Annotated in this window: 53 protein-coding genes and 1 pseudogene (2 of these 54 only partly in view); 24 read left to right on the top strand and 30 right to left on the bottom strand. The window is 66.7% G+C overall.

What is annotated here, in order from left to right; translation table 11 throughout:
* The 3 genes from mfd to SB771_RS09020 all read left to right on the top strand — a co-directional run.
* Window positions 1-880, top strand: partial view of a transcription-repair coupling factor gene (gene mfd, locus SB771_RS09030; RefSeq protein WP_175660551.1) — the end only. 2,678 nt of this gene lie to the left of the window's left edge; the window shows 880 of its 3,558 coding nt (coding positions 2,679-3,558); its start codon lies off the left edge, out of view; it ends in the stop codon at window positions 878-880.
* Between the two features lie 96 nt (window positions 881-976).
* A complete protein-coding gene (gene argE / locus SB771_RS09025; protein ID WP_011657180.1) occupies window positions 977-2,197 on the top strand; it encodes an acetylornithine deacetylase in 1,221 nt (406 codons plus the stop codon).
* 62 nt (window positions 2,198-2,259) lie between these two features.
* Window positions 2,260-3,279, top strand: coding sequence for a threonine/serine dehydratase (locus tag SB771_RS09020; protein WP_006752026.1), 1,020 nt, complete (start codon window positions 2,260-2,262; stop codon window positions 3,277-3,279).
* 228 nt (window positions 3,280-3,507) lie between these two features.
* On the opposite strand, the gene SB771_RS09015 is transcribed toward SB771_RS09020, so the two are convergent.
* Entirely contained in the window at window positions 3,508-6,027 is a 2,520-nt protein-coding gene (locus SB771_RS09015) for a penicillin-binding protein 1A (protein ID WP_175660550.1), read from the bottom strand.
* Window positions 6,028-6,465: 438 nt separating this feature from the next.
* Here SB771_RS09015 and SB771_RS09010 point away from each other — a divergent pair, with 438 nt between their 5' ends.
* The 4 genes from SB771_RS09010 (at window position 6,466) to SB771_RS08995 (ending at window position 9,900) form a co-directional block, all read left to right on the top strand.
* On the top strand, window positions 6,466-7,146 hold the full coding sequence (locus tag SB771_RS09010) for a PspA/IM30 family protein (RefSeq protein ID WP_006752024.1): 681 nt from the start codon (window positions 6,466-6,468) through the stop codon (window positions 7,144-7,146).
* 77 nt (window positions 7,147-7,223) lie between these two features.
* On the top strand, window positions 7,224-8,414 hold the full coding sequence (locus tag SB771_RS09005) for a tetratricopeptide repeat protein (RefSeq protein ID WP_175660549.1): 1,191 nt from the start codon (window positions 7,224-7,226) through the stop codon (window positions 8,412-8,414).
* A gap of 251 nt (window positions 8,415-8,665) precedes the next feature.
* Window positions 8,666-9,097 (top strand): large conductance mechanosensitive channel protein MscL, encoded by a 432-nt coding sequence (gene mscL, locus SB771_RS09000; protein ID WP_175656187.1) that lies wholly within the window; start codon window positions 8,666-8,668, stop codon window positions 9,095-9,097.
* A gap of 356 nt (window positions 9,098-9,453) precedes the next feature.
* Window positions 9,454-9,900 (top strand): hypothetical protein, encoded by a 447-nt coding sequence (locus SB771_RS08995; protein ID WP_175656186.1) that lies wholly within the window; start codon window positions 9,454-9,456, stop codon window positions 9,898-9,900.
* A gap of 77 nt (window positions 9,901-9,977) precedes the next feature.
* On the opposite strand, the gene SB771_RS08990 is transcribed toward SB771_RS08995, so the two are convergent.
* Window positions 9,978-10,871: an NAD(P)-dependent oxidoreductase gene (locus tag SB771_RS08990; protein WP_175660668.1), complete on the bottom strand. Its 894-nt coding sequence runs from the start codon at window positions 10,869-10,871 to the stop codon at window positions 9,978-9,980.
* A 142-nt stretch (window positions 10,872-11,013) separates the two neighbouring features.
* Here SB771_RS08990 and SB771_RS08985 point away from each other — a divergent pair, with 142 nt between their 5' ends.
* Together SB771_RS08985 and SB771_RS08980 are read left to right on the top strand one after the other, a co-directional pair.
* On the top strand, window positions 11,014-11,223 hold the full coding sequence (locus SB771_RS08985; protein ID WP_006755984.1) for a dodecin: 210 nt from the start codon (window positions 11,014-11,016) through the stop codon (window positions 11,221-11,223).
* Between the two features lie 214 nt (window positions 11,224-11,437).
* Window positions 11,438-12,367, top strand: coding sequence for a LysR substrate-binding domain-containing protein (locus tag SB771_RS08980; protein WP_006762467.1), 930 nt, complete (start codon window positions 11,438-11,440; stop codon window positions 12,365-12,367).
* Window positions 12,368-12,473: 106 nt separating this feature from the next.
* Here the strand turns inward: SB771_RS08980 and SB771_RS08975 are convergent, their stop codons facing one another.
* Complete coding sequence (locus SB771_RS08975; protein WP_006762468.1) at window positions 12,474-13,886, bottom strand: 8-oxoguanine deaminase; 1,413 nt, start codon at window positions 13,884-13,886, stop codon at window positions 12,474-12,476.
* A gap of 510 nt (window positions 13,887-14,396) precedes the next feature.
* Between SB771_RS08975 and uraH the strand changes: the two genes are divergently transcribed.
* The gene (gene uraH, locus SB771_RS08970) at window positions 14,397-14,750 is read left to right on the top strand and encodes a hydroxyisourate hydrolase (RefSeq protein ID WP_012364099.1); all 354 of its coding nucleotides are present in this window, start codon (window positions 14,397-14,399) and stop codon (window positions 14,748-14,750) included.
* 53 nt (window positions 14,751-14,803) lie between these two features.
* Entirely contained in the window at window positions 14,804-15,997 is a 1,194-nt protein-coding gene (locus SB771_RS08965; protein ID WP_175655562.1) for a urate hydroxylase PuuD, read from the top strand.
* 96 nt (window positions 15,998-16,093) lie between these two features.
* Here SB771_RS08965 and SB771_RS08960 read toward each other — a convergent pair whose 3' ends face one another.
* The 12 genes from SB771_RS08960 to SB771_RS08905 all read right to left on the bottom strand — a co-directional run bounded on the left by SB771_RS08960 (window position 16,094) and on the right by SB771_RS08905 (window position 26,875).
* Window positions 16,094-16,504 carry an ACT domain-containing protein gene (locus SB771_RS08960; RefSeq protein ID WP_175660548.1) on the bottom strand — a complete coding sequence of 137 codons (411 nt, stop codon included), beginning with the start codon at window positions 16,502-16,504 and terminating at the stop codon, window positions 16,094-16,096.
* Window positions 16,505-16,635: 131 nt separating this feature from the next.
* Window positions 16,636-17,148 (bottom strand): ureidoglycolate lyase, encoded by a 513-nt coding sequence (locus SB771_RS08955; RefSeq protein WP_175660547.1) that lies wholly within the window; start codon window positions 17,146-17,148, stop codon window positions 16,636-16,638.
* Entirely contained in the window at window positions 17,145-18,158 is a 1,014-nt protein-coding gene (gene alc, locus SB771_RS08950) for an allantoicase (RefSeq protein ID WP_126228068.1), read from the bottom strand. Before alc ends, SB771_RS08955 begins: the two co-directional genes overlap by 4 nt.
* A gap of 69 nt (window positions 18,159-18,227) precedes the next feature.
* Window positions 18,228-18,749 (bottom strand): 2-oxo-4-hydroxy-4-carboxy-5-ureidoimidazoline decarboxylase, encoded by a 522-nt coding sequence (uraD, locus tag SB771_RS08945; RefSeq protein ID WP_175660546.1) that lies wholly within the window; start codon window positions 18,747-18,749, stop codon window positions 18,228-18,230.
* On the bottom strand, window positions 18,746-19,699 hold the full coding sequence (gene puuE / locus SB771_RS08940) for an allantoinase PuuE (RefSeq protein WP_041491208.1): 954 nt from the start codon (window positions 19,697-19,699) through the stop codon (window positions 18,746-18,748). Before puuE ends, uraD begins: the two co-directional genes overlap by 4 nt.
* Before the next feature lie 150 nt (window positions 19,700-19,849).
* Complete coding sequence (locus tag SB771_RS08935; RefSeq protein ID WP_175660545.1) at window positions 19,850-20,689, bottom strand: aspartate/glutamate racemase family protein; 840 nt, start codon at window positions 20,687-20,689, stop codon at window positions 19,850-19,852.
* A 10-nt stretch (window positions 20,690-20,699) separates the two neighbouring features.
* Complete coding sequence (locus SB771_RS08930; protein ID WP_175660544.1) at window positions 20,700-22,184, bottom strand: NCS1 family nucleobase:cation symporter-1; 1,485 nt, start codon at window positions 22,182-22,184, stop codon at window positions 20,700-20,702.
* 149 nt (window positions 22,185-22,333) lie between these two features.
* Entirely contained in the window at window positions 22,334-23,038 is a 705-nt protein-coding gene (locus tag SB771_RS08925) for a GntR family transcriptional regulator (RefSeq protein ID WP_175660543.1), read from the bottom strand.
* A 308-nt stretch (window positions 23,039-23,346) separates the two neighbouring features.
* Window positions 23,347-24,285 carry a muramoyltetrapeptide carboxypeptidase gene (ldcA, locus tag SB771_RS08920; protein ID WP_175660542.1) on the bottom strand — a complete coding sequence of 313 codons (939 nt, stop codon included), beginning with the start codon at window positions 24,283-24,285 and terminating at the stop codon, window positions 23,347-23,349.
* Between the two features lie 109 nt (window positions 24,286-24,394).
* A complete protein-coding gene (tadA, locus tag SB771_RS08915; protein WP_175660541.1) occupies window positions 24,395-24,976 on the bottom strand; it encodes a tRNA adenosine(34) deaminase TadA in 582 nt (193 codons plus the stop codon).
* A complete protein-coding gene (locus tag SB771_RS08910) occupies window positions 24,973-25,374 on the bottom strand; it encodes a DnaJ family domain-containing protein (protein WP_006760552.1) in 402 nt (133 codons plus the stop codon). The genes tadA and SB771_RS08910 overlap by 4 nt, the downstream gene beginning before the upstream one ends.
* Window positions 25,375-25,657: 283 nt before the next feature.
* A complete protein-coding gene (locus SB771_RS08905) occupies window positions 25,658-26,875 on the bottom strand; it encodes an MFS transporter (RefSeq protein WP_175660540.1) in 1,218 nt (405 codons plus the stop codon).
* 313 nt (window positions 26,876-27,188) lie between these two features.
* Between SB771_RS08905 and SB771_RS08900 the strand changes: the two genes are divergently transcribed.
* The 8 genes and pseudogenes from SB771_RS08900 to SB771_RS08865 form a co-directional block, all read left to right on the top strand.
* The gene (locus SB771_RS08900; RefSeq protein WP_175660539.1) at window positions 27,189-27,959 is read left to right on the top strand and encodes a GntR family transcriptional regulator; all 771 of its coding nucleotides are present in this window, start codon (window positions 27,189-27,191) and stop codon (window positions 27,957-27,959) included.
* Window positions 27,956-29,695 (top strand): fumarate reductase/succinate dehydrogenase flavoprotein subunit, encoded by a 1,740-nt coding sequence (locus SB771_RS08895; protein WP_175660538.1) that lies wholly within the window; start codon window positions 27,956-27,958, stop codon window positions 29,693-29,695. Before SB771_RS08900 ends, SB771_RS08895 begins: the two co-directional genes overlap by 4 nt.
* 17 nt (window positions 29,696-29,712) lie before the next feature.
* Window positions 29,713-29,958 (top strand): ferredoxin family protein, encoded by a 246-nt coding sequence (locus SB771_RS08890; protein ID WP_006755644.1) that lies wholly within the window; start codon window positions 29,713-29,715, stop codon window positions 29,956-29,958.
* Between the two features lie 139 nt (window positions 29,959-30,097).
* A complete protein-coding gene (locus SB771_RS08885) occupies window positions 30,098-31,093 on the top strand; it encodes a HEAT repeat domain-containing protein (protein ID WP_175660537.1) in 996 nt (331 codons plus the stop codon).
* Window positions 31,090-31,410: a gamma-butyrobetaine hydroxylase-like domain-containing protein gene (locus SB771_RS08880; protein ID WP_175660536.1), complete on the top strand. Its 321-nt coding sequence runs from the start codon at window positions 31,090-31,092 to the stop codon at window positions 31,408-31,410. Before SB771_RS08885 ends, SB771_RS08880 begins: the two co-directional genes overlap by 4 nt.
* Window positions 31,411-31,909: 499 nt before the next feature.
* Window positions 31,910-35,008, top strand: a complete 3,099-nt coding sequence (locus tag SB771_RS08875) for a hypothetical protein (protein WP_175660535.1) — start codon at window positions 31,910-31,912, stop codon at window positions 35,006-35,008.
* Between the two features lie 197 nt (window positions 35,009-35,205).
* On the top strand, window positions 35,206-36,306 hold the full coding sequence (locus tag SB771_RS08870) for a hypothetical protein (protein WP_175660534.1): 1,101 nt from the start codon (window positions 35,206-35,208) through the stop codon (window positions 36,304-36,306).
* A 59-nt stretch (window positions 36,307-36,365) separates the two neighbouring features.
* Window positions 36,366-36,794: pseudogene (locus SB771_RS08865) on the top strand (hypothetical protein); the annotation flags it as partial.
* A gap of 79 nt (window positions 36,795-36,873) precedes the next feature.
* On the opposite strand, the gene guaA reads toward SB771_RS08865, so the two are convergent.
* The 5 genes from guaA to SB771_RS08840 form a co-directional block, all read right to left on the bottom strand.
* Window positions 36,874-38,493 (bottom strand): glutamine-hydrolyzing GMP synthase, encoded by a 1,620-nt coding sequence (gene guaA, locus SB771_RS08860; protein WP_011657263.1) that lies wholly within the window; start codon window positions 38,491-38,493, stop codon window positions 36,874-36,876.
* Between the two features lie 107 nt (window positions 38,494-38,600).
* A complete protein-coding gene (locus tag SB771_RS08855) occupies window positions 38,601-39,200 on the bottom strand; it encodes a hypothetical protein (RefSeq protein ID WP_175660533.1) in 600 nt (199 codons plus the stop codon).
* Between the two features lie 6 nt (window positions 39,201-39,206).
* A complete protein-coding gene (gene guaB / locus SB771_RS08850) occupies window positions 39,207-40,667 on the bottom strand; it encodes an IMP dehydrogenase (RefSeq protein WP_006761441.1) in 1,461 nt (486 codons plus the stop codon).
* A gap of 276 nt (window positions 40,668-40,943) precedes the next feature.
* Window positions 40,944-41,765, bottom strand: a complete 822-nt coding sequence (locus SB771_RS08845) for a DUF2182 domain-containing protein (RefSeq protein WP_175660532.1) — start codon at window positions 41,763-41,765, stop codon at window positions 40,944-40,946.
* Between the two features lie 30 nt (window positions 41,766-41,795).
* On the bottom strand, window positions 41,796-42,560 hold the full coding sequence (locus SB771_RS08840) for a DUF899 domain-containing protein (RefSeq protein ID WP_175660531.1): 765 nt from the start codon (window positions 42,558-42,560) through the stop codon (window positions 41,796-41,798).
* A gap of 113 nt (window positions 42,561-42,673) precedes the next feature.
* Here SB771_RS08840 and SB771_RS08835 point away from each other — a divergent pair, with 113 nt between their 5' ends.
* From SB771_RS08835 to SB771_RS08825, 3 genes are all read left to right on the top strand, one after another.
* Window positions 42,674-43,894: a helix-turn-helix domain-containing protein gene (locus tag SB771_RS08835; protein ID WP_175660530.1), complete on the top strand. Its 1,221-nt coding sequence runs from the start codon at window positions 42,674-42,676 to the stop codon at window positions 43,892-43,894.
* A 30-nt stretch (window positions 43,895-43,924) separates the two neighbouring features.
* Window positions 43,925-44,608: a glutaminyl-peptide cyclotransferase gene (locus SB771_RS08830; RefSeq protein WP_011657268.1), complete on the top strand. Its 684-nt coding sequence runs from the start codon at window positions 43,925-43,927 to the stop codon at window positions 44,606-44,608.
* A gap of 175 nt (window positions 44,609-44,783) precedes the next feature.
* The gene (locus SB771_RS08825) at window positions 44,784-45,755 is read left to right on the top strand and encodes a DMT family transporter (protein ID WP_175660529.1); all 972 of its coding nucleotides are present in this window, start codon (window positions 44,784-44,786) and stop codon (window positions 45,753-45,755) included.
* Window positions 45,756-45,818: 63 nt separating this feature from the next.
* On the opposite strand, the gene SB771_RS08820 is transcribed toward SB771_RS08825, so the two are convergent.
* Both SB771_RS08820 and SB771_RS08815 read right to left on the bottom strand, forming a co-directional pair.
* Window positions 45,819-46,142 (bottom strand): RnfH family protein, encoded by a 324-nt coding sequence (locus SB771_RS08820; protein WP_006752170.1) that lies wholly within the window; start codon window positions 46,140-46,142, stop codon window positions 45,819-45,821.
* 4 nt (window positions 46,143-46,146) lie between these two features.
* A complete protein-coding gene (locus SB771_RS08815; RefSeq protein ID WP_011657270.1) occupies window positions 46,147-46,584 on the bottom strand; it encodes a type II toxin-antitoxin system RatA family toxin in 438 nt (145 codons plus the stop codon).
* A gap of 99 nt (window positions 46,585-46,683) precedes the next feature.
* On the opposite strand from SB771_RS08815, the gene smpB reads away from it, so the two are divergent.
* On the top strand, window positions 46,684-47,130 hold the full coding sequence (gene smpB / locus SB771_RS08810; RefSeq protein ID WP_006752168.1) for an SsrA-binding protein SmpB: 447 nt from the start codon (window positions 46,684-46,686) through the stop codon (window positions 47,128-47,130).
* Window positions 47,131-47,352: 222 nt separating this feature from the next.
* Here smpB and SB771_RS08805 read toward each other — a convergent pair whose 3' ends face one another.
* The 3 genes from SB771_RS08805 to ppsA form a co-directional block, all read right to left on the bottom strand.
* A complete protein-coding gene (locus tag SB771_RS08805) occupies window positions 47,353-48,288 on the bottom strand; it encodes an SPFH domain-containing protein (RefSeq protein WP_011657272.1) in 936 nt (311 codons plus the stop codon).
* 33 nt (window positions 48,289-48,321) lie between these two features.
* Window positions 48,322-48,756 carry an NfeD family protein gene (locus tag SB771_RS08800; protein ID WP_126228085.1) on the bottom strand — a complete coding sequence of 145 codons (435 nt, stop codon included), beginning with the start codon at window positions 48,754-48,756 and terminating at the stop codon, window positions 48,322-48,324.
* 165 nt (window positions 48,757-48,921) lie between these two features.
* Window positions 48,922-51,321 (bottom strand): phosphoenolpyruvate synthase, encoded by a 2,400-nt coding sequence (gene ppsA / locus SB771_RS08795; protein WP_006752165.1) that lies wholly within the window; start codon window positions 51,319-51,321, stop codon window positions 48,922-48,924.
* 387 nt (window positions 51,322-51,708) lie between these two features.
* On the opposite strand from ppsA, the gene SB771_RS08790 reads away from it, so the two are divergent.
* Window positions 51,709-52,524: a pyruvate, water dikinase regulatory protein gene (locus tag SB771_RS08790; RefSeq protein WP_011657274.1), complete on the top strand. Its 816-nt coding sequence runs from the start codon at window positions 51,709-51,711 to the stop codon at window positions 52,522-52,524.
* A 116-nt stretch (window positions 52,525-52,640) separates the two neighbouring features.
* On the opposite strand, the gene SB771_RS08785 is transcribed toward SB771_RS08790, so the two are convergent.
* From SB771_RS08785 to fabZ, 5 genes are all read right to left on the bottom strand, one after another.
* Window positions 52,641-53,423 (bottom strand): TrmH family RNA methyltransferase, encoded by a 783-nt coding sequence (locus tag SB771_RS08785; RefSeq protein ID WP_105833982.1) that lies wholly within the window; start codon window positions 53,421-53,423, stop codon window positions 52,641-52,643.
* 293 nt (window positions 53,424-53,716) lie between these two features.
* Window positions 53,717-54,370, bottom strand: coding sequence for a ribonuclease HII (gene rnhB / locus SB771_RS08780; RefSeq protein ID WP_175660528.1), 654 nt, complete (start codon window positions 54,368-54,370; stop codon window positions 53,717-53,719).
* Window positions 54,367-55,536, bottom strand: a complete 1,170-nt coding sequence (gene lpxB / locus SB771_RS08775; RefSeq protein ID WP_011657277.1) for a lipid-A-disaccharide synthase — start codon at window positions 55,534-55,536, stop codon at window positions 54,367-54,369. Before lpxB ends, rnhB begins: the two co-directional genes overlap by 4 nt.
* A 3-nt stretch (window positions 55,537-55,539) precedes the next feature.
* Complete coding sequence (gene lpxA / locus SB771_RS08770) at window positions 55,540-56,328, bottom strand: acyl-ACP--UDP-N-acetylglucosamine O-acyltransferase (RefSeq protein ID WP_012364129.1); 789 nt, start codon at window positions 56,326-56,328, stop codon at window positions 55,540-55,542.
* A 67-nt stretch (window positions 56,329-56,395) separates the two neighbouring features.
* A protein-coding gene (gene fabZ, locus SB771_RS08765; protein WP_041491210.1) for a 3-hydroxyacyl-ACP dehydratase FabZ crosses the window boundary here: on the bottom strand, window positions 56,396-56,489 show its 3' end. It continues 374 nt past the right edge of the window; the window shows 94 of its 468 coding nt (coding positions 375-468); its start codon lies beyond the right edge, outside the window; the stop codon is at window positions 56,396-56,398.

The raw sequence follows: 56,489 nt of genomic DNA, 5'->3' as shown, positions 1-56,489 counted from the left end.
GCGCGCGAACGTGCTGCTGTGCACGACCATCATCGAGACCGGCATCGACGTGCCGAGCGCGAACACGATCATCATGCACCGCGCGGACAAGTTCGGCCTCGCGCAGCTTCACCAACTGCGCGGCCGCGTCGGCCGTTCGCACCACCAGGCGTATGCGTACCTGCTGGTCCACGATCCGCAGTCGCTGACCAAGCAGGCGCAGCGCCGGCTCGAGGCGATCCAGCAGATGGAGGAACTCGGTTCGGGCTTCTATCTCGCGATGCACGACCTCGAGATCCGCGGCACCGGCGAGGTGCTCGGCGACAAGCAGTCGGGCGAGATCCACGAGATCGGCTTCCAGCTGTATACCGACATGCTGAACGACGCGGTGAAGGCGCTGAAGAACGGCAAGGAGCCCGACCTCACCGCACCGCTCGCCGCGACGACGGAAATCAACCTGCATGCGCCCGCGATCCTGCCGGCCGACTACTGCGCGGACGTGCAGGAGCGGCTGTCGCTGTACAAGCGTCTCGCGAACTGCGAGCATGGCGACGCGATCGACGGCATCCAGGAAGAGCTGATCGACCGCTTCGGCAAGCTGCCGCCGCAGGCGCACGCGCTCGTCGAGACGCACCGGCTGCGGCTGGCCGCGAAGCCGCTCGGCATCGTCAAGATCGACGCGAGCGAGGCCGCGATCGGGCTGCAGTTCGAGCCGAACCCGCCGATCGATCCGATGCGCATCATCGACATGGTGCAGAAGCACCGGCACATCAAGCTCGCGGGCCAGGACAAGCTGCGCATCGAGACGCGCTCGCCCGATCTCGCGATCCGCGTGTCGACGATCAAGGAAACGCTGCGCGCGCTGGCGCCGCGCGCCGACGCGGCGACCGCGGCACGCTGACGGCGCGGCCGCGATGCTGCACCGCATCGCGGCCGGCGAAGGCGGGCCGGCGCGTTTTTGAGTATGATTTTCCCATTCCTCAGACGGAGTTTTGCCATGTCCACTCTCGACGCGCCGGCGCCGTCCGCCGCCGACCAAGGCGACGCTTCGCTCGTCAGCCTGCCCTGGATCAAGCAGCTGGTGTCGATGGACACGACGAGCCGCGTGCCGAACCTCGGCCTGATCGAAGCGGTGCGCGACGCGCTGGCCGCGAAGGGCATCGTGTCGACGCTCACGCATGATCCGCGCGAAGGCTGGGCCAACCTGTTCGCGACCGTGCCCGCGCACGACGGCTCGACCGATGGCGGCATCGTGCTGTCGGGGCACACCGACGTCGTGCCGGTCGACGGCCAGCAGTGGGACAGCAACCCGTTCGCGCCGGAAATCCGCGATGGCCGCCTGTACGGCCGCGGCACCTGCGACATGAAGGGCTTCATCGGCACGGCGCTCGCGCTGCTGCCCGAGATGCAGGCGACGAAGCTCGCGAAGCCGATTCATTTCGCGCTGTCCTACGACGAGGAAATCGGCTGCGCGGGCGCACCGCTGCTGATCGCCGATCTCGTCAAGCGCGGCGTGAAGCCGTCCGGCTGCATCGTCGGCGAGCCGACCAGCATGCGGCCGATCATCGCGCACAAGGGCATCAACGCGTACCGCTGCTGCGTGCGCGGTCACGCCGCGCACTCGTCGCTGACGCCGAAGGGCCTGAACGCGATCGAATACGCGGCGCGCCTCATCTGCCACATCCGCGACATCGCCGAGCGCTTCCGTGCGGAAGGCCCGTTCGACGAGCTGTACGACGTACCGTTCACGACCGCGCAGACGAGTACGATCCAGGGCGGCAACGCGATCAACACGGTGCCGGCCGAATGCCGGTTCGACTTCGAGTTCCGCAACCTGCCGACGCTCGATCCCGAGCAGATCTTCACGCGCATCGAAGCGTACGCACAGGAAACGCTGCTGCCGCAGATGCTGCGCGAACATCCGAACGCGGCGATCGAGTTTTCGAAGATCGCGGCAGCGCCCGGCCTCGACGCCACGGAACAGGCCGCGATCACGCAGCTCGTGCGCGCGCTGACGGCCGACCAGGACAAGCGCAAGGTCGCATACGGCACCGAGGCCGGCCTGTTCGAACGCGCGGGCATCCCGAGCGTCGTGTGCGGGCCCGGCAACATCGAGCAGGCGCACAAGCCGAACGAATATGTCGAGCTCGCGCAGCTCGCCGCCTGCGAGCAGTTCCTGCGCAAATTCATCCGCAGCATGTCGGTCGACGCACACTGACTGCCCCCCGCCACGCCGGCCTGCGTGTGCGGGCCGGCCCCACCCCCGCCACCCGCCACGTCATGTCGACTGAACAACAGGGCACCGCCCATACGACGATCGACGGCGAGCCGATTCCGACGCTCGACGAAATCGCCGCGCAACATTTCGCGCTGTCGCCGTGGGTCGCGCGCACGCCGGTGTTCGAGCGTGCCGACCTGCCGTCCCTCGAGGGCACGCACGTCAACTTCAAGTTCGAGCTGCTGCAGGCGAGCGGCAGCTTCAAGGCGCGCGGTGCATTCACGCACCTGCTGGCACTCGACGAAGCGCGCAAGAACGCCGGCGTCACGTGTGTTTCGGCCGGCAATCATGCGGCGGCCGTCGCGTATGCGGCGATGCGGCTCGGCAGCAGTGCGAAGGTCGTGATGTTCCATACCGCGAGCCCGACGCGCATCGCGCAGTGCAAGCAGTACCGCGCGGAAGTCGTGCTGGCCGGCAGCGCGTCGCAGGCGTTCGACCTCGTGCGGCGGATCGAGGCCGAGGAAGGCCGCTTCTTCATCCATCCGTTCAACGGCTATCACACGATTCTCGGCACCGCGACGCTCGGCTACGAATGGGCGACGCAGACGCCCGATCTCGACGCGGTGATCGTGCCGATCGGCGGCGGCGGGCTCGCGGCCGGCATGGCGACCGCGCTGCGGCTCGCGAATCCGCGCGTGCACGTGTACGGCGTCGAGCCGGAAGGCGCCGACGCGATGTGCCGCAGCTTCGCGGCGAATCACACGATCAAGATGAGCGCGATGCAGACCATCGCCGATTCGCTGATGGCGCCGCACACCGAGGAATACAGCTACCAGCTGTGCCGGCGCCACATCGACCGCATCGTGACGGTGTCCGACGACGCGCTGCGCGCGGCGATGCTGTTCCTGTTCTCGCACCTGAAGCTCGCGGTCGAACCGGCGTGCGCGGCGGCGCTCGCGGCGCTGCTCGGCCCGCTGCGCGAGACGCTGCAGGGCAAGCGCGTCGGCGTGCTGCTGTCGGGCACGAATACCGACCCCGCGACACTCGGCATGCATCTCGCGCACGCGAAACTGCAGCACTGAAGCTGCGCAAGATGCTGCGGGTTATCCCCAGTTTATGTTGACAGCCCTGTTGATAACCCGCCAGGCAAGCACGCAAGTGGTTGAGCGCGCAGCGTTTTACCCGCACGAAGCATGCCGGACGCGAAATAGGCAGATGACGCCGCCGACGCACATGAGCTGACGCACGACGACACGCAAAAAAACGGGCGCCCGAAGGCGCCCGTCGCATGCGAAACATCCGCGTATCGCTTACTTGTTCTCGAACATGTCCATGATCTGCTGCTTCTCCTGCTGCGTGACGGGCGGCGGCGCAAGCCCGGCCGCGCCGGCCGAGCCGAGTGCGTCGTTCGCGCTGATCGCGTTCTCGGCCGGGTTGATGTCCACGCTCCCGACGAAGCCGTTGCCCGGCGTGCGATCCGCGTAGTACAGCTCGCCGTCGACTGTCGTCAGGCCGTCCGGCATCGGCATCTGCTGCTCGGGCACGCCGTTCAGCGCGGTGCGCATGTAGTTCACCCAGATCGGCAGCGCGAGCTGCGCGCCGAATTCGCGGCTGCCGAGGCTCTTCGGCTGGTCGAAGCCCATCCATGCGACCGCGACGAGCGACTGCTGGTAGCCGGCGAACCAGCCGTCCTTCGCATCGTTCGTCGTACCCGTCTTGCCCTGCAGGTCGCCGCGGCCGAGCGCGTTGGTGCCCGCGCCCGTGCCGGCCGTCGCGACCGTATGCAGCAGGCTGTTCATCACGTACGCGTTGCGGCCTTCGATCGTGCGCGCCGCCGTGCTGCCGGCGACCACCGGCTGCGACCGCTGCAGCGCCTGCCCGTGCGCGTCGTCGACTTCGGCGATCAGATACGGATCGACCTTGTAGCCGCCGTTCGCGAACACCGCATAGCCGGTCGCGAGCTGCAGCGGCGTGACGAGCCCTGCACCGAGCGCCATCGGCAGGTACGGCGGCGTCTTCGCCGGATCGAAGCCGAAGCGCTGCGTCACGTACTGCTGCGCGTACTGCGTGCCGATCGACGCGAGGATCCGGATCGACACGAGGTTCTTCGAACGCTGCAGGCCGGTACGCATCGACATCGGGCCGTCCGGCTGGTCGTCGTCCTTCGGCTCCCACGCGGTGCCGCCCGGCACGCTCGGCGGGAAGTACAGCGGTGCATCGTTGATGATCGTCGCCGGTCCGAGGCCCTTGTCGAGCGACGCCGAATAAATGAACGGCTTGAACGACGAACCCGGCTGGCGCCACGCCTGCGTCACGTGGTTGAACTTGCTCTTGTTGAAGTCGAAGCCGCCGACGAGCGAGCGGATCGCCCCGTCCTGCGGCGCGATCGCGACGAGCGCGCCTTCGACCTGCGGCAGCTGCACGACCTGCCAGCCCGTCTTGCCGTCCTTCAGCACGCGCACGATCGAACCCGGCTTGATCCGCAGCGTGGCGTTCGCGCGCTGATTCAGCGCGCCCGACACGAAGCGCAGCCCGGCCGGGCCGATCGTCGTCGTCGCGCCGCCGACGAACTGCACCTCGACCGCGTTCGGCGACGCCGCCAGTACCACCGCCGATTGCAGATCGCCGTTGTCCGGATGATCGGCGAGCGCGTCGTCGATCGCCTCGTCGCGCTCGTCGCCGGCCGCCGGCAGGTTGATCGACCCTTCCGGCCCGCGATAGCCGTGGCGGCGCTCGTAATCGAGGATGCCGCGACGCACGGCCTGGTACGCCGCTTCCTGGTCGGCCGAGTTGATCGTCGTCGTGACGGTCAGCCCGCGCGTATAGGTTTCGTCCTTGTACTGCTGGTACATCATCTGCCGCACCATCTCGGACACGTATTCGCCGTGCACCGCATACTGATTGCCCGGCGTGCGCACGCGGATCTCCTCCTTCACCGCCTGGTCGTACTGCGGCTGCGTGATGTAGCCGATCTCGAGCATACGCTTCAGGATGTATTCCTGACGCACCTTCGCGCGCTTCGGATTGACGACCGGGTTGTACGCCGACGGCGCCTTCGGCAGCCCCGCGAGCATCGCCGCTTCGGCGAGCGTGATGTCCTTCAGGTCCTTGCCGAAATACACGCGCGCGGCGGCCGCGAAGCCGTACGAACGCTGGCCCAGGTAGATCTGGTTCATGTACAGCTCGAGGATCTGATCCTTCGTCAGCGCCTTCTCGATCTTGTACGCGAGCAGCATCTCGTAGATCTTGCGCGTGTAGGTCTTCTCGCTCGACAGGAAGAAGTTGCGCGCGACCTGCATCGTGATCGTGCTCGCGCCCTGGCGCGCGCCGCCGTGCATCAGGTCGGCCACGCCCGCGCGCAGGATGCCGAGGAAGTCGACGCCGCCGTGTTCGTAGAAGCGGTAGTCCTCGATCGCGAGCACGGCCTTCTTCATCACGTCGGGAATGTCCTGGAAGCGCACGAGGCTGCGGCGCTCCTCGCCGAACTCGCCGATCAGCACGTGATCGGCGGTAAACACGCGCAACGGCACCTTCGGCTGGTAGTTGGTCAGCGCATCGAGCGACGGCAGTTGCGGTGCCATCACGACGAGTGCGTAGCCGACGATCAGCGCGCCGACGACCGCGAGCGTCGCGAACAGTCCGACGAACCACAGCGCGACGCGCGAGCCGAACGAGCGGCGGCCGCCGCCCCCGCCTCCGCGGCGCTGCGTGCGGCGATCGTCGTCGCCGTTGTCGTCATCGGGGTAATAGGCTCCCGACGGCGAACGGCGCAATGTGTAGTGAGGTTCGTTCCGGTCGGAAGAAGAAGGCGGTCGTTTGATAATTGGCATGTCGGAATGGCAGGCGGCGTGGCGCCCTCGGACGCATGCGGAAATGCAAGCGGATGAATCAGAGTGTGGTGCATCGTGGCAACTGTCACGTCGACAGACCCCGCCGCGCGGCGATCCGTTCCCGCGACGTGACAGCGCATTTTAATGAAATCGACCGGTTGACTTCGCGATTTTTTGTAAAAATTCCCGCACGGCCGGGATTTGCGGAACGTATTGGCCGCATGCTCCGCCTATCATGGACACGCGGCCCGTCGCGTGCCGCGGCGTGGCTTTCAAACGCGAAAGGTTCGAATACTGCACACGCATCGCGCTTGAACTGCAGCGCTTAAGCCGTATTTAAGGAGCCGGCGGTGTAATATCCGCCGGCTCACGCGGGTCGGAACCGATTCGCGACGGGTACTGCCGCTCACGCGGCACCTTTCAACCACGGAGGATTTCATGTCGCTTTTCGACTCTATTTCGCGCACGATCAAAGGCCTGCTGAACGATGCGGCCGACTCGGTACAGGATCCGTCGCGCGACGCACGGCAGATCGTGCGGGAGCTCGACGACAGCATCGGCCGTGCCGAGAATTCGCTGATCGAGATCGAGGCACAAGTCGCGACCCAGCGCAGCAAGCGCGATGCGGCCGACGACAAGGTGAAAAAGTACGAAGACGGCGCGAAGCGCGCGCTGCAGGCCGGCGACGAAGCACTCGCACGCGAGGCGCTCGCCGCGCAATCGAACGCCGAAGCCGAGCGCGATGCACTCGCGGCCGAGCTGACGACGCTCGAACCGTCGGTCGACAAGCTGAAGGGGCAGATCGCCGACATGCGCCAGCGCCGCAACGACCTGAACTCGCGCTCGAACATCCTGCAGGCGAAGCATGAAATCGCGCAGGCGAAGGACGTCGCGGCAAGCGCGCTCGGCGGCATCGGCGGCAAGAACCTGTCCGAGGATTTCCAGAAGCTCGAGGACAAGGTCGCACTGCAGAACGCGCGCTCGGACGCACGCCTGAACTCGGCCGACACGTCGAGCGGCAAGGCGCTCGAGGACAAGCTCGCCGCGCTGAACAAGGGCCCGTCGGTGGAAGACCGCCTCGCCGCGCTGAAGAAGCAGCTCGACACGCCCGCGCAGTAACGGCAACCGCGCCGCGGGCCGCAGGCTCGCGGCGCGCATCGATCGTCAGGAGACGGGCGCTCGCGCCCGGTTCGACCATGAAGAAATCTCTCGCCGCACTCGGCTTCTCGCTGATGCTGCTGTCGTCCGCGGCATTCGCAGTCCCGTCGCTGCAGCAAGTCGAGCAGTCGATCGCCCAGCGCGACTGGCAGCGCGCCGACTCGCAACTGTCGCAAGTCATCGACGCCCACCCGAACAACGCGCATGCGCACTACCTGTACGCGCAGGTGCTGGACCGCGAAGGCCGCGCGTCGGACGCGCTCGCGCAACTGCAGCGGGCGAAGTCGCTCGATCCGCAACTGCGCTTCACCGATGCGTCGCGCTTCGCGCAGACCGAATCGCGCATCCGCGCGGACGCCGCGCGCGTGAGCGGCAACACACCGTCGGCCACGCAGGCCGGCTCGTTGCAGTCGTCGCTCGCACCGGCCGCGCCGGTCGCGAAACACGGTCCGTCGACCGGCATGTGGATCGGCATCGCGCTGATCATCGCGCTCATCGCGCTGGTGCTGCGCTGGACGCTGCGGCGCGCGCGCTCGGCCGACGACGGTCGCGCCGACGACGAACGCCGCACGCAATTGAAGCGCGCGACCGACGTGCTGAACGACATTCGTCCGCTGAAACTCGACGCGAAACTGTCGACGGCGCCCGGCGCCGCCGCGCTCACCGGCGAGCTCGAAGGCATCGAGACCGATGCACGCACGCTCGTCGAAACGCTGTCGAACGGCAAGAACCCGGTGCCGCCGTATCGCATCGACGAACTCGAGCAGCGGCATGCGAGCGTGAAGGCGCGCGTCGAAGGCCGCCCCGATCCGGCCGCGCAGCCCGCCGCGCCGGCGAACGGTAGCGGCTCCGTGTATGCGCAGGAAGCCGATCGCATGACCGGCACGCAAGGCCAGCCGTATCAGCAACCGCCATACCCGCAACAGCCGTATCCCCCCCAACCGTATCCGCAACAGCAGCCGCCGGTCGTGGTCCAGCAAGGCGGCGGCTTCGCCGGCGGGATGGGCGGGCTGCTGACCGGCGTGCTGCTCGGCGAAGCGATGTCGGGCGGGCGCGAGCGCGTGGTCGAACGCGACGTGATCGTCGACGACCAGCGCCGGCGTCAGGAGAACAACGATCCGGGCTTCGACTTCGGTCGCGGCGACGATTCGAACTGGAGCGACGGCAACGGCGGCGGCGGTGTCGATCTCGGCAGCAACGACGACGGCTGGACCGACGACAACACCTGAGCATTCGCACGCGGGCGTCGACGCATCGCGCGACGCCCGCCTCTCACGCCGCGCCCCCCCTTTCATTCCCACTCGCGCCGGCCGCCGGATCGCCGGCCGCGAATTTGTCAATCATTTCAAGATGGGCTACCGGCAATGGGGCACGTTCGCTATCATGCGGCCATCGGCGTGCCTCCGGTCCCATCCGACGTTTCGCAGCCCTGCGCGTCGCGGCACGCCTTCCCCTAGCCTCAATCAGGAGAAAGCCGCTCATGAGCATAATCAAGGAATTCAAGGAATTCGCCGTCAAAGGCAACGTGATGGATCTCGCCGTCGGCGTGATCATCGGCGGCGCGTTCTCGAAGATCGTCGACTCAGTCGTGAAAGACCTCATCATGCCGGTGATCGGCGTGCTGACCGGCGGTCTGGATTTCTCGAACAAGTTCGTTCTGCTCGGCACCATCCCCCCGACGTTCAAGGGTAATCCCGATTCGTTCAAGGACCTGCAGGCCGCGGGCGTCGCCGCATTCGGCTACGGCTCGTTCATCACCGTGGCGATCAACTTCGTGATCCTTGCGTTCATCATTTTCCTGATGGTGAAATTCATCAACAAGCTGCGCAAGCCGGAAGAAACCGCGCCGGCCGCGACGCCGGAAGACATCGTGCTGCTGCGCGAGATCCGCGATTCGCTCAAGCAACGCTGAGCACCGCGCCACGCTGCATCTGCCGGGCCCGCACAATGCGGGCCTTTTTCATGCGCGTGCCGCGCGCATGCGTGCGCCGCGCGCCGCCGCGCGACGCTTATCTCACTTTTTTGTGACGCACGAATGCACGCGCGGGAAAAGCAGGTCTATGATGGAGACTAAACGACAGTACGGGCGCCGAGACGCTGGCTGTGTCGATCATCGTGGCAAGCGGGTCGACGGGAGACATTGATCGTCGTACCGCACGAGTGCAGCATTTTCGTGTGCTATAAAGGATCGACATGCGGCGTACATAGCCGGGAGTGGGTCGCATGAAAGTGCCGCATTTCTTGCAATTGTTTTTGAGGCGAGTGTTTATGTCCTTCCCGAAAAAACGTCGACGCGCGCAGCAGGATGGCCAGGAGTCATTCCTCGCGGTATTGCGCCATTCGAAACCGTTTGCGCAGCTCGACACCAAGATTGCCCGCGCCCGTGCGCAGGACGAACCCGTCCTCTATGCGCATGTGCTGCCCGGCCTCGACGTGCTCCTGTGCAGCGTGCGCGGCGCACAGCCGCCCTATCCGGCCATCGCCGAACTGCGCAAGCGCTGCATGGAATCGATCGCCAACGCGCTCGAACAGCCGCTCGACGGCCTCGAGAACGGCGGATATTGGTACGAGGCGAACGGCTTCGGCTTCCTCGTGTTCGCGAGCCGCGCCCGCGCGCGCATCCTGCCCGAATTTGGTGCAGGCACGAAGGCAAGCCTGCGCGGCGGCCTCGGACGCCAGAACGCCGGCGACACGACACCGCGCTCCCTCGGCTGAACCGACACCGACACGATGGGCCGCCTCCGGGCGGCCCATCGGCCATTCAGGCTTCCCGCTTCACCGCCGCCACGCGCTCACTGCGCCGTCCCGCGCCCGTTGCCGGGCCGGACGATGTCGATGAACGCGGCGAAATCGGCGCCGGCGAGGCCCTGCGCAGCGCCCAGCCGCAGCACCTGCTGCACCGTGGCCGACACGGGCATCACCGCGCCCGTGTCGCGCGCGGCGTCGGCGATCGCATCGACATCCTTCTGGAACGTGCTCAGCGCACCCATCGGCGGGTGGCCGCCTGACGTCATGCGCGGCACGAAAGTCTGCAGCAGCACCGAGTCGGCCCAGCCGCCCGCCAGTGCGTCGGCCAGACGCGCGGCATCGATGCCGCTCGCCTGCGCCAGGCCGACCGCTTCCGCGATCGCGGTCACCGTCGCGGTGACGATCGCCTGGTTGCACAGCTTCGCGGTCTGGCCTGCACCGGCGTCGCCCATGTGCGTGATGCGCGACGCGTACGCGTCGATCAACGGCCGCACCGCGTCGAGGTCGGCCGCGCCGCCGCCCGCCATCACCGCGAGCGTACCGGCCTGCGCGCCGGGCACGCCGCCCGACACGGGCGCGTCGATCCAGCCGACGCCGAGCGCGGCTGCGCGCGCCGCATAGTCGCGCGTCGTGGCCGGCGGAATGCTCGAATGATCGACAATGCGCTTCAGGCGGCGTGCGTTCGCATCGCCGGCAAGCAGCCCGTGCTCGCCGAACGTGACATCGCCGACCGCACGGCCGTCGAGCACGCACATGAACACCGTATCGACGCGCTCGGCCAGTTCGCGCGGCGTGTCGACCACCTGCGCGCCATCCTTTTCAAGCGCCTCGGCCTTGCCGCGCGTCCGGTTCCATACGCTGACCCGGTGGCCCGCCGCCAGCAAATGCCGAATCATCGGCGCGCCCATCAATCCCGGTCCGCAATATCCGACTTCCACGATGTTCCCCGTCTCCAATTGAGGTTGCACTTGCCGCCCATCATACCTATCACTCAAGAAGCCGGACACGCGCGGCGCCGCTTCGGGCCCGCCGCTGCCGCCGGCCATACCGACCACATACCGACATACCAGGGAGCGCATCATGAGCGACCACGTCTACAAGCTGATCGAACTGACCGGCTCGTCGCGCCAATCGTGCGACGACGCCATCCGCAACGCGATCTCGAAAGCCGGCAAGACGCTGCATAACCTGCACTGGTTCCAGGTGACCGAAACACGCGGCCACATCGAAGGCGACCAGGTCATCCACTGGCAGGTCACGCTGAAAGTCGGCATGCGCATCGACGACTGACGCACCGCGCGCGGTGCCCCGACCGCCGGATGCGTGCAATGCGCATCCGCGCGGCGCCGCGCCCGCCTGCATGACGCCCCGTTCGGGCCCCGTGTCGAGGCCCGGCCGGCGGGCGTCTGCGGGTATCCATCTCTTGACGCTGATTTTCGTTCATATTAAAAACCATATACCCCCACACCCCCTCGATCAGCCCGTACATATAAACGGAGATATCATGAGTCAGCAACGCGAGGCGATCGACACGTACCTCTTGCGCGTCTTGCACACCTTGTTGATGGAGCGCAGCGTCACGCGCGCGGCCGTCAAACTGAACCAGTCGCAACCGGCGATCAGCGCCGCGCTGCGGCGCCTGCGCGACATCACCGGCGATCCGCTCCTCGTGCGCGGGAAGTCCGGCATGGTCCCGACCGAATACGGGCTGCGCCTGCTCGAACCGGTGCAGAACGCACTGCGTGAAATCGAGCGCATCAAGTTCCAGCAGCACAATTTCGACCCGGCCACGTCGATCCGCTGCTACCGGATCGGCTGCCCCGACTACCTGAACGTGCTGTTCGTGCCGACCGTCGTCGAGCGCTTCCGCCAGGCCGCGCCGAATGCGACGCTCGAGTTCCACTCGCTCGGCCCCGCGTTCGACTACGAGCTCGCGCTGGAAGACGGCAAGCTCGACATCGTCGTCGGCAACTGGCCCGAGCCGCCCGAGCAGCTGCACCTGTCGAACCTGTTCGTCGACGAAATCGTCTGCCTGATGAGCAACACGCATCCGTTCGCGAAGCGCGGCGGGCTCACGCTCGACCAGTACCTGAACGCGCCGCATCTCGCGCCGACGCCGTACTCGGTCGGCCAGCGCGGCGCGATCGACGTGCACCTCGCGCGCGAGCGGCTCAAGCGCCACGTGGTCGTCACGCTGCCTTACTTCAACCTCGCACCGTACGTGCTGGTGAAGTCCGACCTGATCTTCACGACGACGCGCCTGTTCGCCGATCATTACGCGAAGTTCCTGCCGCTGTCGGTCGTGCCGGCGCCGCTCGACTTCCCGCCGATGCAGTACTACCAGCTGTGGCACGAACGCTGCCACTATTCCGACGAAGTGCGCTGGCTGCGCAGCCTCGTCGCCGAAGCGACCCGCACGCTGATCGAGGCTTGATCGCGCACGGCGCGCACCGGTCAGGCCGTCGCGGTACGGTCTGGCAGCCGCAACCGCCGCCGCGCGCCTGATCCGCCGCGCGCGGTGCGCGCCCCGCGCCCGTGCGTCAGCGCGACGCCTCCACGAGGGCGTGCGCAAGAGCGTTGTGGCGCTCGATGACGGGCGGCAGGTCGAGCGTCGCGAGCCGCCCTTCCCGCACCACCACCTTCCCGTTCACCACCGTGTACGCCGTCTGCGACGGCGCGCAGAACACGAGCGCCGCGACCGGATCGTGCAGCGCGCCCGCGAACAGCGGCTGGCGCAGGTCGAACGCGGCGAAGTCCGCGGCCATGCCGGGCTTCAGCGCGCCGATATCGTCGCGATTCAGCACCTTCGCGCCACCGAGCGTCGCGATCTCGAGCGCTTCCCGCGCGGTCATCGCATCGGGCCCGAAGCCGACCCGCTGCAGCAGCAGCGCCTGCCGCACTTCCGCGACCATCTGCGCGCCGTCGTTCGACGCGGAGCCGTCGACGCCGATCCCGACCGGCACGCCCGCGAGACGCATCTTCTTCACCGGCGCGATGCCCGACGCGAGCCGCATGTTCGAACACGGACAGTGCGCGACGCCGGTGCCGGTGCGCGCGAACAGGCCGATGCCCGCATCGTCGAGCTGCACGCAGTGCGCATGCCACACGTCGTGGCCGACCCAGCCCAGATCTTCCGCGTATTCGGCCGGCGTCATCCCGAACTTCTCGCGGCTGTACGCGATGTCGTTGACGTTCTCGGCCAGGTGCGTGTGCAACGACACGCCGTAGTCGCGGGCCAGCACGGCCGCGTCGCGCATCAGGCCGCGGCTCACCGAGAACGGCGAGCACGGCGCGACGACCACGCGCAGCATCGCGTAGCGGCCTTCGTCGTGATAGGTCTCGATCAGGCGCTGCGCGTCGCGCAGGATGTCGGGCTCGCGCTCGACGACCGAGTCGGGCGGCAGCCCGCCGTCGCGCTGGCCGACACTCATCGCGCCGCGGCTCGCGTGAAACCGCATGCCGATCCGCTGCGCGGCGCCGATGCTGTCGTCGAGCCGGCTGCCGTTCGGATAGATGTACAGGTGGTCGCTCGACGTCGTGCAGCCCGACTGCAGCAGCTCGGCCATCGCGGTCAGCGTCGACACCTCGATCATCTCGGGCGTCAGGTGCGCCCAGATCCGGTACAGGTTCGTGAGCCACCCGAACAGCTCGGCGTTCTGCGCGGCCGGCACCGCGCGCGTGAGGCTCTGGTACATGTGATGGTGCGTGTTCACGAGCCCCGGGATCACCAGGTGGCCACGCAGGTCGAGCACTTCGTCGGCGCTATCCGGCAGCTCGGCGCTCGGGCCGACCGCGACGATCCGGTTGTCTTCGATATAGAGCCCCGCGTCGCGCAGTTCGCGGCGCGTGTCGTCCATGGTCACGAGCACGTCGGCGTGCTTGACCAGCAGGGTTTTCGGGCGGGATGAGGATGGCTGTGGCGCGCGTGCGCCGGCGTGCTGCTCGAGGTTCATGCGTTCTCCGCGTCGTTCTGCCGCCGGGAGCCGCTCCCGGTGACGTTCACAAAGCCGTTCGAACGCTGATTCGCGGCACGCCCGGGTGCCTGCGTCCGTTCGAACGCGCTGGCCCGGTTACCCGGCGTGCACGCCGTCTTCGGGGTGCGCGCGGGCTCACGGCCCGACGCGCACGGCGGCAGCATCGCCCAAGCGCGCGCCGCGCACAATGCGCGAACCCGAATACCGCGCTTCACGGTTTCGATATGGTACGCCGCGCAGGGGGCGTCAAGCCCCGGAATCTCAGGCTGCGGGCCGCTTCCGGCGTGCCGTCGACAGCGGTTCATGCGCGGCGCATTATCTTCGATATCGCGCCCGTATTTGCGCGGGGAACCTTTTTACAATGCCTGCACGGCGCTCGCTTCACTCTCGCCGACGGGTATGTAGCCACGTGACGTGGAGCCTCGATCCGCCGCACAGTCAATGGATCGAGTCGCCGCCGAACCTCGCATTCACACAAGGACACAACGAATGGGAAAGCTCACTACCCACGTACTCGATACGGCGCACGGTCGTCCCGGTGCTGCCATCAAGGTGGACCTCTACGCGCTCGACGGCGAATCGCGCCGCGCGATCAAGACCGTGCTGACCAATAGCGACGGCCGCTGCGACGCACCGCTGCTCGAAGGCGCCGCGCTCGCCGCCGGCGAATACGAACTCGTATTCCATGCCGGCGACTACTTCGCGTCGCTCGGCGTGAAGGTGCCCGAACCCCGTTTCGTCGACCGCGTCGTGCTGCGCTTCGGCATCGCCGACACCGCATCGCACTACCACGTGCCGCTGCTCGTGTCGCCGTGGTCGTACAGCACCTATCGCGGCAGCTGACACACGCATCGGCGCCCGCATCAAAGATAACGATCTGAGTCTGGAGGAGTTTCATGGAAGGCTTCATCACCGACTGGCTGAACCTCGCGCTGCGATGGCTGCACGTCATCGTCGCCATTGCGTGGATCGGCGAGTCGTTCTATTTCGTCGCGCTCGACAACAGCCTGAAACCGCCGACCGACGCGAACCAGCGCAAGCGCGGCGTGTTCGGCGAGCTGTGGCACGTCCACGGTGGCGGTTTCTACAACATGCAGAAGTACACGGTCGCCCCGCCGGAAATGCCGGATGACCTGCACTGGTCGAAGTGGCCGTCGTACACGACCTGGCTGTCGGGCTTCTCGCTGTTCTTCGTGCTGTACCTGCTCGCACCGAACACGTACCTGATCGACAAGAGCGTGCTCGACATGGGCCCGGTGGTCGCCGTCGCATCCGCGCTCGGCTTCCTCGCGGCCGGCTGGATCGTCTACGACTCGCTGTGCCGCATCCTCGGCACCAACGATCGCGTGCTCGGCATCTGCGTGGGCCTCTACGTCGTCGTCGCCGCGTATCTTGCGTGCCACATCTTCGCGGGCCGTGCGGCGTACCTGATCGTCGGCGCGATGCTCGCGACGATCATGTCGGCGAACGTGTTCTTCGTGATCATCCCGGGCCAGCGCAAGATGGTCGACAAGATGCTCAAGGGCGAAGAGCCGAACCCGATCTACGGCAAGCGCGGCAAGCAGCGCTCGGTGCACAACACGTATTTCACGCTGCCGGTCGTGTTCGCGATGCTGTCGAACCACTATGCGATGACGTACACGAACAAGTTCAACTGGGTCGTGCTCGTGCTGATCATGCTGGCCGGCGCGCTGATCCGTCAGTTCTTCGTGATGCGTCACCGCGGCAAGCAGCTGTGGTACCTGCCGATCGGCGGCGTCGCGTTGCTGTCGGGCGCCCTCGTGTGGACGATGCCGAAGCCGGTCGCACCGGAAGCGCAGGCCGCGAACGCACCGAAGATCGCGATCAACGACATCATGCCGATCCTGCAGCAGCGCTGCGTCGAGTGCCACTCGGCCAAGCCGACGCTGATGGGCAGCGCGCCCGCCGGCGTGATGTTCGACACGCCGGACGAAGTGTCGAAGAACGCGCAGCGTATCTACGAGCAGGCCGTGCGCCTGAAGGCGATGCCGATCGGCAACGTCACGCACATGACCGACGACGAGCGCGTGAAGCTCGCCGCCTGGTTCGAGGGCGGCGCGGTCAAGTAAGCCGCCGGGCGCCGGCGGTCGATTGCCGGCGCATCCTCTCCGTTCGCGGGCCCGGAAACGGGCCCGTTTTTTTGCCTGTGCGAAACGCGTCGCCCGCTAGCCGCGCATCGCGTCGCGCTGCAGCGCGACGAGCGCATCGAGCGCGCGCGGGCCGTCGTCGAACGGCACGAAGATGTGATCATGATACGCAGCGGCCATCACGTTGCAGCTGATGCCGGCCGCGCCCAATGCCCGCGCGAACGCGGCCGTCAGGCCAACCGCCGCGAGATCCGAATGCACGGTCAGCGTGATCCACGCGGCGCGAAACAACACCGGCCAGCCGCGACGTGCCGCAGTCTCTTCGTCGACCACGACCGTCATGCCTTCCGCTTCGCGGAACGTCGCGATCGTTTCGGATAACGATATTTCCGCATCGGCCGGCAACGCGACGAATGCGAAGGCACCGCGATGCAGCTCGGGCTGCATCGTGCGCAGCAGGACGGCGAGGTCGTTTTCAGGTTGACTCATCGGGGACGGGTCCGGAACCGGACTTCGGGCGGTGGCGATGCGGGCACGATAGCACGCGGCACGCATAAAAAAACCCGCGCGGCGCGCGGGTTTCCTGGTTGCTTCGAACGGCAACGGCAGCAATCCGGCTCTCAGGCCGTCAGCGCATCCAGCGCGTCCTCGGTGAGCCACAGCGATTCCTGCAGGTCCTGCTCGTTCAGGTTAAGGCCCTCACCACCGCGATCGACGACGATGAAGTCGCTGACGCCGCCGAGTGCGATCAGCGGGTGATGCCACACGCCCTTCGCATAGTTGACGCCCTGCCACCCGCTCGTCACGAACGCGCGGATCTTCGACGGATCGAGATTGCCCGCCGGCGCGACGACGACGAGATACGGCTGCTCGTTCAGCGGCACGAACGCCTGGCTGCCGAGCGGATGGCGCTCGAGCATCTTCACCTCGAACGGCAGCGTGCGCGGCTGACCGCGGAACAGGTTGATGAGCGTGCGGCCGTCTTCGTCCGCCACATCGACTTTCGCGAGATCGTGAAAGCGGATCGTCGTGCCGAGGTTGATCGGAATCTGCTTCGCGCCCTCCGTTTCGATCACGTCGCCGAACGGCGCGAACGCTTCCCTGGTCAGCGGTTCGATTGCAAGCGTCTTCATTTGTCGAGCGTCCCCCACAGACGCACGCGCGATACGCCGCCATCCGGAATGATGTTCAGGCGGACGTGCGTCACCGGGCCCAGCGAAGCGATTTCGTGTTCGAAATAATGCTGCTTGTCCATCTGCAGCTTCTGTTCGCCGAGCAGCACCGGCCAGAACATCGACTGCGTGATCAACGAGCTGTCGGTGCCGCCCGACACGTACGCGGCCTGGATCGAGCAGCGGTCCGGGTAGTTGCCCTTGAAGAACGCGGTATCGACTTCGATCTTGCGGATCACGCCCGGCTGCGCGAGCGCGATGATCGCCCAGTCGTTGCCCGGTTCGCGGCGGCGCCGGGTTTCCCAGCCGTCGCCCATGTTCACGCCGCGGCCCGGCAGCAGCAGGTTCGACGCGACGCCGAAGTGCTGGTTGTTCGCCGCCACCACGTAGCCGCCGTTTTCCATCGCCGCGAGGTCGAACTGCTCGGTCGCACTCGCGCCGGCCCAGTCGAGCTGCGGCTGGCCGTACACGCGCAGGCGCGCGATGCCGCCGTCCGGATAGATGTTCACGCGCAGGTGCGTGAACGCGCGGGCATCGCTCGCTTCGACGTAGTGATGGCTGTTGCCCTGCAGCGTCGTCGACGGCACGATCTCGACCCACTCGGTCGCATGCGTCGGCGCGCCATCGGCCACGTACGCGGCCTCGATCGACGCGGCCGGCGGGAAGTTGCCGGTGAAATGGCTCGTGTCGATGTCGACACCCTTGATCACGCCCGGCCGCGCGAGCTTGACGATGCACCAGTCATAGCCCGTCGTGCGCTTGCGGCGCGTCTCCCAGCCATCCATCCACTTGCCGTGATCGTCGTACTTGCCGGGGATGAACACCGCCGGCTCGGGGTTCAGCATCCGGTCCTTCGGCGCGAAGAAGTCGTCGCTGGCCTCGAGCGCCTGCGCACCGAGACGCGGGTCGGCAAGGTTCACGTAGCGCCGCGTGAAATCGGGTGCGTTGGGATCGAGAAGCGGAACAGCCATGATGTTTCCTTGTTTCAGTGAGGCGGTGAGGCGGTGTCAGGCCGCTGCGACGCAGCAGGCCGTGTTGTGTCAGGCGCCGATCAGGTCGTCGAGGCGAAAGCGCGCGATCCGGTAGATCTGGTCGAGGCTCGCGCGCAATTCCTCGGCGCGCGAATGATTCACGCGCGACTCGAAGTTCGCGATGATGCCGTGCCGATCATAGCCGCGCACCGCGAGGATGAACGGGAAACCGAACTTCTCGCGATACGTGCGGTTCAGCGTCAGCAGCTTGTCGAACTCTTCCTGCGTGCACTGGTCGAGACCCGCGCCGCTCTGCTCGCGCGTCGACTCGGCCGTCAGCTCGCCGCGTACGGCGGCCTTGCCGGCCAGCTCCGGGTGAGCGTTGATCAGGGCGAGCTGGCGCGCTTCGCCGCCCGTCTCGACCGCATCCGACATCGTCTTGTGCAGCGCGTCGATGCTCGCGAACGGCCGCTCGGCCGCGGCGACCTCGGCCACCCACGGCGAATGTTCGAAGATCCCCGACAGCGCCGCGACGAATGCGCTCGGCGCCATCGTGTTCAGTTGATCCAACGTGTAACGCATCGCCTTCATGCTTTCCCTTCGTTTCGATGATTGGGCTGATACGGATGATGTTCACGCCAATGACGCGCGATATCGACACGGCGCGTCACCCATACGCGATCGTGCTGCTCGATGTGGTCGAGGAAACGCTGCAGCCCGCGAAAACGCCCCGGCCGGCCCAGCAACCGGCAGTGCATGCCGATCGACAGCATCTTCGGCGCTTCGTCGCCCTCGGCGTACAGCACGTCGAATGCGTCGCGCAGGTAGTCGAAGAAGTGCTCGCCGGTGTTGAAGCCCTGCGGCGTCGCGAAACGCATGTCGTTCGTATCGAGCGTGTACGGGACGATCAGCTGCGGCGACGTGCCGCCGCCCGACACGGCGACGTCCATCCAGAACGGCAGGTCGTCGCCATAGTTGTCGGAGTCGTACAGGAAGCCGCCGTATTCCGCGACGAGACGGTGCGTGTTCGGGCTGTCGCGGCCGGTATACCAGCCCAGCGGACGCTCGCCCGTCACGCGCTCGATCGCTTCCATCCCGAGGCGCATGTGCTCGGCCTCGAGTTCGGGCGTCATGCTCTGGTAGTGAATCCAGCGCCAGCCATGACACGCGATCTCATGACCGAGCTCGACGAATGCGCGCGCGAGTTCCGGATGGCGCTCGATCGCCATGCCGACGCCGAACACCGTCAGCGGCAGCCCGCGCTTCTCGAATTCGCGCAGGATGCGCCATACGCCGGCACGCGAACCGTATTCGTAGATCGACTCCATGCTCATGTGGCGGTCCGGATACGCGGCCGCGCCGACGATTTCGGACAGGAACTGCTCGGAGGCCGGATCGCCGTGCAGCACGCAGTTCTCGCCGCCCTCCTCGTAGTTCAGCACGAATTGCACGGCGACGCGGGCACGCCCGGGCCAGTTCGCCTGCACGGGATGGCGGCCGTAGCCGATCAGGTCGCGAGGATAGTTGGGATCGAGTGACATGGGTTCGAAGTGCGACGAAAGCTTGCCGGAATAATGGGTTCGCATCGACCCGCGCGTGTGCCGGAGGCCGGCCGCGCGGGCCGATGCGATGACGGCCCAGTGTAGCGAAAAGGTGCAGACGCGCCCATACAGCGGCGCAGATAGTGCAGGTCAGACGGTGTGTATGTGCGGGTGCGGCAAATCCGGCATCGGTTGCGGCTCGGCGGTCCCGCTGCGCGTCGTGCTGGTGGCGGCCGCCGCGGCCGGCGACGCGTCCTCCGCCGGGCTGAAGCGCGCGAATTCGCCGTCATAGCGCTTCGGCAGCGGCCGCGCATAGTCGCCGCGCTTCGCGGTCGCGAGGCGCAGCGCGACGAGCGCCTCGGCCCACTTGACGGCCGCCGTCACGCCTTCCACGACCGGCGCGCCGATCTGCTGCTCGATCTCGTGCGCGAATTCGGCCATCCCCGCGCAGCCGAGCACGATCGCGTCGGCACCGTCCTCGTCGAGCGCGCGCCGGCATTCGTCGACGATGATCCGCCGCGCGGCCGAGCCTGGCCGGTCGAGCTCGAGCACCGCGACGTCGGTCGCGCGCACGTTGCGGCAGAACCGCTTCATCCCGTAGCGCTCGGCGAGATGCCATGCCATCCCGCAGGTGCGCGCGAGCGTCGTGACGACCGAGAAGCCCGGCGCGAGCACGCTCGCCGCGTGCATCGCCGCTTCGGCGATCCCGATCACCGGCCCGCGCGCGACCTCGCGCGCCGCATACAGGCCCGGATCGCCGAAACACGCGATCACGTACGCGTCGCAGCCGTCGCGCTCGCCCTGCGCGATCTCGGCGAGGAGCCCGGGCGTCGCGAGCGCCTCGTCGTAATAGCCTTCGATCGACGGCGGCCCCATCGGCGGGCTCACCGCGACGATCTCGGTGCCCGCGGCCGCGACTTCACGCGCGCAGCGGCCCATCGCATCCGTCATCCGCTGCGTCGTATTCGGATTGATCAGCTTGATCTTCATCGCGCGCTCCTCAGGCCTTCGTGCTCACGAGCAGCCGGTAGAACACAAAGCCGAGCCCCGCGCCGATGAACCACGAGAAGTTCGCGGCGGCCTCCCAGCCCGGCACCATCACGCAGACGACCGCGATCACCGCGGCCGGCAGCAGCGCGGCGAGCGCGCGGCGGTTCACGCCGCCCGTGTACCAGTAAGCGCCGCTCTCCGACATCGTGTAGAGGTCGTCGCGCACGAGGCGGCCGCGCTTGACGAGGTAGAAGTCGGCGATCAGCACGCCGTACAGCGGGCCGATGAACGCGCCGAGCACGTCGAGCGTGTAGTGGATCACGGCCGGGTTGTTGAACAGGTTCCACGGCGTGATGAAGATCGATGCGACGGCGGCGAGCATCCCGCCCGCGCGCCAGCTGATCAGCCGCGGCGCGACGTTCGAGAAGTCGAACGCGGGCGACACGAAGTTCGCGACGATGTTGATGCCGATCGTCGCGATCGTGAAGGTCAGCGCGCCGAGGATCACCGCGGTCGGATGATCGATGCGGCCGACCGTCGCGACGGGGTCGGTGATGAGTTCGCCGAACACCGGCAGCGTCGCGGCCGTCGTGATCACCGTGACGAGCGAGAACGCGAGGAAGTTGACCGGCAGCCCCCAGAAGTTGCCGCGCTTCACGTCGCCGAACGAGCGGCAGTAGCGCGAGAAGTCGCCGAAGTTCAACATCGGCCCGGAGAAGTACGACACGACGAGCGACACGGCCGTGATCATCACCGGAATCACTTCCGCGCCGTGATACTTGACGCCGCCGAGGTTCAGGCCGATGTTGCGCCAGCCCGCGCGCCACACCATGTAGCCGGCCAGGATGAACATCACGACGTAGACGGCCGGGCCCGCGAAGTCGATGAACTTCTTGATCGTCTCCATCCCGTTCCAGAACACGAACGCCTGCAGCACCCACAGCAGCATGAAGCCGGCCCAGCCGACCGCGGACAGCCCGAGGAAGCCGTAACGATGGACGTCCGCGTACGGCAGCCATTGCGGGAAAAACTTCAGCACGACGATCACGAGCGCGCTGGACGCGAGATAGGTCTGGATGCCGTACCACGCGATCGCGATCAGGCCGCGGATCACGGCCGGCACGTTCGCGCCGAGCACGCCGAACGTCGCGCGGCACGCGACCGGATACGGCACGCCGATCTGCTGGCTCGGGCGCGCGATCAGGTTGCACAGCCGGTTCACGATCGTGATGCCGACGATCAGTGCGATCAGCACCTGCCAGCTCGTCAGCCCGAGCGCGAACAGGCTGCCCGCGAACACGTAGCCGCCGACGCTGTGCACGTCCGACATCCAGAACGCGAAGATGTTGTACGAACCCCATGTCTGATTCTTTAGGGGTGCCAAATCTTCGTTGTACAAACGTTGACTGTAACCGTGCGGCAACGCGGAACCGCCGCCCTCGCCGCCTTCTTCCGCCGGATACGCGCTGTCGTGCGCCACACTGAACTGAGCCATGACTTCTCCTTGACGCGGCCGCCCGGCCGCTCCACCGTCATCGATATCGCTCCGGATCGTCGCCCGGAGTCGGACTGGCGGCCGGCGGCGCAAACCGCCGGCCTGCATTGCTCTCGTCGTGTGGCGCGCGGGCCGGTTCGCGTCGCCGCTCAGGCGCCGCCGAACACTTCGCGCAAATCGACCTGCCCTTGCGCGGGCCGGTCCAGCATCTTCAGTTCGACATGCTGCAGGTGGTGCGCCATCAGCGTCACCGCCCGCTTCGGATCCCCCGCTTCCAGCGCGCTCAGGATCTCGTCGTGGTCGTCGCACGAGCACGGGCTGCGCCCGTGCGATTCGTACAGCGCCGACATCAGCGTCGAGCGTGCGACGAGCCCGTCGAGGCACTCGCAGAGCGTCGCATTGCCCGTCAGCGCCGCGAGCGCCGTATGGAATTCGCCCGACAGGCGGATCCACGCCGCGAAATCGTGCCGCTCGAACGCCTTGCGTTCCTTGTCGATCAGCGCGGCGACGCCCTTCAGCCGCTTTGCGCCCGGCCCCGTCGCGAGCCGCTCGACGACGGCCAGCTCGATGATCCGCCGCATCTCGAACACCTCGTGCACGTCCTGCAGCGTCGGACTCGCGACGAACGCACCGCGGTTCGGCTCGAGATCGACGAGCTTGTCGGCCGCGAGCAGCGCGAGCGCCTGCCGGATCGTCCCGCGCTTCACGTTGAACACGTCGCAGAGCTGCGCCTCCGTCAGCTTCGCGCCGGGCGCGAGCCGATGCTCGAGGATCGCGGTGCGAATCCGCTCGGCGATCGCTTCGGGGCCGGCTGTACCGGACGCATGGGAATCGGGCTCGTTCATGATCTGCATCGTGTGATGGTCCTCATCCTAGGATGGACATAAAGATTGTCAACAATTCTTTTCTCGAAATGCGCACAATCCGTGTGCACGCCGTCGCGCCAGATCCGTGCACGGCGCACGAAAGCCAGGCACGGCAAGCATTTCAGGCTTATTCAAGGCGGATCACGGCGTATACCCTTCCGGCTATTTTGTTGACAAAAATGGTGCACGCCATAAGACAAGCCCAATCGACAGTGATGAAAATTTGCGACCGTTAGTTGCGCTTATACCCAAAGAAAAGGCGGGAAACCCCCGCCTTTCGATGGTGCCTGTCCGGCTCAGCCGAGATGCGGATAGTCCGACAGCGTAAGCCGGAAACCGTGCGCATTCGCGACGAGCTGCGCGTGCGCGCCGAACGGCAGCGTCAGCAGGTCGGGCACGTGACCGAACTGCAGCCCCGTGACGACCGGGATGCCGATCACCGAGCGTACCTGGTCGATCATCGCCTGCATGTCGTAGCCGTTGTCGTAGTCGAATGGCCGCGCGCCCGTGAACTGCCCGAGCACCAGCGCCTGCTGGCGCGCGAGCAGCCCCGACAGATGCAGCTGATAGATCATCCGTTCGATCCGGAACGGCTGCTCGTTGACGTCCTCGATGAACAGGATGCCGCCTTCGATGTCGGGCATGTACGGCGTGCCGACGAGCGACATCAGGATCGCGAGATTGCCGCCCCACAGCGTGCCCGTCACGTTCACGGTCTGCACCTGCGGCGCTTCGGTGATGATCGTCGTGGTCGGCTGCGACAGCGTCTGCCAGAAGTGTTGCATCGTGAAGTCGCTCAGCGTTTCCGCGCCGAAGTCGGCCGACAGCATCGGGCCGCCGAAGGTCTTGATGCGCGCCTTCGCGTACAGCGCGAGCTGGATCGCGGTGAAGTCGCTGTGGCCCACCAGCGCGATCGGCTGGTCGCGCAGCCGGCGCTCGAGCCCGCGATAGTCGAGCCCGTGCAGGATGCGGGCGGCACCGTAGCCGCCGCGCACCGCGAGCCCGATGTCCGGCAGCGCGCGCTCCGGATCCGCCAGGCGATTCAGGTCGCCTGCCCGCTCGCCGTCGGTCCCGCCGAAACGCTGGAAGCGGCGCTGCGTCGCCTCGATGTTCTCGATGCGCTGCTGCGCGCCGCTCAGGCGTTCGAGCGCGCGATTGATCGCGTCGGGATCATGCGGATAACCGGACGGCGCCAGCAGGCGGATGGTGTAGGACGCGGCGGGCTGGAAGGACATGGCGGAAGGGTTCAGGGTCGTCAAACCTGCTTAGAGGGTCCGAACCGTCTCGGGTTCACGGAACCGGGCAGCCCGCCCCGCTTCGGGGGACGGGCGCGTTCGGGGGCGCTTATGACGCGCCGGCTTCGGCGTCGCGAGCGAGCCGCGCTTCACGCAGCGCGCGGCGGCGTTCCGCGAAGAACGACTTCAGCGCGGCGCCGCACTCGTCGGCGAGCACGCCGCCGGTCACCTCGGTATGGTGGTTGAGCTGCGGATTCGCGAACGCGTCGATCACGCTGCCGCATGCGCCCGTCTTCGGATCGGCGGCGCCGTAGACGACCCGTGCGATGCGGGCGTGCATGATCGCGCCCGCGCACATCAGGCATGGCTCGAGCGTCACGTACAGCTCGCAGCCGGGCATTCGGTAATTCTGCAGATGCTGCGCGGCCATGCGCAGCGCGGCCATTTCCGCATGGGCCGACGGGTCGTGCCCGCCGATCGGATGATTGAAGCCGCGCGCGATCACCTCGTCGCCGCACACCAGCACCGCGCCGACCGGCACTTCACCGGCCGCGCGCGCCTCTTCGGCGGCGGCCTGCGCGAGACGCATGAAATTCAGGTCGCGCGCCGACACGGGTGCGGCTTCGGGAACGGGAGAATCGGTAGAGGCAGCGGATCCGGCTGCCGCGTCGTGCAGCGTGTCGACGCTCACATCGGCCCCGCTTCGGCGGGCATGTCGTCGAGCCCGCGCTCGCAGAGGCGCTCCGCGATGCGCCGGCAATAGTCGCGCGGCATCACCATCGGGCCGCCGCGCAGCGATTCGAGCGCCATGTCAAGCGCGAGGATCTTCGCCTGCAGCCGGCAGCGCGCGGCGCGGTCGCTGACCGCCTGCAGTTCGTCCTGCAGATTGCGCAGCGCGCGCAGTTGCTCGACGGCCGGCGGCACGAAGCCCGCGTTCTTCAGGATACGGTTGGCCACCCGTACCTCCTCGGGTACGAGCAGGTCGTCATCCAGCGCCTGCGGCGCGCCGGTACCCGGCAAATCGTCGAACTCGCCCCGCGCGGCGGCGGCGGCGATTCGTTGTTCGACCAGTGCGTCAAGCAGTCTCATCAGTCAATCGGAACAATGCGGCAGCCGAATTCTAGCAGGGTGACGCGCGTATGACAGGCCATTCGAACGGATGCTCGATATTGTATTTTTAGGGGCCGAATCGGCGCGCATGCGTGCCGATCGCCGCGACTTGCCGCTGTGCTGCGCCGCAGCAGGCTTCGCGAGGATTTGGCGCGAGTCTGGCCTGATTTGTGCGTGCGCCGCCGCCCCCGCTTTTTTTATTTTCGTCGGCGCGAACTAGCAGTCGTCATCTCGCTGAAATCGCCGTTTCGGGGCAGCCAGGTCATGCGGCGACCGGCTGCGAGCGCTCCTTGGGAAACGGCCGGAACATCATCGCGACGAGGAACGCGCCGAGGCCGATCGCGAACGATCCGAGGTACAGCCAGCCGTAGCTGCCCAGCGCATCGACGATCAGGCCGCCGGCGACCGGCCCCGCCGCCATCCCGAGGCTGCCGGCCATCGCGCAGCCGCCGATCACGGTGCCCATCATCCGCAGCGGGAAGTTCTCGCGCGCGAGCACCGCATAGAGCGGCATCACGCCCGCATAGATGAAACCGAACAGCGTCGCGACCACGTAGAACCCGTCCAGCGTGCGCACGAAGTAATAGCCGAGCGCGCCCAGCGCCTGCGCGAGCAGCCCGGCCACCAGCAAGCGCTTCGCACCGAGCCGGTCGCCCAGCAGCCCGAACGCGATGCGTCCGCCCATGCCGGCGAGCCCCTCGACGCTGTAGATCGACACTGCGGCAATCAGCGGGATCCCGCAGGTCACCGCGTAACTGACCGTATGGAAGATCGGGCCGGAGTGCGTCGCGCAGCAGAAGAAGTTGGTCAGCAGCAGCACGAGGAACTGCGGCGAGCGCAGCGCGCCGCCGACCGACAGCGGCGCGGTCACGGGCCCGCCTGCCGGCGTCGGCCCGTCGAGTGGCCCGTCGAGCGCGGGCGCACGGCGCACGAGCAGCGACGCCGGAATCATCACGACGGCGGCCAGCGCGGCGATCGCCAGCATCGACGTGCGCCAGTCGTGGCCCGACACGAGCCAGGCCGCGAGCGGCGACATCGTCATCGGCGCCATGCCCATGCCGGCCGACACCAGCGATACCGCGAGGCTGCGGTGCGTGTCGAACCAGCCGGTCACGCAAGCCATCATCGGCGCGAACATCGCGGCCGTCGCGCTGCCGACGGCCAGCCCGAAAATCAGCTGGAACGCGAACAGCGACGGCGCACGGCTCGCGAGCGCGAGGCTCGCCGACAGCAGCACGGCGCCCGTCACGACCACCGCACGCGTGCCGATGCGGTCCGACAGGCTGCCCCAACCGATGCTCGCGAAGGCCATCGCGATGAAGCCGAGCGTCATCGCGGCGGAAATGCCGGTCATCGACCAGCCGGTGTCGCGGGCAATGGCCCGCAGGAACACGGGCAGCGAGAACATCGCGCCGATCGCGATGCAGCCCATCAGGCCGCCCGCGGCGACGATCACCCAGCGATAGCGGGAATCAGGCATCTGGCCTCTCCTTTCTCTCCGTCGTACAGGCATCGATGAGGAACCGGACCGCGGCCGCGCGGCCCGCCCGGTCGATATCAACACGACGAACGGCGTATCGGAAAATCGACACGCACGACGCCGGCCGGCGCGAATGTCCGATCGTCGGCCGATACTCGGATTTGAGCGACCGACCAGGGGCAGATCCCGACGCGCATCGGCCGCGCCGCCGCCCCGCTTTTCCGGAATCGGAAAGTCGAAATCAGAAATCGTTGGTTTGGGCACGCGAGCGCGCTCACTACACTCGAGTCCTCTTGTCATAACAAGTTGACCGATGACCCCACCCAACGTCGTGCCGCTGTCGGCGGCCCCGCTCTACGTGCAGATCAAGGACACGCTGCGCGCACGGATCCTCGACGGCACCTATGCGCCGCACAGCCGGATGCCGTCCGAGCACGAACTGTGCGCGATGTTCGACGTGAGCCGCATCACGGTGCGCCAGGCGCTCGGCGACCTGCAGAAGGAAGGCCTGCTGTTCAGGCTGCACGGCAAGGGCACCTTCGTGTCGAAGCCGAAGGCGTTCCAGAACGTGACGTCGCTGCAGGGCTTCGCCGAGGCGATGTCGTCGATGGGCTACGAGATCGTCAACCAGCTGCGCAGCGTTCGCACCGTGAAGGCCGACCGCCATCTCGCGACGAAGCTGAACGTGCCGGAAGGCGCGCCGCTCGTCGAGATCCACCGCGTGCGGCTGCTCAACCGCGAGCCCGTGTCGCTCGAACAGACCTGGGTGCCCGAGGCGCTCGGCAAGCGGCTCGCGGGCGCGGATCTCGCGACCCGCGACATCTTCCTGATCCTCGAGAACGACTGCGGCGTGCCGCTCGGCCACGCCGACGTGTCGATCGACGCGATCCTCGCCGACGATGAAATCGTCGACGCGCTGCGCGTCGAGGAAAGCAGCCCGGTGCTGCGGATCGAGCGCCTGACGCACGACGCGTCGGGTACGCCGATCGACTACGAACACCTGTACTTCCGCGGCGACGCCTTCCAGTACCGGTTGCGCATCGATCGGCAGAAGGCGCTCCAACCTGCAAGGAACCCGCAATGAATACCCATGTACTCGAATACGACATCGTCGTGGTCGGCGGCGGCACGGCCGGCCCGATGGCCGCGATCAAGGCCAAGGAGCGCGACCCGTCGCTGCGCGTGCTGCTGCTGGAGAAGGCCAACGTGAAACGCAGCGGCGCGATCTCGATGGGGATGGACGGCCTGAACAACGCGGTGATCCCCGGCCATGCGACGCCCGAGCAGTACACGCGCGAGATCACGATCGCCAACGACGGGATCGTCGACCAGGAAGCCGTCTACGCGTATGCGACGCATAGCTTCGCGACGATCGAGCAGCTCGACCGCTGGGGTGTGAAGTTCGAAAAGGACGGCACCGGCGACTACGCGGTGAAGAAGGTCCACCACATGGGTTCGTACGTGCTGCCGATGCCGGAAGGACACGACATCAAGAAGGTGCTGTACCGGCAGCTGAAGCGCGCGCGCATCGCGATCACGAACCGGATCGTCGCGACGCGCGTGCTGACCGATGCGCAGGGCCGCGCGAGCGGCGTGCTCGGCTTCGACTGCCGCACCGCCGATTTTCACGTGATCCGCGCGAAGGCCGTGATCCTGTGCTGCGGCGCGGCCGGCCGTCTCGGGCTGCCGGCGTCCGGCTACCTGATGGGCACGTACGAGAACCCGACCAACGCGGGCGACGGCTACGCGATGGCGTATCACGCGGGCGCGGCGCTCGCGAACCTCGAGTGCTTCCAGATCAACCCGCTGATCAAGGACTACAACGGCCCGGCCTGCGCGTACGTGACGGGCCCGCTCGGCGGCTTCACCGCGAACGGCAAGGGCGAGCGCTTCATCGAATGCGACTACTGGAGCGGCCAGATGATGTGGGAGTTCTACCAGGAACTGCAAAGCGGCAACGGTCCGGTGTTCCTGAAGCTCGACCACCTCGCCGAGGAAACGATCCAGACCATCGAACAGATCCTGCACACGAACGAGCGGCCGAGCCGCGGCCGCTTCCATGCGGGACGCGGCACCGACTACCGGCGCCAGATGGTCGAGATGCACATCTCCGAGATCGGTTTGTGCAGCGGCCACAGCGCGTCCGGCGTGTACGTGAATGCGCGCGCGGAAACGACCGTGCCGGGGCTCTACGCGGCCGGCGACATGGCGGCCGTCCCGCACAACTACATGCTCGGCGCGTTCACCTACGGCTGGTTCGCCGGGCAGAACGCCGCCGACTACGTGGCCGGCCGCGATCACGCGCCGGTGGACGACGAACAGGTCGCCGCCGAACGCACCCGCGTGCTCGCGCCGCTCACGCGCGAGCGCGGCCTCGCGCCGGCGCAGGTCGAATACAAGCTGCGCCGCATGGTGAACGACTATCTTCAACCACCGAAGGTGACGCGCAAGATGGAAATCGGCTTGCAACGTTTTGACGGAATTACTGAGGATATCGAAGAAATAAAGGCGAATCACCCGCATGAACTGATGCGCGCGGCCGAAGTGCGCGCGATCCGCGACTGCGCCGAAATGGCCGCGCGTGCGTCGCTGTTCCGCACCGAGAGCCGCTGGGGACTGTATCACCACCGCGTCGACTTCCCGCATCGCAACGACGCCGAATGGTTCTGCCACACCTGGCTGCGCAAAAGCGTCGACGGCACGATGCGCAGCGAGAAGCGGCCGGTCGAACCCTACGTCGTGCCGCTCGCCGACGAAGAACGCAGCGCATACGCGCAGTTGCGCATCCGCGAACCGGCCGCACGCGCGGCCGTACTCTGACTCCGAGGAGCCTTACCGTGCCCCATACCCCGCACGACATCTTCCTGCGCAGCAGCGCGCCCGTGACGATCGACGAGGACCGCTGCATCGCCGACAAGGGCTGCACCGTCTGTGTCGACGTGTGCCCGCTCGACCTGCTCGCGATCGACGTGACCAAGGGCAAGGCGTACATGCAGTTCGACGAATGCTGGTACTGCATGCCATGCGAACGCGATTGCCCGACCGGCGCGGTCAAGGTGGACATTCCTTACCTGCTGCGCTGATCCCGCGCGCCGCCGGCGCGGCGCTTTCCCACTACCGTGCTCACGACACATGAAACCTGCGCTGCGCGTGCGTCGACATCACGCGCCGCTGCCTGGCGCTGCTTGGCTCCACGCGCCTGACTGCTCCGAGTTTTCGACCATGACCGCTTCTTCCTCTCCTTTCCCGCCGCCCGGCGCACACGATTCCGACCATGCCGTGCTCGTCTCGCGCGTGGCCGCAGCCGATGCATCGGTGCGCCGCATTGCGCTGCTCGAACTCGCCGATCTCGAGGATCCCGAGCTCGTGCCGACCTTCGTTGCCGCGCTGCGCGACGATCCGTCCGCGGACGTGCGCGGCGAAGCCGCGCGTGTGCTTGCCGCGTGGGAACAACCCGATGTCGTCGACGCGCTGTGCCGTGCGCTGCTCGACCCCGACGACAGCGTGCGCGCGATCGCCGCGCAAGGCCTGTCCGAACTGAAGGACGTCGAGTCGGGCGCCGTGCTGTGCCGCTGGGCCGAACACGCCGAACCGTTCGTGCGCGTCGCCGTGCTGCGCGGCTTGCGCGAACTGCGCGATCCCGCCGCGTTCGCGCCGGCGCTGCGCGCGCTCGACGCGCCCGTGGCGGCCGTGCGCGCCGAGGCTGTCGCCGTGCTCGGCTGGCTCAAGGACGCGCGCGCACTGCCGCCGCTCGCGCGCATCGCAACGACCGACACGCATGCGGACGTGCGGCGCATCGCGATCGGAGCAGTGGGATTCGCGGCGCCCGACGACGCGGCCGTCGTCACCGCGTTGCTGGCGGCGCTGCGCGACGCCGAATGGCAGGTACGCGAGGAAGCCGCCGCGACGCTCGGCAAGCTGCGTGTCGCGGCCGCACGTGCCCAGCTCGTCGCCGCGCTCGACGACGATTACTGGCAGGTGCGCTTGCGTGCGGTGCGCGCACTGGGGCAATTGCGCGACGCGGCTGCGGCGCCGGCCATCGTCGGGCTGCTGTCGCATGCGATCAGCAATCTGCGCAAGGAGGCGGCACTCGCGCTTGGCGAGCTGCGCGATCCGGCGACGCTGCCCGCGCTGCGCGGTGCGCTGGACGATCGCGATCCCGAGGTGCGCAAGGCCGTGCGGATCGCGATCGCGCAGGTCGGAGGTGACGCACGATGATGATGCCGACCGAGATCCGCGTCGATCATGCGGCGCGTGCGTTGGTGCTGCGCTGGCCGGACGACGACACGCAACGCATCGGCTATGCGCGGTTGCGCAGCGATTGTCCGTGCGCCGCATGCCGGAAGATCCGTCTCGGTGGCGGCCGGGTCGACGCACAACCCGGCCTGACGCTGGACGGCGTGGAAGCGGCCGGCTACGGCATCCGCCTGCTGTTCGGCGACGGTCATGCGCGCGGCATCTATCCGTGGCCCTATCTGGCGGAACTCGGTGGAGACCGGGCGGATGCGACCGCGTGCTTGTCGGAGCCGCCGTGAGATGCCAGCAGGGCTCGCACGGCACAAAAAACGCCCGGCAGGTTCACCTGCCGGGCGTTCGTATCATCCGATGCCGTGATTGGCAACCGAGGCATGCCCGGCGCCGGATCATCCCCACTCGATTATTGAATTGCACAAAATAATCTTAAAATTCAGACACCTACCAAAGCACACTTCGTCGATACCACGAGAAATACGATATGGAGGAAAGGCTTTGATTGGGAACCGAAGCCTGTAAGGCTACACTGTTGCGCCGGCATTGAGAGAGTTGGCCTCCTTCGGGATCGGGATCAATGGACTGTCGCGGATCAACGTACCGAGCCACCACGCATTATTTCAACAACACGGAAGTGGCACCGAGAAGGCAGCCCTAGTCGTCCAACGCCGCTCCACACCCTCACCTTGGGCGCGAGGGGCTGCGCAGCGCCAAAAAGATGCATTGAGGCCGATCCAGCTTTTGGACATCGGAGAAGCTGACCCATACACTATCAATAAGACGATGGACCTCCTAGACCAGCAACTTCCGGCGCCGAATAATTGGGACAAGTTCGAAGCGCTGACGAGGGCCCTCTTCGCGGCGGTATGGGAGAACCCGCTCATCCAGCGGCACGGCCGGACGGGTCAAGTGCAACACGGCGTCGACGTTTTCGGCCCCCCGAAGGACGAGCCGAGTCGCACCTATGGCGTGCAGTGTAAGGGGAAGGATCAGCTCTACGGCGCCGCCGCGACGGCTGACGAGTTCGATGCCGAACTCGCGAAAGCAGAACGCTTTTCGCCCCAACTCAGTCAGTGGGTGTTTGCCACCACAGCTCCAAACGACGGGGCGCTTCAACGACACGTCGCGGCTGTATCGGAGCGGCGTGTGAAGGCTGGCCAGTTCCCCGTGGCAGTGCTCGGGTGGGAGTCGATCGTTGGCCTGCTTTCGTCCCATCCCACGGTCGTCGAGGAATTCTACCCAGAACGATCTAGCGCGATCCAACAGCTCTTAGGTGCACTGGCTGAAAAGACTGCCGCGGCTCCCGACTGGGCGGAAGTCTCCTTCACATCGCTGCGCGATCTCGGCCCTGCCCTTATGGGACGCCCACTTGGGCCTGCGGACGTTGGCGCCTGCCCGACCTTGCCAGAGGCCGAAACCCTGCTTCAGGAGCTTCGCCAAGCCGGGACGGCGCGGCTGGCCGGTGTTCCCGGTGCGGGCAAATCGATATGCGCCTTGCAGGCCGCGCGCGCCATCGGCACGAGCGGTTGGCGCACCTTCCGTCTTACCGACCCGACGGCGGGTGTTCCGGCCGCAGCGTCGATTTCGGAACCGACGCTCTACATCGTTGACGATGCCCATCTGGCGCCACCCGCGCAGCTACGGGCGCTGGAGGAATCAGCCTCAGCTACCCGATGGGTGCTGAGTGCTCATACGCTGTTGGATGGAAAGGTGACTGCCGCTGGCACCATTCACCTTGACGCCAAGAGAGCGGTCGCGGTCATCGCCCACGGCCTTCGTGCGGATGTCGAGCGCACACTTGCCGCCGTCCGGAAAGCTGACGACCGCATAGGGCCTGGGTTGTCCGAGGAGTCTCTCGACTGGCGCCTCAATCAGGCCGAAACCGCGCAATTTCCATGGCAATTCTGTTTCATCCTCGGTGGAGGCTGGCGACGGTCTAAATCTATGGCCGATTCTGCGCGCGCCGCCGGCGCGGACGTGGTACTGGCTGCTGCAGCCATCCGACAGCTTGCCTCTCGCGACGCGTCCTGTCCGTTTGACAGTCTGAGAGCACAAGTAGAAGGCCACGTCGCAGATGCCGAACTTCAACCCGCCGTTGACTGGTTGGTTGCCCAACGCCTGCTGCTCACGCGTTCCGACTTGCGCTGCCCTCACCAGCGCCTAGCCGGCGTTCTGCTCGGGCAAATTCTCGGTGGCCAGAACCCGGAAGGCATCAATCGAATAGCTCGCCTGCTGCAGTCCACACTTGCCAACCCGATGCTCCCCTTGGGGGGCTTTGCGGTACTTCTTGGTGAGTTGCGGCGCACTGACGACTATGGGCGTTGGTCGTGCCTAATAAAGCCGGAATGGCTGCGTCCGCTGCTCGATCGGGCCTGGGCCGCCTGTACCCCAAGTGAAATCCTCCATGCAAGCTGGGCCCTGAACGAAGTCAGGAGCTACCTCGAACCTGACGGGATCGGTGCCGCAGACCATCAAGATGTCGTCGTCGGCTGGATCGAGGCCACGCCCAAAGGCGCCTGCTATGCCTTGGGCAGGCTTGTGAACCAAATCATGTCTCATGAAAAAGAACTGGGCGCCGCAATCAAGGCCCGAGTCTCTCCAATCGTTGTGGCGGATGCGATCAGCACCGCGGCCTCGGTCCATGCCTGCGAGATCGCCGAGTTGATCTCCCTGAGTCACTTGACGAACGATGAGCCGTGGAAGGTCGCCTACCTGGCTGCGCTTGATCGCGACCACCTCTTTCGCCTGGTCTCCACTTGGCCCTTCGACGCCCCGCTCTCCCTAGTCGCTGACCTTTGCAAGCACATCAGCTATGTCGATGAGGCTTTGGCCTGCGAGCTGATCGAAGCGCTCGCGCCCTCGATCGCAGAGCGGCTTCAAAACGATCCTCAAGACGCGTTCCACGAGCTCAACGATCTCTTTTGGCATGCGCTGCGAGTCTACGATCCGTTTGGACTGTACGTTGGAAAGCGGCGCCCCACGACCAAGATGAAGCGCGCCGCACGCCGGTTGTGCGCCTGCTGGAAGCCGAGACATCTAGCGGACAAGCTGTCGCGAAGCGACCAGCGATCATTTCAAGCAGCCGCCGGTCTCTTGGATGTCCTGAGAAAAGTCTGCCCAACCGTCTTCGCGGAAACGGTCCAAGCGCTCGATTGGCAAAGGATCGGAACGACCATCGGACCCGGCTGGAAGGAGGAGATCGGCGACGCGCGCATGCTGTTGTCTGTGGCTTGGCAGCTTCCCGCGGTCCGACCGACCATCAGCGAACTTATTGCACACAACGAAGCCCAAATCGCCAATCTCTCGCCTCGACTCGCTTGGATGGCTCCCGAAGTGGCTTTTCGTCACTTGGCTGCGGGCAAGCCCGTTTCCATTACCAAGCACGGTCACGGTGAATGGGGGCTCGGCGTAGCCATGCTGGCACGCATCGCGCGGACTAGACCCAGCCTATTGGCCGCCCTCCTGGAGCCGCACTATGCCCCCATCGCAGCGATCTTGTCGCAGCAAAGTCCGTCCTTCTGGGACAAGGCCGCCCTGTTTATCCGCGTTCTCGCCGAAGTCGATGACGCAGGCTTGACCCGTGTCCTGGATCAGATCGATCCGGCAAGGGCCACGGAGGGATGGCACAAGGCCCTGCTCGGTGGGGAAGCCCATCGCAAGCATGATAAGAATGCCAACCCGCGCGAAACGGCGGCGCTCCTCATCCACTATGCCATTGATCGCGCGGACGCCCTCGGTGACGTGGCTCGGCGTCTGCGCCGCGAGCACGCCAAACGCTCGACCCCTTCCGCGAAAATGCTGGAGCCGATCGTGTGGCCGGAATCGTTCGATGACACTCCCGTTAGCGGAAAGCCATCGAACGCTGTGCCGCGGGAGGCCTGACACGATGTCTTCGCTCGACCTACTGGCCCATTTCCATCGCGCCCGGGCGACAATCACCTGTCCTCGCTTGCCGCTGCTCGCGCGCGATTTTGAGCCGCTGATCGCGAAGGTCCGGGGACGTTCACGGTCGTTCCGAAAATGGATTTGTCGTTGTCGATTAGCCGCTAGAAATACCTGACGGAGAGGACGACTGAGAAATGGAACCGCAAGTCTACGTTCGCGCCCTGAACGCACAATTCACCTACTTGTTCGCCTATGCGCGGACGATCAACGAGATCGACACCGCTGCAGCTTTGTCAGGCGAGTTTCGCGGTGCGCAGGACGCCGGCTGGTCAACAGTCCAGACGGCTTACGAGGTGTTTGGGGAGTTGAAGGCGCTCGGCAATAAGGGCGCACCCCTGACCAAACCTGAACTGCGCCAGGTGCTCTGTCTGTACGCTCAGCTTGCCGAAGCCGGCGGAGTGTACGAAGGCCTGCTCAACACCATGCGCGTTGCGCAGTTGAAGGCCTATAACCTCTGGCCCTTTCAGAACCTCGTCCGGGTGCGCCAAGAGCCCCGTGCCGTGATCGGCCCCAACGCCAATGCGATGTTCCGGCACCTAGCGAAGGTAGCAACGGCAATCGGCATGACAGGCCTCGCCCGCCTGCTCGAAATCGCCTTCCGCGACGATATCCGCAACGGCATGGCCCACGCCGACTACATCCTGGGTCCGGACGGTCTGCGACTGCGGCGGCGCAACGGCGGTCAGCCGGTCGCCGTCTCATTCCAGCAGATGCAGGATGGTTTGCAGATCGCCCTGTTCTTCTTCGAACTGTTGCAAGGCTTTCAGCAGGCGACCATGGAGACTTATCGCTCCCCCAGGACCATCATCGGCCGGTTTAGCGAGAACCCGCCGATGCCCTGGACGATTGAGCTGACCGAGGACGGAAGGTTCAGCATCTCTAGCAGCGCGCCCGGCCCCCAGGTTGACGCCGCGTATGAACGCCAGAAGCGGATAAACGACAGATTGGGCGGCCGGATGGTGGCCGCCTATATCGGCCCTGGGACCGACGTCCAGCCCGCGCTTCTGACCGAGATTGTGGCGGCGGGGTTTGAGGTGCTCGTGATAGCCATGGAGACGACCAACCAATACGAAGCGCTGGTCGCCGAGGTCGAGGCGCATGGCCTTTGGGACCCAGCGCCGAATCCCGACGGCATCACCGTGCTCATGGTCACGCCGCATGGTTTCCGCTGGATTGCGACGGGCGCCGACTTCCGGGCATGGCTCCCCGCCGTCGATGAGATCGAGGTCGCCTGATCGCCATGCTGCCGCTGACACTGTTCTACTCCTGGCAGACTGGCAGGCGGAGGAAGGCAATCGAAATCCGGGCTGACGGACGTGTGTTGCCCTACAGGCAGTACGGCCCCCTGGCCGAAATCGATCAAGGCGGAGTCGTCGAGCACAAGCGCTTGAGTCATGTGTTGCAGGTCGCGCAAGCCCTTCAGGCCCAACGTGATAACAGTCGAATCGGTAAGGCCCTCGGCTTGAGGTTGCGCAGCTTAGTATCGGTCAGCATGATTGGTGTTCAGATTCGGTACAAATACCATGATCTGAGGACCGTCCAATTCCGGATGAAAAACACGAAAAAACAATGTGATATCCCGAATCAATACCATGATGCGCCGCAAGGCAGGCGCATGGTATCGGTAGCTCGTCATGGCATCACACAGAATCGATACCCTCGTTCATACCATAAGGAAAACGTGCTTGAGGGTGCCGGAAGACACCAGCCCATTGCCAGATAAGAATACAAAAAAGCCCGCAAAATCGCGGGCTTAGATGTATTTCACTGCCAATAAATGCCGGCCAGTGCCGGACGCCGCATCATTCCCACTCAATCGTCGCCGGCGGCTTCCCCGAGATGTCGTACACCACACGGTTGATCCCGCGCACCTCGTTGATGATCCGGTTCGACGCGCGGCCGAGCAGCGCGTACGGCAGGTGCGCCCAGTGCGCGGTCATGAAATCGGTGGTCTGCACCGCGCGCAGCGACGTCACGTAGTCATACGTGCGGCCATCGCCCATCACGCCGACCGACTTCACCGGCAGGAACACCGCGAACGCCTGGCTCGTCAGGTCGTACCACGTCTTGCCGACGTCGGCCTCGCCGCACAGCCCGGCTGCGGCGTCTTGCGCCGTCGCGGTCGTGCCGCGCAGTTCCTCGATGAAGATCGCATCCGCGCGGCGCAGCAAGTCCGCGTATTCGCGCTTCACTTCGCCGAGAATCCGCACGCCGAGGCCCGGGCCCGGGAACGGATGGCGGTACACCATCTCCGGCGGCAGACCGAGCGCGACGCCCAGTTCGCGCACTTCGTCCTTGAACAGGTCGCGCAGCGGTTCGAGCAGCTTCAGGCCGAGCGTTTCCGGCAGGCCGCCGACGTTGTGGTGGCTCTTGATCGTCGTCGCCTTCTTCGTCTTCGTGCCGCCCGACTCGACCACGTCCGGATAGATCGTGCCCTGTGCGAGCCACTTCGCCTTCGACAGCTTCTGCGCTTCGGCCTGGAACACCTCGACGAATTCGCGGCCGATGATCTTGCGCTTCGCTTCCGGATCGGTCACACCGGTCAGGTGGCCGAGGAACTGCTCGGATGCGTCGACGTGCACGACCTTCGCATGCAGGCGGCCCTCGAACATGTCGAGCACCATCTTGCCCTCGTTCAGGCGCAGCAGGCCGTGGTCGACGAACACGCAGGTCAGCTGGTCACCGATCGCGCGGTGGATCAGCGCGGCCGCGACGCTCGAATCGACGCCACCCGACAGGCCGAGAATCACTTCCTCGTCGCCGACCTGCTCGCGAATCTTCGCGACGGCTTCCTCGATGTGGTTGCTCATGATCCAGTCGGGCTTCGCGCCGGCGATCTGCAGCACGAAGCGTTCGATGATCTGGCGGCCCTTCACCGTGTGCGTGACTTCCGGGTGGAACTGCACCGCGTAGTAGCCGCGCGCCTCGTCGGCCATGCCGGCGATCGGGCAGCTCGGCGTCGACGCCATCAGCGCGAAGCCCGGCGGCAGCTCAGCCACCTTGTCGCCGTGGCTCATCCAGACCTTCAGCATGCCGTGGCCTTCGGCCGTCGTGAAATCCTCGATGCCGTCGAGCAGGCGCGTATGGCCGTGCGCGCGCATTTCCGCATAGCCGAATTCGCGGTGGTCGCTCCACTCGACCTTGCCGCCGAGCTGCACGGCCATCGTCTGCATGCCGTAGCAGATGCCGAGCACCGGCACGCCGAGATCCCAAACGGCCTGCGGCGCGCGCAGTTGGTGGTCTTCGTACGTGCTCGCGTGGCTGCCCGACAGGATCACCGCCTTCGGCGCGAACTCGCGGACGAACTCGTCGGACACGTCGTTCGGGTGGATTTCGCAGTAGACGTGCGCTTCGCGCACGCGGCGCGCGATCAGTTGGGTGACTTGCGAACCGAAGTCGAGAATCAGGATTTTGTCGTGCATGGCTGCGGACGGGATGAAGAGAATAAGAAAAGCAGCGCATGAAGCGCTGCGTCAATAACATGGACAACGGCGTCGGGCGGCAGGCGGCTCGCGCGACGCATCGCCGGTCAATCCCGCGACGGCGGGCGCGCGTCGAATGCGACGCTGCCTGACAATCGGTCGGATGCGGCCGGCGTGGCCGCCGCGGCCGGCGCCGCAGGCGCGGCCGGACGGCCGACGACCGGTTCGACCCGCTGCTGCGGTGCGGAGGCCGGCGCCGGTTCGGCCGGACGCTTCGCGTCCCGGGCCTCGAGCACCTGCGCCTTCTCGCGCCGCCGCACGGCCGATGCGAGCCGCACGCCGCCGAGGCCGAGCACGATCAGCGCGACACCGGCCATCGCCGACAGCACCCGGCCGGCGGCCGCGAGCGCGGGACCGTTGCCGGTGCCGAACGACCACACGACCGTCAGCACGCCGATCAGCCAGTTCACATGGCCGACCACACGCGCGACGGGCGTCGTGAGTTCGCCGTTGACCGCCGCATGAAACGCGAGCCACGCGAGCCCGAGCAGCGCGATGCCGAACGCCTGGCCGAGCATCGCCGGCTGGATGTTCGCGAGTTGGAGCGCATTGAACAGCGCCTGCCAGGGTGTCAGCACGAACAGCACGCCGAACCCCAGCAGCAGCATGGCATCGACGATCAGCACGGCTCGCAGCAGCGGTTTCATCGGCGATTAGTCCACGTGGTAGTTCGGTGCTTCCTTCGTGATCTGCACGTCGTGCACGTGCGACTCGCGCATGCCCGCCGCGGTGATCTGGACGAATTCGGCCTTGTCGTGCAGCTCGTCGATCGTGCGGCAGCCGCAATAGCCCATGCTCGCACGCACGCCGCCGACCAGCTGGAACAGGATCGCGTTGACCGAGCCCTTGTACGCGACGCGGCCTTCGATGCCTTCCGGCACGAGCTTGTCGATGTTCGCGGAGTTGTCCTGGAAGTAGCGGTCTGCCGCGCCGTCCTTCATCGCGCCGACCGAACCCATGCCGCGATACGACTTGTACTGACGGCCCTGGTACAGGAACACGTCGCCCGGCGCCTCTTCGGTGCCCGCGAACATGCTGCCCATCATCACCGCGTTCGCGCCGGCCGCGAGGGCCTTCGACACGTCGCCCGAGAAACGCACGCCGCCGTCGGCGATGCACGGCACGCCGGTGCCCTTCAGCGCTTCCGACACGTTCGCGATCGCGCTGATCTGCGGCACGCCGACGCCCGCGACGATCCGCGTCGTGCAGATCGAGCCCGGGCCGATACCGACCTTGACCGCGTCCGCGCCGTATTCGACGAGCGCCTTCGCGGCAGCGGCCGTCGCGATGTTGCCGCCGATCACCTCGACGTGCGGGAAGTTCTGCTTGACCCAGCGCACGCGCTCCAGCACGCCCTTGCTGTGACCATGCGCGGTATCGACGACGATCACGTCGACGCCGGCCTGCACCAGCAGCTCGACGCGCTCTTCGTTGTCGGGGCCGACGCCGACCGCCGCGCCTGCGCGCAGCTTGCCGTGTTCGTCCTTGCACGCATCCGGGTGTTCGGTCTGCTTCGTGATGTCCTTGACGGTCATCAGGCCGCGCAGCTCGAACGCGTCGTTGACGACCAGCACGCGCTCGAGGCGGTGGCTGTGCATCAGCGCCTTCGCTTCGGCGAGCGGCGTGCCTTCCTTGACCGTGACGAGACGCTCGCGCGGCGTCATGATCGACTTGACCGGTTCGTCGAGGCGCGATTCGAAACGCAGGTCGCGGTTCGTGACGATGCCGACGAGCTGCGGGCCTTCGACGACCGGGAAGCCCGAGATGCCATGCTGACGCGACAGCGCGATCACATCGCGCACCTTCATCTGCGGCGGGACCGTGATCGGATCGCGCACGACGCCCGATTCGAAACGCTTGACTTTCGCGACCTCGCGGGCCTGCTCGGCCGGCGTGAGGTTCTTGTGGACGATACCCACACCACCCTGCTGCGCCATCGCGATCGCGAGGCGACCTTCGGTGACCGTGTCCATCGCGGCGGACACGAGCGGCATGTTCAGGGAGATGTTGCGGGTCAGCTTGGTCTTCAGGCTGGTGTCACGCGGGAGAACGTCGGAGAAGGCGGGAACGAGGAGCACGTCATCGAAAGTGAGTGCTTTTTGGATCAGACGCATGGCAAATCCTATGGGCGCAAAAGCGAATTATACGCGAAGCGCTGCGAATTTTCACAACACGAACAACGGGTTAGCCGCCTTCGAGCGTTCGGGGGCCGAATCGTTCGGATCGCCGTTCGGTTCGTTTTCGATCGCTTTTCGTTTCACCCGGGCATCGCCCCATTCGCGCAGCCGGCCGGAATTCGGGCCGATCGCACGTCGTTGCCGTACAACGCAGCACCCGACGGAGGCGCAGCGGCCGCCCCGCTCAATGTGCGGTGGCGACCTCAAGCGCCGCTAGGCGAGCCCCGCCGCAGCGCACGCGATCATCGCTGCGCCGGCGCCGGTCGCGACGCCTCCGACGATCCGCGCGACGCGTTCGCCGGCCGGAACCAGCCGCTCGGCGGCGACGGCCACCATCACGACCGCCATCACGCGTAGGTCCATCATGCCGGCCGCCAGTGCAACGGCCATCAGGTTCCCGCAGCAGGCGCCGCACCGCAGGGCGGCCCGCACGCCGTGCCGCCACGCGGCGGCGGCACCTTCCCGCCGCGCACCTCCGGCGTCCGGTGCGTGCCGGCAGCAGGCGAGCCGGTGCAGCTTCCAGCCGGAAAACTGCAGCACGCCGGCGCCAAGCATGACCGCGCCGGCCGCAAACGGCATTGCGGCAGCGAGTGCGGACAGGCGCGTGGCGGCCGCCGCCAACGCAGCGCCGACGGGAAACACCACCGCACCGACCGACATCCACACCGAGAAATACCCGGCGCCCACGATCGCGACGAGCCATGCCGCACACGCGTCGCCCCCGGGGCCGAGGCTTTGCCGGTACCGCCAGAGTACCGGCGCCAGCACCGGCAGCATCATCGTCACCGTCATCGCGCCCCACATGCCGGCGAACCCGGCGAACGCGTGCCCTGCCCGCCATCCGCACGGACTGAGCCACCCGGCCGACAGCGTCCAGCCGCCCGCCATCGGCATGCCGCCGATCGCATCCATCGACGCGTGCTGCGCGAGCGTCGCCCACACGGCGGCGGCGAACACCGCGGCGAGCGCGGCACCGAACGCGAGCCGGCCGCCGCCCGCAGCGCCGGTCGCAGCCGGTTTCGTCGCGATGTCCATCACTCGCTCCCGTTGCGGTTCGGCCCGCGTTCAACCGCGTGCGTATTCGTCATGACGACGCCACCACACGCCGGTCTCGTTGCGCCCGAGCGGCGCGCGATCGAGCCACTGGTACATGCCCCACAGTCCGTCGAGCCCGCGCGCGTAGGTCGAATACGTGTGATAGACGACGCCGTCCTCGCGCACGAACGCGCTCATCCCCGGCCGGTCGCGCGAGTACGTGGCGGCGTCGGTGCCGCACGTCGCCGCGAACTGCGCGACGGCGGCAGGCGGCGGGTCCATGTCCATCGCGTGGCCGGCCCGTGCGTAGTTGTATTCGACGTCGCCCGCGCGCTGCTGCGCTTCGGTGAACGACACGTTGAAGTCGAAATTGAAGTCTCCGCCGTCCGACGACGCCCACGGAAAGCGCCAGCCCATCCGCTGCCGGTACGCGAGCAGCTTCGCGAGCGGCGCGCGCGACACCGCGGCGAGCGTCACGTCGTGGTTCGCGAGGTGGACCGCAAAGCCGTCGAAGCCATCGGCCAGCGCCGAGCACGAGGGGCAGCCGGCCTTGTAGTCGGGGCCGAACATGAAGTGATAGACGAGCAGCTGTGAGCGGCCGCCGAACAGATCGTCGAGCGTCGCCGGGCCGTGCTCGGTATCGAACCGGTAGGTCTTGTCGACGCGCACCCACGGCAGCGCCTGGCGCCGCCGCGCGAGCTCGTCGCTCTGCCGTGTCAGTGTCTTTTCCGCGTCGAGCAGCGCGCGGCGCGCGGCCAGCCATTCGGCGCGTGTTCCGGTGAGATGGGTCGTCATTGCGGGTTCCTCCTTGGGACAGGGATCCGGGCACGGCGCATCTGCCGTGTGCGTGGTGCTAGATTAGGGCCGGGCATCGGACGGCAGGGAGTGACAACGGTGTCGGGATTCGGATGGATTCGCTGATCACGGCCGCGGCACGCGCGCTCGCGGCGGGCGACCCGCTCGGCGCGCTGAACCGCGTCGCGCTGCGCGACGACGCGCCGGCGCTCGCGTTGCGCGGCATCGCGATGGCGCAACTCGGCGACTTCGAGCGTGCGCGGGCGCTCGTGCGCGGCGCGGCCCGCGCATTCGGCGCGAAAGAGGCCGTCGCGCGGGCGCGCTGCGTCGTCGCGGAAGCCGAGATCGCGCTGGCGTCGCGGGATCTCGGCTGGCCGTCGCGGTCGCTCGACGCTGCCTGCGCGACGCTCGACGCGCACGGCGACCACGCGAACGCAGCGCATGCGCGCTATCTCGTCGTGCGCCGGCTGCTGCTGATCGGGCACGTCGACGACGCCGAACGCCGGCTCGCGAGCCTCGATCCCGCACCGCTGCCGGCCGCGTCGCGCGCGGCGCACGAACTGATCGCGGCCGGCATCGCGATGCGCCGCATCCGCCCGCACGCGGCGCGCATGGCCCTCGCCCGTGCGCGCGCGGCCGCACGGGACGCCGGCATCGCCGCGCTGACCGCCGAAGTCGACACGGCCGCGCGCGTGCTCGATACGCCGGCCGCGCGGCTCATCGCACGCGGCGCGTCGCGGCTCGTGCTGCTCGACGAGGTCGAGGCGCTGCTGGAATCGAACGCACTCGTCGTCGATGCATGCCGCCACGCGGTGCGCGACGCGCGCACGACCGTGTCGCTCGCGCGCCGCCCGGTGCTGTTCGTGCTCGCCCGCCTGCTCGGCGAGGCATGGCCCGGCGACGTATCGAGAAACGCACTCGTCGCCGCGGCGTTTCGCGCGAAACACGCGGACGAATCGCACCGCGCCCGCCTGCGCGTCGAGATCGGCCGCCTGCGCGCGATGCTGCGGCCGCTCGCGAACGTCACCGCGACGCCGCACGGCTTCGCGCTCGAACCGCTCGGCCCGCGCGAGACGGTCGTGCTCGCGCGCCCCGTCGACGACCGCCACGCGGCCGTGCTCGCGCTGCTCGCGGACGGCGAGGCGTGGTCGAGTTCCGCTCTCGCCCTCGCGCTCGGTGCGAGCCAGCGCACCGTCCAGCGTGCGCTCGACACACTCGCCGAAGCGGACAAGGTGCAGGCGCTCGGCCGCGGCCGCGCGCGCCGCTGGATGACGCCGCCGCTGCCCGGTTTCGCGACGACCTTGTTACTCCCCGCGCCGCTGCCGGGCGACTAGGATGGGTACACCAACGACGAGGCGACAGACATGAAACGCTCCACCGCAAACATCCTCCGCGAATACGGCCCGTTTCCGGGCGGCGACGGCGTGCACGGCGTCACGTTCGACGGGCAGCACGTGTGGTTCGCATCCGGCGACAAGCTGAACGCGCTCGACCCGGAACGCGGCACGACCGTGCGCACACTCGACGTCGCCGCGCACGCGGGCACCGCGTTCGACGGGCGCCATCTGTTCCAGATCGTCGAGGACCGCATCGAGAAGATCGATCCCGATTCGGGCCGCGTGCTCGCGACGATCCCCGCGCCCGGCGGCGGCGCCGATTCCGGGCTCGCGTGGGCCGAAGGCACGCTGTGGGTCGGCCAATACCGCGAGCGCAAGATTCATCAGGTGGATCCGCAATCGGGCGCCGTGCTGCGCACGATCGAATCGAACCGCTTCGTCACCGGCGTGACATGGGTCGACGGCGAGCTGTGGCATGGCACCTGGGAGGCGGACGAGAGCGAGCTGCGGCGGATCGACCCGCGCACCGGGCAGGTGCTCGAGCAGGTCGACATGCCGCCTGGCGTCGGCGTGTCGGGGCTGGAGTCCGACGGTCGCGACACGTTCTACTGCGGCGGCGGCAACAGCGGCAAGCTGCGCGCCGTGCGCCGGCCCGCGCGGTCATCCGCGGCGGGCGACAGTGCGGCGGCGGCCGAACCGGCCGAGGGCTGATCCGCCGGTCGTCGCAGGGCGTCCCTGCGCGCCGCGATCCCCGATCCGCGACAAACAGGACCGGATCGCGCCCGATCCCGAACCCCACCCGCTTCGGAGTGCAGGAATGAACAAGACGCGCTCGCGCGGCCGTCGCTAAGATGCGCGCTCGTCAGTCTTTCGTTCGGAGCAGTCGATGCAGCGCGGTGTGGTGTATGGCGTCCTGGCAGGCGCGTTGTGGGGCATGGTGTTTCTCGTGCCGCGGCTGATGACCGACTTCTCGCCGCTGCTGCTGAGCGCGGGCCGCTATGCGATGTACGGCCTCGTGTCGCTGGCGGCGGCGTTGCCGGCCGCCCGCTCGCTGCTCGCGCGGCTGACCCGCGAGGATCTCGTCGCGCTCGTGAAGCTCGCGCTCGTCGGCAACGTCGCGTACTACATGCTGCTGTCCGGCGCCGTGCACCTGATCGGCATCGCGCCCAGCTCGCTGATCGTCGGCGTGCTACCCGTGACCGTCACGCTCGCGGGCCTCGGCGACCACGGCGCGGTGCCGCTGCGGCGGCTCGCCGCGCCGCTCGCGCTGGTGATCGCCGGCATCGTCTGCATCAACGTCGACCTCTTCACATCGGAAGCCGCGCACGCGACGACGCTCGGCCAGAAGCTCGCCGGCATCGCGTGCGCAAGCGGCGCGCTGGCAAGCTGGACCTGGTACGCGGTCGCGAACGCGCGCTACCTGCAGCGCCACCATCATTTCGGCGGCAACGAGTGGTCGGTGCTGTGGGGTGTCGTGACGGGGCTGATCGGCGGTCTCTGCTGGCTCGCGATCCTCGCGCTGCCGGCCGGCATGGCGCAGGCGGCCGTCCCGGCATCGCGCTGGCAGCTGTTCTGGCTGCTGAACCTCGCGCTGGCGATCGGCGCGTCGTGGCTCGGCAACGGACTGTGGAACGCGGCGTCAAAGCGGCTGCCGCTCACGCTGTCGGGCCAGCTGATCGTGTTCGAAACCGTGTTCGCGATGCTCTACGCGTTCATCTACGACCACCGGATGCCGCGCACGCTCGAAATCGCGGCGCTCGCGCTGCTGCTGGCGGGCGTCTACGCGTCGGTGCGCCAGCACGGCGATACGCACGCGGGAGGCGCTACGCCCGGCCGCGCGAACGTCACGGCCCACTGAGCGCGGCCGCGGCTGGTCTGACGAATCGGAACGAAAGTACGGGAACGACGCTGCAGCAATGCGTCAGCGCGCGTCCTTGTGCATCCACTTGCGGCCCTCGACGGAGCCCTCGCGGCGGGTCTTGTCGACGCGCCGCTGGCGCGCGAGCTTCGGATCGACGATCAACGGTCGGTAGATCTCGACGCGATCGTGGTCGGCGAGCGGCGCATCGAGGGGAGCGAGCTTGCCGAACACGCCGGTTTTCGCGTGGGCGAGATCGATCTCCGGGTGCAGCGCGAGCACCCCGCTCGCGTCGATCGCCGCGCGCACGGTCGCGCCTTCGGGCAGCGACACCGGAATCAGCGTCTGGCGATCCGGCAGCGCATAGCAGACTTCGATCGACAGCATCGCGTCACCCCTTCCCGTAGCGCTGGTCGGCGCGCTTCACGAACGAATCGACGAACGTGTTCGCGATATGGCTGAACACCGGCCCGATGATCTTCTCGAGCAGGATGCTCGAGAACTCGTAGTGCAGCGCGAATTCGATCTTGCACGCATCGGCGCGCAGCGGAATGAAGCGCCACGAGCCCGTGAACTTCTTGAACGGGCCGTCCGCGAACTCCATGTCGATCCGCGTCGGGCGCTGCTGCGTGTTGCGCGTCGCGAAATGCTGCTTGATACCCTTGAAGTTGATGTCGATGCGCGCTTCCATCCCGCGGTCGTCCTGACGGCGAATCTCGACGCCGCCGCACCAGGGCAGGAAATTGGGGTAATCGGCCACGTCGGTGACGAGGTCGAACATCTGTTCCGCCGAATGACGGATCAATACTGTTTTCTGGACATCTGCCATAAATCGCGCGGCATCGCTCGAAGTGAGAACGCAAGGCCGGGCGATTCTCGCCCCGCTTTGCTAAAATCGTGATTTTAAACGAGTTGGCCCAATCCTTTCATGAGCATCATCGACAACAGGAAAGCGCACTTCGATTATCACATCGAGGAACGCTACGAGGCGGGGCTCGTGCTGGAGGGCTGGGAAGTCAAGGCGCTGCGCGCCGGGCGCGGCCAGATCAAGGAAGGCTACGTCGTCGTCAAGAACGCGGAGATCTTCCTGATCGGCACCCATATCAGCCCGCTGCCCGAAGCCTCGACGCACATCCACCCCGATCCGGTCCGCACGCGCAAGCTGCTGCTGCACCGCGAGGAAATCAAGAAACTGATCGGCAAGGTCGAGCAGCGCGGCTACACGCTCGTGCCGCTGAACTTCCACTACAAGGGCGGTCGCGTGAAATGCGACATCGCGCTCGCGAAGGGCAAGAAGCTGCACGACAAGCGCGAAACCGAGAAGAAGCGCGACTGGGAACGCGAAAAGGCCCGCATCATGCGCGCCGGTACCTGACGCACCCGATCCGCATCGCAAACGACACGGCCCGCTCGAAGCGGGCCGTGTTGCTTTGTATCGCGTGATTCATGCGGGTGCCGCTCGAGCAGCCGATCAGCGCCCCGGATGAAGCGCTGCGCCGCCGTCACCACGCAAAAGGGGTCGCGCTTCCCCCGTGCGACGATTCGCCGCATGCGCGGGCCATGCCCCGCCCGCCGGCGCCGGGAACCGCACGTACGCTCAGCCCTTCCCGCCCTCGGCCGGCACTGCGTTCTTGACGATCGTCAGCGCCGACGCGATCGCGGTGCCGAGATCCGACAGGTTCGCCGGCACGATCAGCGTATTGCCCTGTTTCGCGAGGTTCGAGAACGCGCCGACATATTGTTCGGCGACCTTCAGGTTCACGGCATCCATCCCGCCCTGCGACTGGATCGCGCCCGCGATCTTCTGGATTGCCTGCGCGTTCGCCTCGGCCACCGCGAGAATCGCGGACGCCTCACCCTGCGCCCGGTTGATCGCGGCCTGTCGCTCGCCTTCGGACTTCTGGATCGCGGCCTCGCGCGCGCCCGACGCGAGGTTGATCTGCTCCTGCTTGCGGCCTTCGGATGCGGCGATCAGCGCGCGCTTTTCCCGCTCGGCGGTGATCTGCGCCTGCATCGCGTGCAGGATCTCCTTCGGCGGCGTCAGGTCCTTGATCTCGTAGCGCAGCACTTTCACGCCCCAGTTCGCGGCGGCCTGGTCGAGCGCCGACACGATGTTGTGGTTGATGAAGTCGCGCTCCTCGAAGGTCTTGTCGAGTTCGAGCTTGCCGACCACCGAGCGCAGCGTCGTCTGCGCGAGCTGCGTGATCGCGAGCACGAAGTTGCTCGACCCGTACGAAGCCTTCATCGGATCGGTGACCTGGAAGTACAGCACGCCGTCCACCTGCAGCTGCGTGTTGTCGCGCGTGATGCAGACCTGGCTCGGCACGTCGAGCGGAATTTCCTTCAGCACGTGCCGGTAGGCGATCCGGTCGACGAACGGCAGCACGATATTGAGACCGGGCGACAGCGTCGCGTGATAGCGCCCGAATCGTTCGAGCACCCACGCATGCTGCTGCGGCACGATCTTCACCGTTTTCGACACGATCACGATGGCGATGACGAGCAAGACGACCCAAATGATCAGCGAATCCATGAAATGTTCTCTCCTTGTTTTATCCGTGGATGATCAGCGCGCGGGTTTCGCGACGACGACGAGGCTGTTGCCGCGCACGGCGCTCACCTGATACTCGTGTGCATCGTCACGCTCGCCGGTCGCGAGCTCGACGTCCCAGTCGGCGCCGCGATACTGCACGCGCGCGCGGCCGTCATGCCACGCGTCGACCGTCACGGTCGAGCCAATATCGAGATTGACGTCGGGATTCGCCGACGTGTCGCGTTTCTGCTTGCGCCCGAGCCCCGAGCGACGCAGCACGATCATCGCGATGATCGCGACCGCGGCGGCCGCCGCGACCTGCACGTGCAGCGCGAAACCGGCGAGCTGCAGCAGCGCGCCCGCGAGAAAGCCGAGCGCGATCATCAGCAGATAGAACGTGCCGGTCAGCAATTCGGCAACGACCAGCACGCCGACTCCGACCCACCAGAACAGATGCCCCGACATCATTGTGGTCTCCCGAAAAACGCCCTCACGCCCGCCATGTTCGCGGTTCGGTGAGTACAAACAAAAACACCCCGGTGCCTACCGGGGTGTTTATAGCATGAACCTTGCATTTTGCCTTCACCGAAAGAGCGGCGGGCCGCCCTTTCGTCAAGGCTGCATGACCAACCGTTACTTCCGGTTCGCAAGCGCCTGCCACGTATCGATGATCGTGTCCGGGTTCAGCGAGATCGACACGATGCCTTCGTCGGTCAGCCACTGCGCGAAGTCCGGGTGATCGGACGGGCCCTGGCCGCAGATGCCGACGTACTTGCCCATCCGCAGGCAGGTATCGATTGCACGCTTCAACAGGAACTTGACGGCCGGGTCGCGTTCGTCGAAGTCGACGGCCAGCAGTTCCATGCCCGAGTCGCGATCGAGGCCGAGCGTGAGCTGCGTGAGGTCGTTCGAACCGATCGAGAAACCGTCGAAGTGTTGCAGGAACTCTTCGGCAAGAATCGCGTTGGTCGGGACTTCGCACATCATCACGAGGCGCAGGCCGTTCTCGCCGCGCTTCAGGCCGAACTTCTCGAGCAGGCCGACGACGCGCTCCGCCTGCTTCACGGTACGCACGAACGGCACCATGATCTCGACGTTGGTCAGGCCCATCTCGTCGCGCACGCGCTTCAGTGCACGGCACTCCATCTCGAACGCCTGCGCGAAGTCTTCCGCGATGTAGCGCGACGCGCCGCGGAAACCCAGCATCGGGTTTTCCTCGTCCGGCTCGTAGCGCGAACCGCCGATCAGCTTCTTGTACTCGTTCGACTTGAAGTCGGACAGACGCACGATCACGGGCTTCGGATAGAACGCCGCGGCGATCGTCGCGACGCCTTCCGTCAGCTTGTCGACGTAGAACTGGCGCGGCGACGCGTGACCACGCGCGACGCTCTCGACCGCCTTCTTCAGGTCCTGGTCGATGTTCGGGTACTCGAGGATCGCCTTCGGGTGCACGCCGATGTTGTTGTTGATGATGAACTCGAGACGCGCGAGGCCAACACCGGCGTTCGGCAGTTGCGAGAAGTCGAACGCGAGCTGCGGGTTGCCGACGTTCATCATGATCTTGACCGGGATTTCCGGCAGCTCGCCGCGCTGCACTTCCGTGACTTCCGTCTCGAGCAGCCCGTCGTAGATCTTGCCTTCGTCGCCTTCCGCGCACGACACGGTGACGAGCGCGCCGTCCTTCAGCACGTCGGTCGCGTCGCCGCAGCCGACCACTGCCGGCACGCCGAGCTCACGCGCGATGATCGCCGCGTGGCAGGTGCGGCCGCCACGGTTCGTGACGATCGCCGCCGCACGCTTCATCACCGGCTCCCAGTTCGGGTCGGTCATGTCGGCCACCAGCACGTCGCCCGGCTGCACGCGTTCCATTTCCGACGGATCCTGGATCACGCGCACGGGGCCCGCGCCGATCTTCTGGCCGATCGCGCGGCCCGTTGCCAGCACCTGCGACTGGCCCTTCAGCTTGAAGCGCTGCTCGGCCTTGCCGCTCGCCTGGCTCTTCACCGTTTCCGGACGTGCCTGCAGGATGAAGATCTTGCCGTCGCGGCCGTCCTTGCCCCACTCGATGTCCATCGGACGCTGGTAGTGCTTCTCGATGATGACCGCGTACTTCGCGAGCTCGATCACGTCTTCGTCGGTGATCGAGTAGCGGTTGCGCTGCTCGTGCGGCACGTCGACGGTCTTCACGCGGCCCGGCTCGCCCGGCTGCGTGAATTCCATCTTGATCAGCTTCGAGCCGATCGAGCGGCGGATGATCGGGTACTTGTCCTGCGCGAGCGTCGTCTTGAACACGTAGAACTCGTCCGGGTTCACGGCGCCCTGCACGACGGTTTCGCCCAGGCCGTAGCTCGACGTGATGAACACGGCGTCCTTGAAGCCCGATTCGGTGTCGATCGTGAACATCACGCCGGCCGCGCCGACGTCCGAGCGGACCATGCGCTGCACGCCGGCCGACAGTGCGACCTCGGCGTGCGTGAAGCCCTTGTGCACGCGATACGAGATCGCGCGGTCGTTGTAGAGCGACGCGAACACGTGCTTCATGCGATCGAGGACGTCGTCGATGCCGACGACGTTCAGATACGACTCCTGCTGACCGGCGAACGATGCGTCGGGCAGGTCTTCCGCGGTCGCGGACGAACGCACGGCGAACGACAGCTCGGCCGGCGAGCCGCTCTTCAGGATTTCGAACTGGGCGCGAATTTCCTCTTCGAGACGTGCCTGCATCGGCGCATCGACGATCCATTTACGGATTTCGGCACCGGCTTCGGCGAGCGCCTTCACGTCGTCGATGTCGAGCGACTCGAGACGCTTGGCGATGCGATCGGTCAGATCGTTGTGCTTGAGGAAATCACGGAAGGCGAGCGCGGTCGTGGCGAAACCGGTGGGTACGCGAACGCCTGCTTCGGAAAGCTGGCTGATCATCTCGCCGAGCGACGCATTCTTGCCGCCCACGATCTCCACATCGGTCATCCGCAACTGCTCGAACGGGATTACATACGCCTGGTCCTTTGCGACGTTTGCTGCGTTAGTCATACAAGCCCCTAAGTGTGAAAAAAATGCTCGATTGCGCAAGTGGGCTCGGACGCGGGCGCCTGCAAAAAGGCGCGGCGCGTCTTGCGCAACCTGTTGGAGAAACAATCGCGTGGGCGAAAGATCAGCGAAAAATCGTCCGACCCGATTTGCAAAAATCCCGGCAGAAGGGCGATATATTCAGACGAATCGCCGAACTTGCCGGGAGTTTTCGAATCGAGCGGCCAAGCCTGGGGCGCCGTTCGTATCCTGCCCCTGCAATTGCTTATCCAACAGGTTGCCGCTATTCTACCGTGCCGGCTGCCGGATGTGGCGCGACCTTGTCTCCGCGTCTGGAGGCGAACCTCCAGCCGCCCGCGCAACCGCCCTTCACGCTCGACGCCCAGATTCATGCTGCCTACCGTTTTCATCGTCTCCGACGGCACCGGGATCACTGCCGAAACCTTCGCGCATTCGATCCTCTCCCAGTTCGACCAGAAATTCCGTCTCGTGCGCCTGCCGTTCGTCGACTCGCTCGAGAAAGCCTATGCGACCGTCGAGAAGATCAACGACGCCGCCGTGCACGACGGCCGCCGCGCGATCGTCTTCACGACGCTCGTCGACAGCGAGTCGAACGACATCGTCAAGCGCTCGAACGCGCTCGTGCTGGACATGTTCCAGCGCTTCGTCGAGCCGCTCGAGCAGGAACTGGAGCTGAAGTCGAGCCACGCGATGGGCCGCGGCCACCAGAACGCCGATACCGAGGAATACAAGACGCGGATCGAGGCGATCAACTTCTCGCTCGCGCACGACGACGGCCAGTCGAACCGCAACCTGTCCGAAGCCGACGTGATCCTGGTCGGCGTGTCGCGCAGCGGCAAGACGCCGACGAGCCTGTATCTCGCGATGCAGTACGGCGTGAAGGCGGCCAACTATCCGCTGATTCCGGAAGACTTCGAGCGCGGCAAGCTGCCGTCGGCGCTGACGCCGCATCGCGACAAGCTGTTCGGGCTGTCGATCGACCCGCAGCGCCTGTCGGAGATCCGCAACGAGCGCCGCCCCGGCAGCAAGTACGCGGCGCCGGAGAACTGCCGCTACGAGATCAACGAGGCCGAGGCGATGATGCGCCGCGAAGGGATCAAGTGGCTGTCGTCGACGCACAAGTCGATCGAGGAAATCGCGACGACGATCCTGCAGGAAATCCGTCTCGACCGGCAGTCGTACTGACGACTGGCGCGCCGGCCGCCGTCAGGCCGCCGCCAACAGCAAAAAAGGCCGCATACGCGGCCTTTTTTTCGTGATGCGGAATACGCGCGGGCAACGCCGTGCGTCACGGCGTCATGTCATGCGCGCCGCTGCTGCCGCACCTGCTCGAACAGACATACCGCCGCCGCGGCCGCGACATTCAGCGACTCCATTCCACCGGGCTGCGGAATCGTCACGCGATGCGTGGCCGCGTCGCGCCAGAACGCCGACACGCCGGCGCCCTCGTTGCCGAACACCCAGGCGACGGGCCCGGCCAGATCGCAGTCGAAGACCGCTTGCGCGCCGTGCGAATCCGTCAGCGCGACCGGTACGTCGAGCCGCGCGGCGAGCGCATCCGGCTCGACATCCTCGTGGATCGACAGCAGGAAGTGCGCGCCCATCCCCGAACGCAGCACCTTCGACGACCACGCATAGGCGGTGCCCGGCGCGCAGAACACGTGCCGCACGCCGGCCGCCGCCGCGCTGCGCAGGATCGAGCCGACGTTGCCGGCATCCTGCACGCCGTCGAGCACGACCGACGTATGCGTGACGCGCTCGGGCAGCGGCTGTGTGGGCCGGTCGACGAGCAGCAGGAAACCGACGCCGCTGACCACGTTCGACAACTGGCCGAACAGCGCGTCGGGCAGCGTGACGACCCGCTGCGCGTCGATGCGCGCGATGATCGCCTGCGCTTCGGCGTGCGCGAGCGCGCCTTCGGTCGCGACGCACAGCTCCGGTGTCGCGCCCGTATCGAGATACGCGCCGGCGAGATGGAAACCTTCGAGCAGCGCCTGGCCGCCGCGCCGCTGGTGAGACGTCGAGCCCGCGAGCGCCTTCAGGCGCTTGTACAGCGGGTTGTCGCGGGATGTAATGCTCTTCATCAGGGGCCTGTTCCCGCTCATCGCGGGCGTGCGAACGTGCGTTGCCGGCTGTCCCAAAGGGCGTGCCGTCGGGCGCGTGCAACAAGCTCGGCGCGCCGTTGGGCCGCGCCGAACCCGCGACGCGCGCCGTCGCCAGGCGGCCGGCAACGCACGTTCACGAAACTAAAAAACCCTTTCCGGCGGGGCCGCGGGAAAGGCCGATCGTGGCGTCATGCTCGCGGCGAATACGCGAGGTATTCGCCGTGCCCCTTCCCTCGCGCTCGACCCTTCTGGCGACCGGCGCAAGCCCGTTCTCAGCGGGAACCGGTCATCAGGTCGAGCGCCTCGCGCACGGGCGCGAACGAGCGCCGATGCACTTCGCACGGGCCGTGCTCGCGCAGCGCGGCAAGGTGTTTCGGGGTGCTGTAACCCACGTGCACGTTGAAGCCGTACACCGGGAAGCGTTCATGCAGATCGACGAGCATGCGGTCGCGCGTGACCTTCGCGAGAATCGACGCGGCCGAGATGCTCGGCACGAGCGCGTCGCCGCTGACGATCGCCTCGGCACGCACCGTCAGCGTCGGACAGCGGTTACCGTCGATCTGGGCAAGCGTCGGCAGCACCGACAGGCCCTCGACGGCCCGCTTCATCGCCAGCATCGTCGCGTGCAGGATGTTCAGCGTGTCGATTTCGTCGACGCTGGCCGACGCGACGCAAAACGCGCTCGCGCGCGCGACGATCAGGTCGTACAGCGCGTCGCGCTTCTTCGCGGACAGCGCCTTCGAATCGTCGAGCCCGTCGATCGGCCGCGCGGGATCGAGGATCACCGCGGCGGCCACGACCGGCCCCGCGAGCGGGCCGCGGCCCGCTTCGTCGACGCCGCAGACGATCTCGTCGGGCCGACTGAAGTCGAAACCGCCCTGCAGATCGGCCGACGCGCCGCGGCGTGGCACACGGATGGCCGTCATGCGCGCCCCCTGCGTTGCTCGAGCACGCGCACAACCGCTTCGGCGGCCTTCGCGGCCGTGTTCTGACGCAGCGAAAGATGCATTTCGGTAAAGACTTCGGTCAGCGTGCGGCGGTTCGCGTCGTCGCGCAGCTGCGTGAGCGTCGCATCGGCGAGCGCCTCGGGCGTCGCGAAATGCTGCAGCAACTCGGGCACGACGAAGCGTCCCGCCAGGATGTTCGGCAAGCCGACGTACGGCAGGTAACCCTGCCGGCGCATGATCTGCCCGGTCAGCCAGGGCACCTTGTACGAGATCACCATCGGCTTCTTCAGCAGCGCGGCTTCCAGCGTGACGGTGCCGCTCTTCACGAGGATCGCGTCGGCGGCCGTCATCGCGACCTGCGAGCGGCCGTCGGTGATCGTCAGCGCGAGTTGCGGATGGGCGTCGACGAGCGGCTGCAGCAGCTCGCGCAGCGCAGGCGTCGCCGCCGGCATCACGAACCGCACGCCGGGCTCACGCTGCTGCATCAGCGCCATCGCCGCGAAGAACGTCGGGCCGATCAGCCCGATTTCCGAGCGCCGGCTGCCCGGCAGCACCGCGATCACCGGGCCGTCTGCCGGCAGGCCGAGCGCGATGCGCGCGCCGTGCGTGTCGGGCTCGAGCGGAATCTCGTCGGCGAGCGGATGACCGACATACGTCGATGCGACGCCCGCCTTGTCGAGGATCGCCGGTTCGAACGGGAACAGGCACAGCATGTGGTCGACGGACTTCGCGATCTTCTTGATCCGCCCGCCGCGCCACGCCCAGATCGACGGGCACACGAAGTGGATCGACGGGATGCCCGCATCGCGCGCGGCCTGCTCGACGCTGAAATTGAAGTCGGGCGCGTCGACGCCGATGAACGCGTCGGGCCGCTCCGCGAGCAACTGGCGCTTCAACTCGCCGCGAATCCGCAGGATCTCGGGAATCTGGCCCAGCGCCTCGACGTAGCCGCGCACCGTGAGCTTGTCCATCTGCCAGTGCGAGTCGAAGCCATGCGCGAGCATCCGCTGCCCGCCGATTCCGTAGTAGCGGGTCGACGCGGGCAGCCGCTCTTGAAGCCCGCCGAGCAGCGACGCCGCGAGCAGATCGCCCGACGGCTCGCCGGCCACCATTGCGAGCCGGAGCTGATTGGTCGGGAGCGACATCGCTTAGCGGATGATGCCGCGTTGGGACGCGTCGATGAACTCGACGAACGCGGTGACCGCTGCATCGCCTTCGCCGCCCGCGACCGCCAGCTCGCGCAACTGCACCTTCGCTTCCTCGAGCGACAGGCCGTTCTTGTACAGCAGGCGGTACGCGCTGCGCAGCGCCGAGATCGCGTCGGGAGAGAACCCGCGCCGGCGCAGGCCTTCGACGTTGATGCCGTGCGGCTCGGCCTTGTTGCCGGCCGCGATCACGAACGGCGGCACGTCCTGCACGAGCGCCGACGCGCCGCCCAGCATCGAATGCGCGCCGATGCGCACGAACTGGTGCACGCCCGACATCCCGCCGATGATCGCGTAGTCGCCGATCTCGACGTGACCGGCCATCTGCGCGTTGCTCGACAGGATCACGTTGTTGCCGACGCGGCAGTCGTGACCGATGTGCACATAGGCCATGATCCAGTTGTCGTCGCCGAGCGTCGTCACGCCGACATCCTGCACGGTGCCGGTGTGGATCGTCGTGAATTCGCGGATCGTGTTGCGGTTGCCGATCACGAGCTTCGTCGGCTCGTCCTTGTACTTCATGTCCTGCGGACGGCCGCCGACCGACGCGTAATGGCCGATGCGGTTGTCCTCGCCGAGCGTCGTGTGACCTTCGATGACGCTGTGCGAGCCGATCGTCGTACGCGCGCCGATCGTGACGTGCGGCCCGACGATCGCATACGGCCCGATCTCGACGGACTCGTCGATCTGCGCGCCCGGTTCGACAATCGCGGTGGGATGAATCCTGGTCATGCGCCGTTGCCTCTCGATATGATGTGTCGCGTTGCTCGCGTTACGATATCCATGCGTGCCGCGTCGCTCAGGGCGCCGCGTCGGCCGTCTTGACCGTGCACATCAGTTCGGCCTCCGCCGCCACCTTGCCGTCCACTTCCGCCACCGCCTTGAACTTCCAG

The sequence above is a fragment of the Burkholderia sp. SIMBA_051 genome (assembly GCF_046534915.1).
Classification (GTDB): Bacteria; Pseudomonadota; Gammaproteobacteria; order Burkholderiales; family Burkholderiaceae; genus Burkholderia; species Burkholderia ambifaria.
This window is presented reverse-complemented; position numbering and strand designations above follow the sequence as displayed.

What these genes read in the sequence shown, in the direction of transcription:
- argE (WP_011657180.1), top strand. Translation starts at nt 977, where the DNA reads ATGTCCACTCTCGACGCGCCGGCGCCGTCCGCCGCCGACCAAGGCGAC.
- SB771_RS09020 (WP_006752026.1), top strand. Translation starts at nt 2,260, where the DNA reads ATGTCGACTGAACAACAGGGCACCGCCCATACGACGATCGACGGCGAG.
- SB771_RS09015 (WP_175660550.1), bottom strand. Translation starts at nt 6,027, where the DNA reads ATGCCAATTATCAAACGACCGCCTTCTTCTTCCGACCGGAACGAACCT.
- SB771_RS09010 (WP_006752024.1), top strand. Translation starts at nt 6,466, where the DNA reads ATGTCGCTTTTCGACTCTATTTCGCGCACGATCAAAGGCCTGCTGAAC.
- SB771_RS09005 (WP_175660549.1), top strand. Translation starts at nt 7,224, where the DNA reads ATGAAGAAATCTCTCGCCGCACTCGGCTTCTCGCTGATGCTGCTGTCG.
- mscL (WP_175656187.1), top strand. Translation starts at nt 8,666, where the DNA reads ATGAGCATAATCAAGGAATTCAAGGAATTCGCCGTCAAAGGCAACGTG.
- SB771_RS08995 (WP_175656186.1), top strand. Translation starts at nt 9,454, where the DNA reads ATGTCCTTCCCGAAAAAACGTCGACGCGCGCAGCAGGATGGCCAGGAG.
- SB771_RS08985 (WP_006755984.1), top strand. Translation starts at nt 11,014, where the DNA reads ATGAGCGACCACGTCTACAAGCTGATCGAACTGACCGGCTCGTCGCGC.
- SB771_RS08980 (WP_006762467.1), top strand. Translation starts at nt 11,438, where the DNA reads ATGAGTCAGCAACGCGAGGCGATCGACACGTACCTCTTGCGCGTCTTG.
- SB771_RS08975 (WP_006762468.1), bottom strand. Translation starts at nt 13,886, where the DNA reads ATGAACCTCGAGCAGCACGCCGGCGCACGCGCGCCACAGCCATCCTCA.
- uraH (WP_012364099.1), top strand. Translation starts at nt 14,397, where the DNA reads ATGGGAAAGCTCACTACCCACGTACTCGATACGGCGCACGGTCGTCCC.
- SB771_RS08965 (WP_175655562.1), top strand. Translation starts at nt 14,804, where the DNA reads ATGGAAGGCTTCATCACCGACTGGCTGAACCTCGCGCTGCGATGGCTG.
- SB771_RS08960 (WP_175660548.1), bottom strand. Translation starts at nt 16,504, where the DNA reads ATGAGTCAACCTGAAAACGACCTCGCCGTCCTGCTGCGCACGATGCAG.
- SB771_RS08955 (WP_175660547.1), bottom strand. Translation starts at nt 17,148, where the DNA reads ATGAAGACGCTTGCAATCGAACCGCTGACCAGGGAAGCGTTCGCGCCG.
- alc (WP_126228068.1), bottom strand. Translation starts at nt 18,158, where the DNA reads ATGGCTGTTCCGCTTCTCGATCCCAACGCACCCGATTTCACGCGGCGC.
- uraD (WP_175660546.1), bottom strand. Translation starts at nt 18,749, where the DNA reads ATGAAGGCGATGCGTTACACGTTGGATCAACTGAACACGATGGCGCCG.
- puuE (WP_041491208.1), bottom strand. Translation starts at nt 19,699, where the DNA reads ATGTCACTCGATCCCAACTATCCTCGCGACCTGATCGGCTACGGCCGC.
- SB771_RS08935 (WP_175660545.1), bottom strand. Translation starts at nt 20,689, where the DNA reads ATGAAGATCAAGCTGATCAATCCGAATACGACGCAGCGGATGACGGAT.
- SB771_RS08930 (WP_175660544.1), bottom strand. Translation starts at nt 22,184, where the DNA reads ATGGCTCAGTTCAGTGTGGCGCACGACAGCGCGTATCCGGCGGAAGAA.
- SB771_RS08925 (WP_175660543.1), bottom strand. Translation starts at nt 23,038, where the DNA reads ATGCAGATCATGAACGAGCCCGATTCCCATGCGTCCGGTACAGCCGGC.
- ldcA (WP_175660542.1), bottom strand. Translation starts at nt 24,285, where the DNA reads ATGTCCTTCCAGCCCGCCGCGTCCTACACCATCCGCCTGCTGGCGCCG.
- SB771_RS08910 (WP_006760552.1), bottom strand. Translation starts at nt 25,374, where the DNA reads ATGAGACTGCTTGACGCACTGGTCGAACAACGAATCGCCGCCGCCGCC.
- SB771_RS08905 (WP_175660540.1), bottom strand. Translation starts at nt 26,875, where the DNA reads ATGCCTGATTCCCGCTATCGCTGGGTGATCGTCGCCGCGGGCGGCCTG.
- SB771_RS08900 (WP_175660539.1), top strand. Translation starts at nt 27,189, where the DNA reads ATGACCCCACCCAACGTCGTGCCGCTGTCGGCGGCCCCGCTCTACGTG.
- SB771_RS08895 (WP_175660538.1), top strand. Translation starts at nt 27,956, where the DNA reads ATGAATACCCATGTACTCGAATACGACATCGTCGTGGTCGGCGGCGGC.
- SB771_RS08885 (WP_175660537.1), top strand. Translation starts at nt 30,098, where the DNA reads ATGACCGCTTCTTCCTCTCCTTTCCCGCCGCCCGGCGCACACGATTCC.
- SB771_RS08880 (WP_175660536.1), top strand. Translation starts at nt 31,090, where the DNA reads ATGATGATGCCGACCGAGATCCGCGTCGATCATGCGGCGCGTGCGTTG.
- SB771_RS08875 (WP_175660535.1), top strand. Translation starts at nt 31,910, where the DNA reads ATGGACCTCCTAGACCAGCAACTTCCGGCGCCGAATAATTGGGACAAG.
- SB771_RS08870 (WP_175660534.1), top strand. Translation starts at nt 35,206, where the DNA reads ATGGAACCGCAAGTCTACGTTCGCGCCCTGAACGCACAATTCACCTAC.
- guaA (WP_011657263.1), bottom strand. Translation starts at nt 38,493, where the DNA reads ATGCACGACAAAATCCTGATTCTCGACTTCGGTTCGCAAGTCACCCAA.
- SB771_RS08855 (WP_175660533.1), bottom strand. Translation starts at nt 39,200, where the DNA reads ATGAAACCGCTGCTGCGAGCCGTGCTGATCGTCGATGCCATGCTGCTG.
- guaB (WP_006761441.1), bottom strand. Translation starts at nt 40,667, where the DNA reads ATGCGTCTGATCCAAAAAGCACTCACTTTCGATGACGTGCTCCTCGTT.
- SB771_RS08845 (WP_175660532.1), bottom strand. Translation starts at nt 41,765, where the DNA reads ATGGACATCGCGACGAAACCGGCTGCGACCGGCGCTGCGGGCGGCGGC.
- SB771_RS08840 (WP_175660531.1), bottom strand. Translation starts at nt 42,560, where the DNA reads ATGACGACCCATCTCACCGGAACACGCGCCGAATGGCTGGCCGCGCGC.
- SB771_RS08835 (WP_175660530.1), top strand. Translation starts at nt 42,674, where the DNA reads ATGGATTCGCTGATCACGGCCGCGGCACGCGCGCTCGCGGCGGGCGAC.
- SB771_RS08830 (WP_011657268.1), top strand. Translation starts at nt 43,925, where the DNA reads ATGAAACGCTCCACCGCAAACATCCTCCGCGAATACGGCCCGTTTCCG.
- SB771_RS08825 (WP_175660529.1), top strand. Translation starts at nt 44,784, where the DNA reads ATGCAGCGCGGTGTGGTGTATGGCGTCCTGGCAGGCGCGTTGTGGGGC.
- SB771_RS08820 (WP_006752170.1), bottom strand. Translation starts at nt 46,142, where the DNA reads ATGCTGTCGATCGAAGTCTGCTATGCGCTGCCGGATCGCCAGACGCTG.
- SB771_RS08815 (WP_011657270.1), bottom strand. Translation starts at nt 46,584, where the DNA reads ATGGCAGATGTCCAGAAAACAGTATTGATCCGTCATTCGGCGGAACAG.
- smpB (WP_006752168.1), top strand. Translation starts at nt 46,684, where the DNA reads ATGAGCATCATCGACAACAGGAAAGCGCACTTCGATTATCACATCGAG.
- SB771_RS08805 (WP_011657272.1), bottom strand. Translation starts at nt 48,288, where the DNA reads ATGGATTCGCTGATCATTTGGGTCGTCTTGCTCGTCATCGCCATCGTG.
- SB771_RS08800 (WP_126228085.1), bottom strand. Translation starts at nt 48,756, where the DNA reads ATGATGTCGGGGCATCTGTTCTGGTGGGTCGGAGTCGGCGTGCTGGTC.
- ppsA (WP_006752165.1), bottom strand. Translation starts at nt 51,321, where the DNA reads ATGACTAACGCAGCAAACGTCGCAAAGGACCAGGCGTATGTAATCCCG.
- SB771_RS08790 (WP_011657274.1), top strand. Translation starts at nt 51,709, where the DNA reads ATGCTGCCTACCGTTTTCATCGTCTCCGACGGCACCGGGATCACTGCC.
- SB771_RS08785 (WP_105833982.1), bottom strand. Translation starts at nt 53,423, where the DNA reads ATGAAGAGCATTACATCCCGCGACAACCCGCTGTACAAGCGCCTGAAG.
- rnhB (WP_175660528.1), bottom strand. Translation starts at nt 54,370, where the DNA reads ATGACGGCCATCCGTGTGCCACGCCGCGGCGCGTCGGCCGATCTGCAG.
- lpxB (WP_011657277.1), bottom strand. Translation starts at nt 55,536, where the DNA reads ATGTCGCTCCCGACCAATCAGCTCCGGCTCGCAATGGTGGCCGGCGAG.
- lpxA (WP_012364129.1), bottom strand. Translation starts at nt 56,328, where the DNA reads ATGACCAGGATTCATCCCACCGCGATTGTCGAACCGGGCGCGCAGATC.